Here is a 41,944-nt window from a genome sequence, read left to right on the forward strand (position 1 = left end):
TGTGTGACGTGACACTAGGACTTCTTCTGGGTTCCTGCAGCGACAGCAGCATCCCTGAAAGCCCCATAAGGGGCGAGATGCGGCTTGTTGCCGACCCCGGCCTTCTCAGCCCGGCTTCGATGCAGTCCGAACTCTTCACCCGCTACTATCCCGACGCCCGCATCGTCACCATCGGTGCCGACAGCCTCTCAGCCCTCAACAGCCTTCTCTCCGGTCGCTCTAAGGCGGCTCTCTCACTGCTTTGCCCTTCCCCCGACCTCAGAAAGCGTACTCCCTTGCTGAGGGTTGAGCCGGTTGCCCGCGACGCCGTTGTGCTCGTCGTCAATGAAAACAGCCCGCTCACGCACGTCTCAAAAGAAGCAGTCTTTCAAGCCTTCAGCGGCATGCGTGCTGACGGGGATAATGGCCTGCTGCCGCTGATTGCTGCGGACGACACCGTCCTTCGGGAACTCCTTGATGGCGGTGATGCCCTCAAAGGCAGGAAGCTGCAGGCGTATGGGTGCAGGAGCCAACAGGAGATGCTGCAGCGTGTGGCCGGTGACAGGCATGCCGTCGGCATCATCTTGCGCTCTGTGTACCTCGGGGAGAAGGCCTCTCATTCTGCACCTGACAACCTCAGACTGCTCGCAGTTTCAGCCGATACCGGGCGTACGGGCCCCGTCGCCCCCGATCCGGAAAATATCCTCAACGGAAGCTATCCCTTTGTCGCAGAGGTTTGCTATATATATTACTCGGGAGAAGCTCTTCCGGCAGGGTTCGGCGCATGGCTGTCGGCCGAAGGCCAGAAGGCCTTTGAAAACGGCCCTCTTGTTCCTTACCGCCAAAGGGTGCGTACCATCATACTCTCAGCAAAACCAGCTTCCGACCCCTTATGAACGATCTGCTGAACCGCAAGAAACGCTCTCCGCTCCTGGTCATCATCCTTGCCGGTGCCATCGGCATTCTGGTGGTCATTGCAGGAACGGCCGGGTTCATATTCTTTCAGGGACGCATTATCGATGAGGTCGAAAAAAAGCAGGAGTGCTACTTCAATCTCGTCGAGTTCAAGGCAAAGGTGACGGGAGCCGGCATCGAGCAGGCAGGGGACGAAGCATCGGGGATCGATCCGGGCGGACTTGTCCTCAAGGCGGAGCAGCAGGACCGGATTCTGCGCTTCATGTACGAACGGCTGGCTGGCCAGATGGAAGATGCCTGCCTGAAACATGTCCCCGTCGTTCCTGTCCCCTCTGTTGCTAACAGCGAACTGGTCCTGCTCCAGCTTGATTCGGCCATCGAACGGGTGAAATCCGAAGCACGGGAGGCAATGGAGAGGCTGGTGCTCTTCACCCACCTGTTCATCTTTTTCATCCTTGCGCTTCTCCTCAGCCTGAACTTCGTGGCAGGCTGGATGCTCCATTACAACTACCGCCTTACCCTCATTCCCCTACGGCAGCTGGCCGACCAGCTGAAGCTCATCAACCGCGATATCCCCGAAAGCATCCATGACACTGCCGAAGAGATGAAAAAGGAGCTGACGGCCACGGCGCATTCGCACGACATCACCCAGATTACCGAGTCGATCATGAACTTCTGCGGAGATATCGAGGCGAAGAACAAGAAACTCGACGAAATCTTCATCCGGGACGAAAAGACCGGGCTCTACAACTACCGCCATTTCAAGGAGCATCTGATCATCGACGTCGAGCGGGCAAAACGCTTCCACTCCAACGTTTCGCTCGCCATGATCGACATCGACCACTTCAAGCTGTACAACGATGCCCACGGCCATATCGCCGGCGATCATGTTCTGGAAATCCTTGCAGGCATCATCAAAGAGGAGAGCCGGCTCTCCGACATCCCTTCGCGCTTCGGCGGGGAGGAGTTCGCCATCCTGTTCCCCAAAACCGATGCAGCAACAGCACTCGACATTTCCGAGCGCCTCCGCAAAATCATCAGTGCGACACCGGTCCCGCATGAACACCACCAGCCCTCCGGGCAGCTCACCGTCAGCATCGGCATCGCAACCTTTCCCGATGATGCCTCCGACTGGTACACCCTCATCAACAATGCCGACCGTGCGCTGTATGAGGCCAAGGCACAGGGTCGGAACAGTGTGGTGACATTCAGCGCTCTCAACCTGCAAGAGGGTCCGCCCGATGAAGCCTGAGTTCTATATCGCAGGACGATTCGCATTCAAGCGCCGTTCTGCAACACGGCCGACCTTCATCATCCTCATTGCCGTCATCGGCATAGCCGTCGGCACAGCAGCACTCATCCTCACCCTCTCCGTTGTGAAGGGGTTTGCTTCAAGCATCGAAGTGAAGCTGATCAGTTTCAGTTCTCACATGCAGTTCCGCCAGCCCGACAGCCAGCTGTTCAGGGAACGCCGTTCCGAAATGCAGCAAGTCCTCAATGACCCGGAAACGGTTTCCGGCGGCCCGTTCCTTGAAAAGAATTTCATCCTCAAGAGTTCCGCCGGAGCCAGGGGGGAGCACGGCCCGGCAGGCCCGGTCATGGTAAAGGGGACGGATGAGGGGGAGCGAGGGCTGTTTCTCGGGAAGTTCCTGCGGGAGGGGAGTCTGGACGCTACCCCGGAAGATGGCACCATAGGGCTGTACGCCGGCAGAACTCTGGCTGAAAACCTCAGGCTGAAACCCGGTTCGAGGGTTATGCTGGCAGGTGTATCAGGCGTTTCCTCCGGAACGGAAGGGGGCGGCATGCTGGAACTTCTTTCATCTCTCGACCTCGAGGTCGGAACCATCCGCGGCATTTACGACACGGGGCTGCAGGAAGGGTTCGACGATTTCATGATGATCGCAGATCTCCGGACCATGCAGGACCGCTTCAGCCCCGGCATGATCAGCGGCTATGAAGCCAGGGTCCGCCACCCCGAACTGCTCTCCGGCACGGTGGAAAGGATAGCCGGTGAGCTCCGATACCCGCTATACGGCTACACTGTGTTCGAGCGCTACCAGAACCTCTTTGAATGGCTTCGTCTCCAGAAGAACCTCATGCCGCTGCTCATCGTGACCATCACGATCGTGGCCGTCTTCAACATCATCTCCACGCTTCTTGTCCTCATCATTGAAAAGACCCGGGAGATCGGCATGCTCTCGGCGCTCGGCCTTGAACCCGGCCGCATCAGCAGGGTGTTCATGGTACAGGCCTTCCTCACCGCCATGGCAGGCATACTGCTCGGCAACCTGCTTGCGCTTCTGCTTACGATTTTCGAACTGCGGTTCCATCTCATCACGCTGCCCGAGAAAAGCTATTTCATCAAGCATGTGCCGCTCATCATCGACCCTGCCGACTATCTTGCGGTATCACTTGCGGTTCTTTTGCTGACACTTCTCTTTGCTTTCATACCCGCAAGGATTGCCGCAGCCCTCAAACCGGGCATGGCCCTCAGCTCATGAAAAAAGCTGGCACAACACTCCCTCCGGCCCTCTGGATCGCCCGTCGTTTCAGCTTTGCCCGGAAACGGTTCAGGGTGATCAACATCATCTCCTCGATCAGCCTCCTTGGCATCATCATCGGCGTCAGCACGCTCCTGGTCGTCATGAGTGTCCTGAACGGGTTTCAGAAGCTTGCCCGCGACATGTTCCTCTCAATTGACAGCCCCGTGCAGCTCGTATCGAAAGAAGGCCGCCCGATGCCTTACGACCAGTCGCTCCTCAGTGCACTCCGGCAGGTGGATGCCGTCGGCTCGGCAGAGCCGTTTCATGAAGGGGATGCCATCCTTGTCGCCGGCGGGGTGAGCGAACTGGTAAGACTCAAAGGGCTCTCCGAGCCGGCAGGGCGGCGCCTTGAAACCCTCACCGCCGCATCCCGTCCTTATTTCACCAGCGGGAGCATCTCGGTAGGGGAGCTGCTTGCCTACCGGACAAGGATCATGGCAGGGGACCAGGTCCGGCTCTTCAGTCCCGAGCTGATCTCGCTCGGGCTTGAATCGCTCTCCGAACCCTATCTGATGCCGGCTCTCCGGATTCCCGAACCGGGCATCTCTTCACTCTTTTCACTGCAGAAGCTGTTCGACGACCGGTATGTCCTTGCCCCCATGGATCTGGCTTCAAGCGTCCTGCTTATACCGAAAGGAGAGTGCAGCGGCATTGACATCAGGGCACGCGAAGGGGTGGGGCATTTGCGCCTCAACAGGGAACTCTCCAGGTGGCTCCGGCACCGGGAGGGGGGAGGCACGCTTGAGCTGCAGACGCTGGAGAGCCGCTACCGCGACATCTTTGCCGTCATGGAGCTTGAAAAATGGGTGAGTTTCGGGGTGCTTATGCTGATTGTGCTCGTCGCATCCCTCAGCCTGACGGGGGCACTTGCCATGACGGCCATCGACAAACAGGAGGACCTTTTTTCACTGCGCTGTCTCGGCTTTGAGGGCAGTGGGCTTCAGTCGATATTCATGCTGCAGGGCGCACTGACCGGCATTGCCGGTACGCTTGCCGGGTCCGGTCTTGCATGGATCATCTGTTTTCTGCAGGAGCGGTTCGGTATGGTGCAGCTTCCATCAAAAAGCGCATTCATCATCGACGCCTATCCTGTCGAGATGGTTGCGGGTGACTTTCTCATCGTCGGACTGGCATCGATCGGTCTCTGCCTTCTGGTGAGCATCCTGCCTGCACGCAAGGCCGCCCTCATGGCCGAACGGCGCTCACGAGACCTGTTGAGCAGCTAAGCTGTCTTTAGGCAGCACCTGAGCTGTTGATCAAGATCCAGAGCCGCAAGCGGCAAGTCGTTTATCACCTCAAGGCGGGAAAACCCGGCCGCCGGGGCACCCCTCAGCGACAGCTCCCCCTCGACGCCGTTGAAAGCCATCCACCCCTCACGGCACCGCAGAACGCCCTTTACCCTCATAGAAAAAAGGTTACCGAAAAAACGTGCAAGCATTTCCGCATCGAAGCAGAAATCCGTGCCGATGCGCCACCCGGCCGTAAAGAAGCCCTCACCTCTGCCCTCCAGAAGAAGCCACTCCTGTTGACCGCCATCTCCGGGTTCATCCGGAAGAGCGCACGGAGCGCGATGGCTGTGCCGATGGGCGTCAGGAGTTCCTGCCGTCCGGCCGGAGGTACGGGGGAGATCAAGAAGATCAAGCTCTATCTGTCCGTATGCAGTTTCCCTGAGGGCGGTTTTAGGGGGTTGCACCTTCTCGACATATGCACGGAGGGCCTCACGGTGACAGGCGTCAAGAAGGTCCGGCTTGGTGGAGACGATGACATCGGCAAGACTGAGCTGGTCCATGAACGCTGGGTGGGCGGTATGGCGCTCACTGCAGAGGTTTCTCGAATCGAGAAGGCAGATGACGGCCTTCAGATCAAGCACCTCCCGGTAAAACCCTTCAGAGAGGGTCCGGATGACCCGCAGCGGATGGGCGATGCCCGTCGGCTCTATGAGGATGCGCTCAGGCTTTGTCTCGCGGATGAGCCGGTTGAGAGCGGTTTCGAAAGAGGGGCCTGCTGTGCAGCAGAGGCATCCGCCCGGCACCTCCCGTATGGTGGCTGTTCCGGACTGCGAAGCCAGCAGGCTGTCGACGCCGATGCGGCCGAACTCATTGATGATGACGGCCCAACGCTCCTCTGCAGGCTTTATCGAAAGGAGGTGGTTAATGGCCGTTGTTTTGCCTGAGCCGAGAAAGCCGGTGATGATGGTGGCGGGGATGTTCTTCAGCACGATTCATCGATCGTCTTTCTGAATACCTGCATCGTTGAAGGCTGGAAGCCCCTTGAACGATAGAATGCCTGCGCTTCAGTGTTGCACTTGTCCGTGAGGAGGGTTATGCGCCCGAGGCCCTCAAGAGCTGCGGCCTCGATGGCATGGTCGAGAAGGAGAGCGCCGATACCTTTTCTCCTCCATCGGGGCTCAACCACCATATCTTCGAGGAGTGCAACCTTTTTACCCTGAAACGTGCTTACAGTAGTGAGCAGGAGCACCATGCCGACGATCTCTCTTTCAATCTCGGCAACGAACACCCTGCCGGAATCAGGACGGGCGATGATCATCCGGAGCCCGTTCTGCTGACGCAGGGGATCGGGAGAAAACTCTGTTTCCTCTGAAAAAAGTATTTCGAGCAGCCTCGTGCATGCCTCGATGTCTCCTTCTGCTGCGCTTCGGATCCGGGGTGTCATAATGGGGTCCTGTCTTGCATGGTTTACTCTGCCAATCGGGTGCCGGATAGAATATACTTCATGAATTTGTGTTATTTTCACCCGTCAATTCCAGACTATGCTATTCAATAAATCCTTGACCCCCATTCGATGGATGCGTTCTGGCTATCGCTCATCATGATTTTCCTTGCCGAACTCGGCGACAAAACCCAGCTGGTAGCGCTGACACTTGCAACCTGCTACAACACATGGACGGTGCTCTGGGGGATTTTCTGGGCCACGCTCCTCATTCACGTGTTTTCGGCCGGAATCGGCTGGTTCATGGGCGATCTTCTGCCGGTCGACTGGATCCGGTTCGGTGCTGGCGTGGCGTTTCTTGCATTCGGGTTCTGGACCCTTCGGGGCGACCATCTTGACGATGAGGACAGCGGTACCTGCCGCCGCACCCTGAACCCCTTCTGGCTGGTGTTCGCAACCTTCTTCATGGCTGAACTCGGCGACAAGACCATGCTCTCCACCGTCACGCTGGCAGCGACGGCCCCGTTCATCCCGGTATGGCTCGGCTCAACGGTCGGCATGGTACTCTCGGACGGCCTTGCCATCATAATCGGGCGTATGCTCGGCAAAAAGCTCCCGGAAAAAGCCGTCGGCATCGGAGCTGCCGTGATCTTCTTCCTCTTCGGCCTTTACAGCATGTATGAAGGAGGCTCTGCCTTCCCGCTCTCAACATGGGCTGCGGCTCTCGGCCTCATCGCCCTCATCGGCTGGCTGTTCCTCCGCCCCAAACCGGCCTCCAGATCCAGCAATCAAACCACCGGGGAGGGCTGCGATGGCACCAATCCTTGAAATCCGTGATCTCTCCTTCACCTATGAAGGCGCTCAATCGCCGATTTTCGAGCATCTCTCCCTCGCGGTGGAGGAGGGGAGCCACATCCTCCTGAAAGGGGCGTCGGGTACCGGAAAATCAAGCCTGCTCCGCCTCATCTGCCGGCTTGCCTCCCCCACATCCGGAACCATCCTGTACCGCGGCGAACCCATCACCGCCATCTCCCCTCCCAAACTCAGAAGCGCCATCGGCTACGTAGCCCAGATACCACGGATGACGGACGGATCGGTAAAAGAGAACCTGCTCCTGCCCTTCACGTTCGCCCTCAACCGGGAGCGCAGGAAGCCCGATGAAGATGCACTCCGCCGGATGCTCAGTGATTTTTATCTTGACGACCTCAAACTCACCCATCCCGCACTGAAGCTCTCGACCGGCCAGCAGCAGCGACTTGCCCTCATGCGCACCCTCCTGCTCAAGCCCGATCTTCTCCTGCTCGACGAGCCTACATCGGCACTGGATGCCCTGAGCGCCAGAATGGTGTTTACCATAATGGAGCGGCTCAACACCCGCGAACAGAAAACCCTCGTTACCGTCACCCACAGCGACTATCGTCCTTCCGGTGCCCACGTTGAGCTGTATCTTCTCCAGAACCGCACCCTTACACGGCAGCCATGACGTCCATCATAGACATCTCCATCGGCCAGCTCCTGCTTGCGCTTGTCTTCATCCTCCTTGCGCAGCTCTCCTCGTTCATCTTCCAGCTCAGTCTGCACCGGGACATCGCCATCGGCACGGTGCGTACGTTCGCCCAGCTGTTCCTCATGGGATACGTACTGACTTATATCCTGCACTCCGACAGTGTCTTTTTGGTCATCGGGGTGTTCGTCGTCATGGTCTCCTCGGCCATCTTCATCATCAAGGGCCGGGTGAATGAAAAACAGGTTGCCTACCTTCTGCCGACATTCATCACCATGCTGCTCAGTTATTTTGTGACAGCGGTGTTCGTCTCCGGCCTCATCATCGGAAGCTCGCCATGGTGGGAACCACGCTATTTCATTCCGGCCGGCGGCATGGTCATCGGCAACTCCATGTCGGCACTTGCCATCTCCATAGAGCGATTTTTCAAGGATCTCCGCCAGGAGCGGGAACTGGTCGAAATGAAGCTATGCCTCGGTGCCGGTTACAGGGAAGCGAGCGCCGAACAGTTCCGTGCAGCGGTGAAAGCGGGCATGATCCCCTCCATAAATGCCATGATGGGCGTCGGGCTGGTGTTCATCCCCGGCATGATGTCCGGCCAGATCCTGGCGGGTGCCGATCCAATGATCGCCATTCGCTACCAGATTGTGGTCATGCTCATGCTGGTGGGGGCAACGGCGGTCAGCTCCGTTTCGGTGATGCTCCTCATCCGCAGGCGCTGTTTCGGCAGCGGGGAGGAGCTGCTCCTCACAAAAGAGTAATGAGCTGCAGAAAGGCTGCGACCCGAAGAAGTCTTTGCGGCAAGAAATAGAAAAGCCCCGTCGTGCTGCACGGGGCTTTTTCTATTCCTTGCCATCCGGGTTCTGGAACCGGGGCCTCAGCGTGCTGATTCAAGAGCTGCGATCCGGGATTCAAGAGGGGGGTGGCTGCTGAAGAGCGCCATCATGCCGCCACCGGCAATGCCGCTTGCCGCCATCTCTTTAGGCAGTTTGCCGGCCTCAAGGCTCCCGAGTGCACGCAGAGCCTCAATCATCGGGCGGCGGTCGCCGATCAGGGCTGCGGCACCGGCATCGGCCCGGAATTCACGTTTGCGCGAGAAGTACATGACAACGATGCTTGCCAGGATGCCGAAGACTATTTCAAAGGCAATACTGCTGATCCAGTAGCCGATGCCCGGACTGCCCGACTCGTCCTCGTCCCTCCTGAGGAAGCTGTCGAGGGCGTAGGCAAAAACGCGCGCCAGAAAAATCACGAAGGTGTTGACGACACCCTGGATGAGGGTGAGGGTGACCATGTCGCCGTTCTGGATATGGGCCACCTCATGAGCCAGTACCGCTTCCACCTGTTTGCGGTCCATGCTGCGGAGAAGACCGCTCGAAACGGCAACAAGCGACTTCGAACGGCTCGGTCCGGTCGCGAACGCATTGGGAGCACCCTCGTAGATTGCTACTTCAGGCATTGCAAGGTCAGCTTTTTTGGAAAGCTGACGGACGGTATTCAGCAGCCATGACTCTTCCTCGTTGGACGGGCGCAGGATAACCTGGGCACCAGTGCTCCATTTTGCCATGGTTTTCGACATCAACAGCGATATGAACGAGCCGCCGAAGCCGATGAGGGCGGCAAACGCCAGCAGCATGCCGAGGTCAAGGCCGTTCGACGTCAGAAACCGGTCTACGCCGAGAAGCCGGGCGCTGAAGGACAGCACCAGTATAACGGCAAGGTTGGTTATGAGGAAAAGAAATACGCGTTTCATCGTGGGGATCCTTTATAAGTGATAGAGTTATTTGTGAGGTTGTTGAGAGAGCAAAGGGTTTTATGCGTACCGATGATGCTATAACGAACGAAGGAGGTTCACCCGTTCCCGTCCTCGCATACTGTCCCCCAGGTGGGAGTTCATGCACTCCGCCCGGACCCTGCCTGCCGTGATGCCACGATGTATACGGCAACGGCCGCGAGCATCATCGATATGCAGAGCAGCTGGCCCATTGAAAAATCGAGGAACACGAATCCGAGCTGCGCATCCGGCTCCCTGAAATACTCGATGAAAAAGCGTACGAACCCGTACCCGAACAGGTAGACGGCCGAGAGGTAGCCGCTGAAAGGCGCCTGTTTCCTCAGCGTCCAGAGAATGCCGAAGAGCACGATGCCTTCGAAAAACGCTTCATACAGCTGAGATGGGTGGCGGAGCTCATAGGTCGGGGCAAGCGGGAAGTACATGCCGACTGCCGCATCGGTCACCCGGCCGTAAAGCTCTCCGTTGATGAAGTTGCCGATGCGCCCGAACGTATAGCCGAGCGGGACTGCGGGAATGAACAGGTCAACGGTTTCAAGGAATCCTTTCTTCTGTGACCGCGTGAATGCAAAGAGCGCTATGGTGACCCCGATGAGACCGCCGTGGTAGGACATGCCTGATATCCCGCTGAACGCGCATCCCTCTGCGGTTCCCATCCAGGGAAGCAGGGTACCCAGAGGATCGGCAATGAGGTCCGCCATGCCGTAGAAAAGGAGGTAGCCGATTCTTCCTCCGAGAATCACGCCCACCATCACCCAGGTCAGGGCATCGCCGATGAAGGGTTTCGTGAACGGCAGCTTTTCAGTCCTTATACGATAGTTGGCCAGCAGCCATACGATGGCAAAGGCGACAATGTACATCGTACCATACCAGCGGACGGCAAAGCCGCCGACGCTGAAGATGACGGGGTCCATCTGTGAGGGAAGGTGCTGCCACCAGCTGAGCAGAGTGTTCATTTTTTTACGGTTTTCCTGCTATTTACAACTGCGGAACTATTGTATCAAAAAAAATATCGTTAACTTTCAATCTTGCGCATTTTGTTGCATATCCATACCCATTAACACACAAAATACCGATAGAATGGCTAAGATACTTGAAGGGCCTGCCATGAAACTGTTCAACAAGTGGGGCATTCCCGTGCCGAACTATGTTGTCATCATGGATCCCGAACGCCTTATGCAGCTCGGAGAAGCTAATAAATGGCTCCGGGATTCGAAACTTGTCGTTAAAGCACACGAAGCCATAGGCGGACGGTACAAGCTGGGCCTTGTCAAGATCGGCCTGAACCTCGAAGAGGCGTATGAGGCAGCAAAAGAAATGATTGGCAGGGAGATCGGCACCGCCGTCGTCCGTCAGGTCATCGTCGCAGAAATGCTTGAGCATGACGCGGAATTTTACGTTTCAATCGCCGGCAACCGCGACGGCGCTGAACTCCTGCTCTCCAACAAGGGCGGCGTAGATATCGAAGACAACTGGGACACCGTCAAAAGGCTTTTCATTCCCCTTGACGAGACCCCTTCCCTTGAAAAGCTCACCGAAACGGCAAAGGATGCCGGGTTTAGCGGCGAAGTCGCAGAGCGCGTCGCCAAGATCGCCTCACGCCTTATCCTCTGCTTCGACAACGAGGATGCGCAGTCCATCGAAATCAACCCGCTTGTCATCCGCAAGAGCGACATGCGCTTTGCAGCGCTTGACGCAGTCATGAACGTCGACTGGGATGCCCGTTTCCGCCATGCGGACTGGGATTTCAAGCCGGTTTCCGAAATCGGCCGTCCGTTCACCGAAGCCGAGCAGCAGATCATGGAGATCGATGCACGCATCAAGGGTTCGGTCAAGTTCGTTGAAGTTCCCGGCGGCGAAATTGCCCTCCTGACAGCAGGCGGCGGCGCTTCCGTATTCTATTCCGATGCAGTCGTCGCACGCGGCGGCACCATCGCCAACTATGCAGAATACTCCGGCGACCCGGCCGACTGGGCTGTGGAAGCACTCACGGAGACCATCTGCCAGCTTCCGAACATCAAGCACATCATCGTCGGTGGCGCAATCGCCAACTTTACCGATGTGAAAGCGACGTTCAGCGGCATCATCAACGGGTTCCGTGCCAGCAAGGCAAAAGGCTACCTGGATGGAGTGAAGATCTGGGTGAGGCGTGGCGGACCGAACGAGAACCAGGGTCTTGCCGCCATCAAAAAGCTCGAAGACGAAGGGTTCGACATCCATGTCTACGATCGCACCATGCCGATGACCGATATCGTCGACCTTGCACTGAAAGCGTAAGGCCCCCGGTATCACTGAGGCAAAAGACACAGAAAACTTCTAACTTCATAAAACGGAACGTAACGTGAGCATAATTGCAAATAAAGACACAAGGGTTGTCATCATCGGCGGTGTCGCCGGTGTCAATGCCGCAAAGAGGATGGCGCAGTTCGACTTTCTCATCAACAGGCCTCTCTCAGTCCAGGCATTTGTCTATCCCCCCGAGAAAGGACAGCAGAAAGAGATCTACCGTGGCGGCGAACTGAACAACATTTCAGTATACGCCACCCTTCAGGAGGCTCTTGAGGAGAACCCGCAGATCAATACCGCCCTTATCTACCTCGGCGCATCACGTGCCGCCCAGTCGGCCAGGGAGTGCCTTGAGTCGAAGAACATCCAGCTGGTCTCCATGATCACTGAAGGTGTGCCGGAAAAAGACGCGAAAAAGCTTCGTGCCATGGCCATCAAGAGCGGCAAGATGTTCAATGGACCGTCCTCGATCGGCATCATGTCGGCAGGCGAGTGCCGTCTCGGCGTCATCGGCGGAGAGTACAAGAACCTCAAGCTCTGCAACCTCTACCGTGCAGGCTCGTTCGGTGTGCTGACCAAGTCGGGAGGCCTTTCGAACGAAACCATGTGGCTCTGCGCCCAGAACGGCAACGGCATCACTTCAGCCGTGGCAATCGGCGGTGACTCCTACCCGGGCACCGACTTTGTCACCTACCTTGAGATGTTCGAGAACGATCCCGAAACCAAGGCTGTTGTCATGGTCGGCGAAGTCGGCGGAACCCTTGAGGAAGAAGCCGCAGAGTGGTTCGGAGCAAAGAAGCGCCGCATCCGCCTCATCGCAGCCATCGGCGGCACCTGCCAGGAAGTACTGCCCCAGGGCATGAAGTTCGGTCACGCCGGCGCCAAGGAAGGCAAGAAAGGCCTCGGTTCCGCCCGCTCGAAAATCAACTCCCTGCGTGAAGCCGGCGCCCTTGTCCCCGACACTTTCGGCGGACTCTCGAAGGCCATCAAGCAGGTCTACCAGGAACTCCTCGCTGAAGGCTCCATCAAGCCGGAGGCCGAGATCGACGACGCGCTGCTCCCCGAGCTGCCGCTGAAGGTCCAGGAGATCATGAAGCAGGGTGACGTCATCGTCGAGCCGCTTATCCGCACCACCATCTCCGACGACCGCGGCGAAGAGCCCCGTTATGTCGGTTATGCCGCTTCCGAGCTCTGCGAGAAGGGTTACGGCATCGAAGACGTTCTTGCCCTCCTCTGGAACAAGAAGCTCCCCTCAAGGGAAGAGTCTGAAATCATCAAGCGTATCGTCATGATTTCCGCCGACCACGGCCCGGCAGTGTCGGGTGCTTTCGGTGCAATCCTCGGCGCCTGCGCAGGCATCGACATGCCGCAGGCGGTTTCTGCAGGCATGACCATGATCGGACCCCGTTTCGGCGGCGCCGTCACCAACGCCGGCAAGTACTTTGCCTACGGCGTCAAGGAGTTCCCGAACGACATCCCCGGCTTCCTCGCATGGATGAAGCAGAACGTCGGACCGGTTCCCGGCATCGGCCACAGGGTCAAAAGCCTCAAGAACCCGGACAAGAGGGTCAAGTACCTTGTCGACTACGTGAAGAACCACACCTCGCTCCATATGCCGATCCTCGACTATGCGCTTGAGGTTGAAAAAGTCACCACCTCGAAAAAGGACAACCTTATCCTCAACGTCGACGGCACCATCGGCTGTATCCTCGTCGATCTGGACTTCCCGGAGCAGTCTCTGAATGGATTCTTCGTCCTGGCCCGTACCATCGGCATGATCGGCCACTGGATCGACCAGAACACGCAGAACGCCCGACTCATCAGGCTCTACGATTACCTGATCAACTACGCGGTGAAAGACGAACGCGAAGTGCCCGAGAAGAAGTAAGCTTCAGGCAGTCGCACCGGCAGTATCATAAGAGCAGGACTTTCGGGTCCTGCTCTTTTTTTTTCTCTTTTCGAACAAGGAACTAATTGAGGGCGTTGAATGATTCAGGCATGAGTGGAAAAAGAATGAATGGATAGATCTTGCCGATCCCCCCGGCAAAGCCATGTATAGAGAGATGATACCTATCTCTTACAACCATGTGTCCCGGGGGAAATCGAGTCATGCTGCAGGATGAACTCTCAGTCGTATTTGAAGGTGCCGCCGGAGAGGGCCTTAGAGCCATTGCCGATATACTCGCCACTGTCATCAAGGACTGCGGTTACCATATTTCTGTATCCCATGAATACATGTCCCGGGTCAGAGGCGGAAGCAATACCGCACAGCTCCGGATTACGAAGCACCCCCGGACTGCCTATACCCGCCGCATAGACATTTTCCTCGGTCTTTCACCCCATGCAGCTTCGTGCCTCAGGGAACGGGGCGAATCGAGAACCGTTGGGGTTATTGAGGTATCAACAGCCGAAGTCCAATCAACAGCCGAAGTCCAATCAACAGCCGGAGGTTCTGCCACGGGGACCCTGGTGGCGACTCCTTTTAAGGCAATGGCTAAAGAGGCTGGAAACAGCCGGTACCTTAACACTATTGCCGGGGGCATTCTCCTCGGAATGATCGACCTGCCGCTGAAGCCGTATATCGAGCGCCTGCAGACGGCATTTGCACAAAAAGGGGAGCGGGTAATGACCGGAAACGCCCGGGCCGCGTCTCTTGGCTATGACTGGGGCAAGGCGCATCCGGCCCCGGAGCCGCTGTTCCCTCCACCGATTGATCCCGAGCTGGCAGGGGAGCTTCTGCTCCTTAGCGGAACGGCGGCCTGCGGAATCGGAGCTGTTGCTGCCGGATGCAATTTCATAAGCTCTTACCCGATGTCCCCGGGTACAGGCCTCCTGACTTTTCTGGCTGCAAAAGCTGAATCATTCGGCATCGTAGTGGATCAGGCGGAGGATGAGATTGCCGCCATCAATGCCGGTATCGGGGCCGCTTATGCCGGAGCCAGAGCGATCGTGAGCACTTCGGGAGGAGGATTCGACCTCATGCAGGAGGGCCTCAGCCTTGCCGCCATGACGGAAACGCCCATCGTCATCCATCTTGGCCAGCGTCCGGGACCCGCGACGGGATTGCCGACCCGCACCGAACAAGGAGACCTCTCGCTTGCCCTTTATGCCGGCCACGGGGAGTTTCCGAGGATCATCCTTACCCCCGGCTCGCTTGCCGAACTTGTCATGGCCATGCAGCATGCATTCAGCGCCGCAGGATGTTACCAGGTGCCGGTCATCATTCTCACCGACCAGCATCTGCTCGACCTCTCCACAACGATTCATCGATCTGAAATCCATCGCATAGGCCATTATGCATCCATTGTCGAAACCGGGTGCGGTTACCGCCGCTATGCATTTACGCCCAATGGCATCAGTCCGCGTGGGGTTCCCGGGTATGGGGAGGGGATTGTACGGGTCGATTCCGATGAGCATGATGAATGGGGACTCATAACCGAAAGCTTTTCCATGCGCCGCCTGATGGTTGAAAAACGCCTCAAACGAAGAACCGCGCTGGCTCTGGCAGCACTGCCACCATCACGTTTCGGAAATCCTGAAGACGCCTCCTTGATAGTACTTGCATGGGGCTCTACCCGCAGTCTGCTTGATGAGGTCCTGCAGCGACGAAGCAACCCCGACATTGCCGGACTGCATTTCAGCCAGGCATTTCCTCTCTCCGCCGCTACATTCCGCCTGCTAAGCGGTAAACGGCTCGTGGTCATTGAAAACAACGCAACAGGTCAGTTTGCCGACCTTGTCGAAAGGGAGGCAGGCGTGAGGGTATCGCACCGCATCCTCAAAGCCACCGGCGAGCCGTTCGCCGTGGAGGAGGTTGACGGGGCACTGGAGGAGATAGCCAATGCATGACTCCCTTGATTCGTTCGATATGCCGGGAACCACCGATATGGCGTGGTGCCCCGGCTGCGGCAACTACAAGCTTCTGGACTCCCTCAAGCGCGCCCTCACCCTGCTTGAAATCGACAGGACCCGGCTCGTGATGGTGTCGGGCATAGGCCAGGCAGCAAAAGCTCCCCAGTACATCAATGCAAACATGTTCAACGGCCTGCATGGCCGTGCACTTCCTGCAGCTCTCGGAATACGGCTTGCCAATCCCGAGCTCACCCTCATCGTGGAATCTGGCGACGGAGACATGTACGGGGAGGGAGGCAACCACTTTCTGCATGCCATCCGGAGAAATCCCGACATTACAGTCATCGTGCACAACAACATGGTCTACGGGCTTACCAAAGGTCAGGCCTCACCGACATCATGCCGCGCCATGACCACACCGGTTCAGGTGAAGGGTGTCGTCAGCGAGCCCTTCAACCCTGCAGCTGTTGCCATAGCCCTCAATGCCCCGTTCGTCGCCAGGGCTTATGCCGGCAATGAGGAAGAGACGACGTCCATCATCATGGAAGCCATCCGGTTCAAGGGAACAGCCATCGTCGACGTACTGCAGCCCTGCGTGGTATTCAACGCACTCAACACCTATACATGGTTCAGTGAGCATACCATCAGTGTGCCCGAGGACCATGACCCCGATGACAGGACAGCTGCCTTTGCGCTGGCGGTACAGGATGGGCCGATGCCGCTTGGTGTGCTGTACAGAAAAGAGGGGAGGGAGACGTATGAAGAGATGGTCTGCTGCGGACAGACGCCGCTGCATCTCTGCAAGGCGCCCGATGAGGTAGAATTCCAGAACATGCTCGACCGATACCGGTGAAAGAGAAAAAACATCCATTTCCTGTAGATGAACCGGCCGACATCCAGGTTCATCACCACACCCGCTTCCACAGCCTCCTGAAGGCCTGCAGCGGAAAGCCTCCGCTTGTGACTGCCGTGGTGCATCCTGTTGACGAGACCGCTCTCGGTGCAGCCAGCGACGCCAAAGAGGAGGGCCTCATCACGCCGGTGCTGGTAGGGCCCGAACGGCGCATCAGCGAAGCCGCCATGAAGGGCGGCATCGACATATCCGGCTGGAAGATTGTCAATACCCGCCACAGCCACGAAGCAGCAGAAAAGGCTGCTGCACTTGCTGCAGCCGGTGAAGCCTCAGCCATCATGAAAGGATCGCTGCATACCGATGAACTGCTTGCTCCGATTGTCGCGCATGCTTCGCCGCTGCTCACCGGGCGACGGCTTTCACACTCCTATGTCATTGATACGGCGGGCTACCATAAATGGCTCATTGTCACGGACGCAGTGGTCAACATTGATCCCGGTCTGCGGGAGAAAGCCGATATCTGCCGCAATGCCGTCGATCTCTGGAGATCGTTCAATACTTCGGGAGAAGATCCGAAAATCGCAGTACTGGCGGCAATTGAGTTCGTCAACCCAAGGATGGCTGCTACCCTCGACGCTGCAGCACTCTGCAAGATGGCCGACAGGGGGCAGATACAGGGATGCATCATCGACGGGCCTCTTGCATTCGACAATGCCGTCAGCAGTGAGGCTGCGGAACAAAAAGGCATCCGTTCCGCCGTTTCGGGCGATCCGGACATCCTCCTCGTTCCGAATATCGAGGCCGGAAATATCCTTGCCAAGCAGCTGACATTCATCAACCATGCCGATGCAGGCGGGGTAGTCTTGGGGGCAAAAGTGCCGGTCCTTCTCGCAAGCAGGGCAGACAGCCTACGCACCCGCCTCATCTCCTGCGCACTCGGCGTTCTCTTCAGGGATGCCGGGAAGTCCCGCTGAATGGCACCAGCTGGTCGCCTTGCCTTGCATACGCCCCCGCAAATTCAACAGCAAAGTCCTTCAGGCTGATTTTGCCCCTCGCTGCAGGCGGATGCAGCCGGTACTCCTCCGTCATTCTGCCTTCGCGAAGCGCACGCCCCATCTCCACGTAATTGGAGGCTGTTTCAGGTGAAAGGCCGCCCTCCAGCATCGATGCGAGCATTTCATCATCCGCCATATCGACCCAGCAGAGTCCAGCCATACCGATGGCGGAGCCGAGGATGCCGGCAATCACGTCCGGCTCGAGTTCTTCGCCGACTGCATACCTGACGCTTTTGGCGGTGAACTCAAGTTCCTTGAGCTCCATGGACACCATATTGGCGACATCGTCCGGATGGATGAGCGGCAGCGCAATACTCTTTCCGTAGTTTGCGGCAATGATCCCGGAGTGCCGGATCAACGGGATATCAGACAGGAAGTTTGTATGGAAAAATCCCGACCTGATATGCCGGACATGTACATCCTTGAGGCTGTTCAGCGATTCTTCGACAAAATGCAGGGCGCTGACCGGGCCGCAGCCCTCACGCAGGTGTGCTCCGATGCTGCTGAGGTTCACCACATGGCGGACGCCGGCCCTCTTGATGGCGTCGGCATAGTTGTCGCCGATATGGGCAATGTAATGCTTCCAGTTGTCTGTCTGGAAGTTGGGCGGAATCATGGTGAAGACGGCATCGGCTCCTTTGAAGGCAGAAGCCAGTGAGTCGAGGCTTTCAACGTTTCCGATAACGGCAGTTGCCCCCAGAGCCTCTATGGCTGCTGTTTTTTCAGCCCTTCTGCTCAAAACCCTGACCGTGTGTCCGGTCCGCACCATCTTTGCAGCAAGAGGCCTTGAGACATGTCCCAGAGAACCGGTAATAAGGTAGTTCATAGTTGTTTCATGATGTCGTTCCTGAAAACTGCCGTAGCGTAGTCTGAATAGACCGGCTTCGGATTACTTGAACTGATTATGAGGGCATACCAGAAAGAGGGGATCCTTTTCAGGAAGAGCTGAACAGGATATGACAAATGAAACGATACGGACAGGCAATCAATTCCTCAAGAAATGACCAATTTGCATGATTGAGTTTCGAAACGGATTCGCCAGTTCGTCTCTACTGAATTTCGCTCATTGGCTCTGCAGAGCTTTCAGCATATATCCGCAATGACACCCTTGCTTTGACACTTGATGGAAGCAAGCGATTCCCGTCGGTAAAAAAACTGCTTGCCTCAGTTCGCACCGACAGGCGAAAGTATGATGAGAGAGTGGTCCGGTGGGCTTTCAGAAATGGGAGGGTTAAGATAAGGGTGAAACGGATACAGACGGATCGTTCGTCTGTCCTCGTATTTGTTGTATAATATAAATTATGTAAAGCTGAATAATGGACCAAGTGATTCTGGTGGTATTTCAACCATGAATCATATGAATTGTATTGCAATTGCAACGCAAAACACGTAACACCATGAAATACCTGACAGGTATTCATGCAGCACAAACGGCCGTCCACTCCCTGCAGGAAAGGCCGGCCGATTGTTTTTACTTGCTTGAGTGAATCCGGACTTATTCCGTAATGGCTTTCATCATGTCCTTGATGTTGCCCGGTGTGCTCACGATCTTCATGAATGTGCCCATGGAGAGTTCCGGCCAGCTGAGTGCCAGGCGGTATTTGCCGGGCAGCATGGTGACGGTATTGCCTTCAAGAATGATTTCGTAGGGCATGGCTGCGATGTTCTCCTCACCGATTTTCGGCAGGAACTTTGCCTCTCCATCCTTCGGGTCATGCAGACCGACGCCTATGACGGCGATTTTCTTTGCAGGAAACACCAGCCGATAGACCTCTTTTGCATGGACATTGTTCTTCTTCAGGTGTCTGTCGATTGTTTCCAGACCCTTTTCAAATGAGCTGTAGGTGTTGAGCTTTTCTGGATCTCCGAAGTCCGGCATGATGATTTTGTACCGGTACTTCCAAAGTTTTTCGGCACGCATGCCGCCTCCAAAGCCGGTAAATTCGTTCCCAAGCGCTCCCATGGCCGCTTTCACGTCCGCAGTAACCGTGCCGAGTACTTTCTGATGCTTCGGGGTCTCCTTCCGGAGATATGCGTTGAAGAGATACGGAGGGTTCAGATAGGACACCGTGACTGCATGGTTCTTTTTCACCAGTCCGACCTTCAGGACTGCCGCCATGGCACCCCGGTCCGCCACCTTCACAGCTGCATTTTTAAGGTCCGTACGGGTATAGGCTATGACCCGAAGATTGGAATTGTTTTCGGGACTGTAGGATCCCAGGATTTCAAAACCCCGTGATTCAAGCGCTGCTTTAAGCTCGGCGGCAACCGTTTCCATGTTTTTCGACACATCACCGACCTTGATGTACGCCGGTATGTCAAGGGCGTGCTTTTCGGCCCTGAGCGGCGCTGATGCACCTATCAAAAGCAGGAGAATGATCCATAACTGTTTCATGTTACGAGTGTTGAAGGTTTTTCGGATTGTTACTTTTTCGATACCCTGTATCGATATATATCGATACATTAACAATCGTTAACATAATATCCAAACAGAAAGCATCCGGACCACTCAATTTCAGTTGGATACCTTGCGGTAGCGGTTGAGGGCGAGGGCCAGCATGAGGGCAGCATCCGCAGTCAGAATGGAAAGCGGAAGGGCGATGTCACGGATGCCGGCCCCCTTCAGCATGACTCTGCGCATGATGTCGACGAAATGCCGGACCGGATTGGCCATTGTCATATTCTGTGCCCAGTGCGGCATGCTTTCAATCGAGGTAAAGAGACCGCTCATGAGGGTGAAGATGACCATGAAGAACCATGCAATGAACATTGCCTGCTGCTGGGAATCGGTGAGGGTTGAGATAAGCAGACCCATGCCGAGCACCACCAGCATGTAGAGGGCGGCAACGAGATAGATGAGAGGGTAGCTGCCGAGCATCGGCACATCGAACCCTATGCGGGCAATGAGAAGCCCCAGGGTGAGTTCGCCGAGACCAATGATCCAGAATGGCAGGAGCTTGCCCGTAATGAACTGGTAACGCTTGAGGGGCGTCACATTGATCTGGTCGATGGTGCCGATCTCCTTCTCCCGGACGATGTTCATTCCCGACAGAAAGAGCCCGACCATGGTCACCAGAATAACAAGAATCCCTGGAACCATGTAATCGGAATAGCGGAGCTCGGGGTTGTACCAGGCGGAAGACTTGACGACGATCTCCCTGACAGCCGGCCCGCTCTGCATGCCGGGAAGGACGGCAGGCAGGGTGCGGTTGAATGCCTGGACGATCTCATTGGAATAGGCCTGGATGACTCCCGCCGAGAACCCGTCTTCGGCATTGATGACGAGCTGTACCCGGCTCTCCGCACCGCTCATGAGCTCTTTTTCGAAGTCTCTCGGGATAACGAGCACCAGGTCGGCTTTTCCGGCAACGAGCTGGTTGATCGCCTCACCTTCTGCAAATGACTCCCCGGTGAGCAGGAACCAGCCGGACCCGGTAAACTGTTCGCGGAACGCTCTGGACAGAGACGTCCGGTCAAGGTCCTGGAGATGGAATGCCACGTTCTTGACGTCGAAGGTCGCCGCATTCGAGAGAATAACCAGCTGGATGAAGGGCATGAGGAAAATGATCGGCAGCATGCCCCTGTTGCGGAATATCTGCAGAAACTCTTTCTGCAGCAGATACCCTATAGCCTTCATATCGACATGGTTTGGTTCGGGAGCTACTGGAGCCGCTCCTTGAATTTCCTGACACTTGCAGCCACAAGGACGCCGGTCATCACCACCAGCACGAGCGTTTCCTGCCATAGGATGCTGATGCCGGCTCCTTTCAGCATGATGGCCCTTACAATCTCCAGATACCACCTGGCGGGGATGATGTTGCTGATCACCTGCAGCGGAAGCGGCATGCTCTCAACCGGAAAAATGAACCCCGAGAGCAGGATGGTCGGAAGCAGGAGCCCGCCGAGGGAGATCATCATGGCGACCTGCTGCGAGTTCGTCATGGTGGAGATGAAGATCCCGAGCGAGAGCGCCGTCATGATGAAAAGAAGGGATTCCATAAGCAGAAGGAGATAACTCCCCCGGCATGGAACACCGAACACTACGGAGGCAATGGCGACAATGCTGACGACGTTGACAAAAGAGAGAATGAAATACGGGACCACCTTGCCGAGAATGATCTGCACCGGTTTCAGCGAGGATACCAGCAGCACCTCCATGGTGCCGCTCTCTTTTTCCCGGGTTATGCTGATGGAGGTCATGAGGGCGGATACCAGCATAAGGATCATGGCCATGAGGCCGGGAACAAAGAGATAGACGCTTTTCAGGGAAGGGTTGAACATCATGAGGGGTTCAGCCACAACTCCCCTCTTCCCTTCAGGGGGAAACGAGGACTGGCGAAGGTAGTCAAGAACGGCGGCCGTCGTGTAACCGGTGATGATGCGTGAGACGTTCGGATCAGAGCCGTCGGTGATGACCTGAATCTCCGCCCTCCTGTCCCGCTCGAGCCGGACCCCGAACCCCGGTTCGAAAATGATGGCCTCATCAATCTCACCCTCGGCAAAGAGTGGAGCGATGGCTGCCGGAGACTCCGGCTCCCCGGCCAGAACGAATGTGCCCGACGAAAGGAGTTTGCTCTTGATGGCACGGGTGAGGCTGTCATGGGAGAGGTCGGAGACGGCGATCTTCACTTCGTTGATCTCGTTGCGTATGGCGTAGCCGAACAGAAGAAGCTGGATGATGGGCATGCCGAACAGGATTGCAGCAGAGCGCCTGTCGCGGAAGATATGGAGGAACTCTTTCTTTACGAACCCCCTAAAACTTGAAGCGGTACCTTTTCTATTCTTCATGCCGCCCCCCCTTCCCCGCTCGTGCCAGGCGGATGAAAAGCTCTTCCATGCTCCCGACTCCGAACTGGCGCTGCAGTTCCAACGGTGTGTCGAGTGCGGCGATGCGGCCGTCAACCATTATGGAGACCCGGTCGCAGTATTCAGCTTCATCCATATAGTGGGTCGTCACAAAGACCGTCAGGCCGCGCTCTGCCGATTCGTATATCATCTCCCAGAAGCGGCGGCGGGTCAACGGGTCGACGCCTCCGGTCGGTTCATCGAGGAACACGATCCTGGGTTCATGCATCACGGCGACGGAAAACGCCAGTTTCTGTTTCCAGCCGAGCGGCAGCGCCTTCAGGCGGACGTCGGCTACTGAGGCGAGACCGAGCGTATCAATCAGGGCTCTGCCCTTCTCTTTGATTTCCTTGCGGCGGAGTCCGTAGATTCCCCCGAAAAAACGGATGTTTTCCAGCGGCGTCAGGTCGTCGTACAAAGAGAACCGCTGGCTCATATAGCCGATGTTGCGCTTGATGTCCTCTGCCCCTGTGTACACGTCAAATCCGGCAACGGATGCGTTGCCTGAGGATGGCGCCAGCAGGCCTGTCAGCATCTTGATCGCCGTCGTCTTGCCCGCCCCGTTCGCACCGAGAAACCCGAACACCTCTCCCGCGCCGACGGAAAACGATATCGCGTCGACCGCCCTGAACTCCCCGAACACCTTTGTCAGCCCTTCAGCATTGATGACGTTGTTGGTGAGGTTTTCAACTGCGCCCTTAATGGGACCTCTTGTGACGGACTCAGTCATCCCCCTCCCCCCTTCCCTGCTTCATGAGGGCCATGAACGTGTCTTCTATGCCTGGCCTGACCGGTTCGACCACAATGTCCTGCAGCCCCCTCTTCTCGAGATGATCCCTGATCTCTCCGGCTGATGCGCTCCGACGACGGTCGGCGTAGTGTACTGAACTGCCGAAGGCATAGGCCGAAAGCGCATGTTCAAACCCTCTCAGCTCCCTCAGCAGGCGGTATTTTTCACGGGCACGTACTGCAAACAAGGGTGCAGTGAAGAGCCCTGTGACCCCCTCCGGAGTGTCTACGGCAAGCAGGGTACCTTCCTGCAGGAACGCCACCCGGTCGCAGAGGGAGGCTTCGTCCATATAGGGTGTCGAGACTACGATGGTTATGCCCTGCTTCTTGAGCCGCTGGAGCATCTCCCAGAACTCCCGGCGTGAAACCGCATCGACCCCTGTCGTTGGCTCATCGAGCAGGAGGAGGTCGGGCCGGTGCACAAGAGCACAGCAAAGAGCGAGCTTCTGCTTCATTCCCCCTGAGAGCTTGCCCGCCCGACGCGTACGGAACGGCTCAAGCTGGCTGTAGATGTCACGGATGAGTTCATAGTTCTCTTCGACCGTCGTATTGAAAACGGTGGCAAAAAAGCGGAGGTTCTCTTCAACGCTGAGATCCTCGTAGAGGGAGAAGGTGCCTGGCATGTACCCGATCCGGCTCCGTATGCTGCGATACTCCTTCACCGGGTCGAGACCGAGCACTTCGGCTTTTCCGTCGTCAGCGACGAGCAGGGTGCAGAGGATCCTGATAAGGGTCGTTTTGCCCGCACCGTCGGCTCCAATCAACCCGAACAGCTCCCCCTCATCAACCCTGAGCGCAATGTTGCGGAGTGCAGGAACGGCACCGAATGACTTTTCAACACCGTCCAGGCTGATGGCAGTACCCATTCCCTCAGTCCTCCTTCAGGCGCATTTCGCCCGGCATACCGATTTTGAGGATGCCGTTCGGGTTTTTGACGAGGATCTTCAAGGCGTAGACCATGTTGATGCGGTCCTCCCGGGTCTGTATGATCTTGGGCGTGAACTCGGCCTTTGAAGAGATCCATGTAATGGTGCCCCGAAGCCTGCTATCGGCCGGTTTGCGCCCATCGATAAGGACGTCTACCTCCTGGCCTATCCTGATGGAGGGAAGCTGGCGGGCACCGACGTAGGCCCTCAGGTACATGTTGTCGAGATCGGCTATCCGGTAGAGTGGCTTTCCCGGCGACACCAGTTCTCCCGGCTCAGCATACTTGGCGATAACCGTCCCCTCAATGGGAGAGATGATGGTGCTTCGCCCGATCTGGTCCCGGAGCTGACAGATCCGCGCATCCATGGACTGGAGTTCGGCGTTGATTTCCGGATTTCTCGAGTTGACCGATCGGATCTGGCGCTCCATAACCTTCACCTCATTACGGATATCCTCAAGCTGCTTGGCCGGTGCGGCACCATCGGCCACAAGCCTGGTGTAGCGTTCCACGTCATACTGGAGGTTCCGGCGTTTCTGCTGGTAGACACCCGATTCAGCGCTGAGCGAGGGTTTTTTTGCCTCCAGCGCTTTCTTCTGCGCCTCAAGCTGCAGAAGGCTGAACTGCAGCTGGGTCGTGTCGATGATGGCTGTCAATGCACCCTTTTTCAGGCGGTCTCCTTCCTCGAGCGGAAACTCCAGAAGCCGTCCTGCGGTTTCGGATGAAACCACAACCTCCGTGGACTCGAAATTCCCATAAGCATCCGACGCACTCTGGCCGGAGCATCCGGCAAGCCCAATTATGAGAGTAACGCCGAGGATGGCTCTTCTTGCTATCGGTGAAGGGTGTTTCATTTGGCTGTCGATGGTTTCAGTAGTTCTGCAATCCAGACGGGAACAAGCGCCCGGCGTTCATCGAGCGCCCGGCGGTACTCGGCGTCCGTTCTGCCTGTAATGGCCTGCATGGCCCGGGCTGCAACAAAGGGAAAGGCGGAGAGTGAGAGCATGTTTAGGAGAAACTGCACCGCGTCCATCCGACGGAACTCCCCCCGGGCAGCCCCTTCGTCGAGTTCACGCTGCAGACGCTCAAGGGCAAGCAGGTTCTTTGTGCCGATGATATCGATGAAGCGCCCGGGGTTGCGATGCATTTCATGGACGACGAAGCCGGGCAGAAAGGGATACTTCTGCACGGTGTCGAAATAGCTGTCAACGAACGCACGGACCTTTTCCTGCAGGGGCTCGTCAGAAGCAAGGGTAGCAAAGACAGGAGGCACAAGACGGGCGACTGCTGCCGAAAACACCGCATTGAAGAGTCGGTCCTTGCTTCGGAAATAGTAATGAAGCAGCGCCTTGTTGATGCCAGCCCCATCGGCAATCTCCTGCATTCTCGCCCCCTCGTAGCCTCTCTGGTAGAATACCGATTCAGCGCTTTGCAGAATTCTGTTTTGCGTATCGCTCTCTGTGTTCATTTTCCTGGGCTCCCTCTGTTTCCCGTTTACCTGTCAAGTTTAACCATAAAGCTAAACCGTTCGATCAAATCTCCAAGAGAAACGTCCCCTTCAGCCACATTTTCTTATATTGTTCAAAGTCACCGCCCCTTGAATAGAGAACGGAAGCACGCAATGAAGGATCATGCTCCAAGAAAACCCGAATGGCTGAAACAGCGGCTGAGCGCCGGTGAGGGGTTCGGGGCACTCCAGAGGCTGCTCTCTTCCAAAGGCATCCATACCGTATGCCGCTCGGCAAAATGCCCTAACCTGCAGGAGTGCTGGTCAGAGGGCACGGCAACCTTCCTTCTTCTCGGCAACGTCTGTACCAGAACCTGCAGGTTCTGCGCAATCGATACAGCAAGGTCGCCTGCCGCCCCTGAAAGCGATGAACCCGAACGGATTGCAGCGGCTGCCAGAACCATGGCATTGCAGTTCGTGGTACTGACGAGCGTGACAAGGGACGACCTCCCTGACGGAGGAGCTGCCCACTGGGTGGAAACCATTCGTGCAATCCGGAATGCCTGCCCCCGGGCCGGCATTGAATGCCTCATCCCTGATTTTGCCGGAAACGAAGCAGCTCTCGATCAGATATGCAGGGAACGTCCGGATGTGCTCAACCATAACATTGAAACCGTCCCGAGGCTTTACGAAAAAGTACGGCCGGAGGCACGCTACCACCGATCCCTTGATCTGCTTCGGCGAGCAGCATCAGTATTCGGGCTCACCACCAAGTCCGGCATGATGGTCGGCATGGGGGAATCATTTGAAGAAGTAGGCGAGGCCATTCAGGACCTTGCCAACCATGGATGCCGGATGCTCACCATCGGCCAGTATCTCCAGCCGAGTACCCGCCACATCCCTGTTGAACGCTATATACCACCTGAAGAGTTCGCACGCTACCGTGATCTTGCCCTCTCGCTGGGGTTCAGCAGCGTCCAGTCGGGACCTTTTGTCAGAAGTTCCTACCATGCCGCCTCATCAAGCGCGGAATGCATACCCGTGTCCCTTAACCCTCAATCATCATTACCATGGAGTTGACACCGCCAATGATGGTCTTTCTGTACTGGGCCATCGCCATCCTCATCGGTCTAGTGTTCTTCCGTTCTGACATACTTACATTCAATAAGGATTTCGGAGCACGCAGAATCATCCTGCTGGTCCTGTCGGCAGCAATCGTTGCCCTGAATGCCTGGGTCTACAGCAACTCCACGTATGACGGTGGCCGTGCGCTCGATCCCCTTACCCTCATTGTCTTCAGCATCGGCAACGGAATCGCCGAAACCTTCATGTTCTACGCCGTCTTCCGCATGGGAGCCGCACTGGCTGAAAAAACCACCATGAACCCCTGGGTGGTGTTCAGCGCCGGATTTCTCTTCTTCATACTCTACAGCGGGCTGATCCACGGCCTCTTCTGGCTGGCCATTCTTCCCGAGCACGTCGACCAGACGAGCCCGTTCAAGCCCTTCTTCATGCCGGTGCAGATGATGATTGCCGGAAGCTGGGCACTCAGCTTCTTCTGGTACCGTGACATCCGCTCCGTCATCATCCTCCACGCCCTCGTGGATTTAACCATGGCCTGGAATGTGAAATTTTCCCTCTTCAACTGAACCCTGATGGCCAATGCAGCCCTACTCTGGAACCGTTTTTGTGGCTGGAGCCACTGGAAGGACCGGACGAGAAATCCTCAAAAGGCTGCAGCACTACGGCGTCTCCTTCCGCCTCTATGTCCGTTCTGCCGATAAGCTGAAGGAGCTCTTTGGAAACGCCATTGAAGACTTCGTCCGTATCGGCTCTCTGGAAGATGAGGAAGCCCTGAAGAGCGCTCTTGAAGAATGCGATGCCATCATCTCTGCCATCGGGAGCAATCCTGCCGATCCCACCGCACCGCCACCATCGGCAATAGACCGTGACGGTGTAATGCGCCTGGCCGCCATTGCGGAGAGCCGGGGCCTGAAGAAGTTCGTCCTTTTAAGCTCGCTCGGTGCAACAAAGCCTGACCACCCCCTCAACAAATACGGTCAGGTGCTGAAGATGAAACTTGAAGGTGAGAACGAAGTCCGTCGTCTGTTCGGCAGCGAAAACCGCTCATACACCATCATAAGGCCGGGGGGACTGCTCAACACTCCCCCCTTCATGCACCGCCTTCTTGCAGCCACCGGGGACTCAATATCCGGATCGGTAAGCCGGGGAGATGTTGCAGAAGTCGCCGTTCTTTCACTCTGGAATGATGGTGCCCGGAACAGAACTTTCGAGCTTATTGAGGAATCTGAAGAACAGCAGGAATCCCTCGTCAGCGTGTTTGATATGCTCGAAGAATAAACGCGGGCAAACACAGACCCCACAAGCAGAACCACGACACTCAGGACAGTTCCCGCAAATGAACGTCCACCCAAGCACTACAATACCGCACGAACCAGCCCCCTACAAGTCGACAGGTATAGACACCCCTTAAGCTTACTAAGAAAATATTAAAGAGATCCAGATACCGAAATAGACCAGTAGTTATACACTAAACAAATAACTGCATAGTAATGATAAAGTTTTCCTGCACAAGAAACATTATGTTGTTTTATTACAACTGGATAGACAGCCTAGGAAGACAAAACACATTAAGTGAGGTATTGGCGATTTCAATCAACACTAATTGATGCATGCATACCAATGATACGCTTTCTTATAGAACATGAAGAGAAGCTCAATATCAATCAGACTCTCTTCAGCGGACAATCATTCTCATGGCATGGATATGGTGATAAAGAGAGGTATGTATCAGCTATAATCAATGGAAGTGCAATTATTCTTGAAAAGAATAATGATAAGGGTACTGTGATTTATACTGACGGAGAAACAATCGACACTGAAGCCCCTGAGGCGTGGTTTCGCCGGTATTTTTCGATGGATGTCGATACGGAAACACTCTTTTCAGAGTCATTCAGAAATGCTTTTCCCGGCTTGTCCCGACAGCTCGAACGCTACCGCGGACTGCGGGTGCTGCGACAGGATCCGTATGAAACAATGGTGACATTCATGTGCGCCCAGGGTATCGGAATGGCGTTGATTCGCCGACAGGTCTCTCTGCTGGCGCGGCGCTACGGCGAGCATGTTCCGCTGACACTGAACGGCTGCGCCATCAATCTGTACCGCTTCCCTACCCCGTCACGCCTCGGCGCTGCCGATCCGCTGGAACTGCGGGCATGTACGAACAACAACCTGACAAGAGCCCGCAACATCGTCAGCGCCTCGCAAAAAGTCGCAGAAGGGCACCTTGACTTCAAGACTCTGGCCGCAAAAAAGACCACGCTCGAGGAAATCCGGGCAGCCCTCAACACCTGCAGCGGCATCGGACCGAAAATCGCAGACTGCATAGCCCTGTTCGGACTGGGCCGGTTCGACGCCTTTCCCATCGATACCCATGTTCGACAGTTCCTTGGAGAGTGGTTCGACCTCCCCGAGGCATCAGCCCCCCTGACAGACAAAACCTACCCTGTCCTGGCAAAGAAAGCCGGGGCGATCCTTGGAGAGCAGATGGCCGGCTACAGAGGCCACCATCTTTTTCATTGCTGGAGGACCGAAGTCAGGAAAATGCAGGCATTTTAAAACGCCCCTGGAACCCTTATTCCGCGGGCTCATTTAGGGGCTCTTTGGGGGGCTCTTTTTTCCTGTGTATCGGCTTTTTTCTCAAGCCGTAATTCAATACCTTATGAGACGAAAATACGGCCTGATGGCCGTCCTTGAAACCTTAGAGGTAAGCACTGCTTCAGCATGTTGAAATTTTTTGAAAAGATATTCGGCTCCAAGCACGAAAAAGACGTAAAGAAAATCCAGCCGGTCATCGACCGGATCAATGAGCTGCAGGCCCTGCTTATCCCGCTCAGCGACGATGAACTCCGCCAGCGCTGCAGAGAGCTCAGGGACCGGGTACGCAAAACGCTCGAGCCGATTGAAACGAAGCGCAGTGACCTCTACCTGAAGCTCGACAATGCTTCGATCAGCCTTGAAGATGCCGACAGGATCAACGAAGAGATCGACGCACTCGCCAAAGAGTACGAAACTGCAACGGCCGCAGTGCTTGAAGAGATCCTCCCTGACACATACGCCGTTGTCAAAGACACCTGCCGGCGCCTCAAGGGCCATGTCTATACTGTCATGGGGCGCGAGGCAACATGGGACATGGTGCCCTATGACGTACAGCTCATCGGCGGCATCGTCCTGCACTCCGGAAAGATCTCTGAAATGGCCACCGGCGAGGGCAAAACCCTCGTATCCACCCTTCCGACCTTCCTCAACGCCCTCACCGGCCGCGGAGTTCATCTGGTGACGGTCAACGATTATCTGGCACAGCGTGACAAAGAGTGGATGAACCCCGTGTTCGAATTCCACGGCATCAGTGTCGGCGTCATCCTGAACACCATGCGCCCTGAAGAACGCCGCCGGCAGTATCAGTGCGACGTTACCTACGGCACCAACAACGAATTCGGCTTCGACTACCTCCGCGACAACATGGCAGGAACCGAGGACGAGATGGTACAGCGGGATTTTTATTTCGCCATCGTCGATGAGGTCGACAGCGTCCTCATCGACGAAGCCAGGACCCCGCTCATCATTTCCGGCCCTGTCCCCAACGCCGACAACAGCAAGTTCGAGGAAATACGGCCCTGGATTGAACAGCTGGTGCGGGCGCAGCAGCACCTGACGGCATCATTCCTCAACGAAGCAGAAAAGGGTCTGAAGAACGAAAAACCTGACCCCGAAGCCGGTCTTGCCCTGCTCCGGGTAAAACGGGGCCAGCCGAAAAACAGCCGCTACACCAAGATCCTTGCCCAGCAGGGAGTCGCAAAGCTCATCCAGACCACGGAAAACGAGTACCTGCGCGATAAATCAAGCAGGATGCACGAAGTCGATGATGAACTCTATTTCGCCGTTGATGAAAAGGCCTCGACCATCGACCTTACCGACAAGGGCCGCGAATTTCTCAGCAAACTGAGCCATCAGGACCAGGACCTGTTCCTCCTTCCTGACGTTGGCACGGAGATAGCCGCCATTGACGCTGATTCTTCGATTGCAGCCCCCGAGAAAATCACGAGGAAAGACGAGGTCTACAGGCTGTTTGCCGAACGCTCCGAACGCCTTCACAACATTGCGCAGCTCCTGAAAGCATACTCGCTCTTCACGAAAGACGATGAATATGTGGTACAGAACGGTCAGGTGATGATCGTTGACGAGTTCACCGGCCGCATCCTTCCCGGGCGCCGCTACAGCGATGGCCTTCACCAGGCGATCGAAGCCAAGGAGAACGTGAAGATCGAGGGCGAAACCCAGACCATGGCCACCGTCACGATCCAGAACTTCTTCCGCCTCTACAAGAAGCTTGCCGGCATGACCGGCACGGCCGAAACCGAAGCCTCTGAGTTCTACGAAATCTACAAGCTTGATGTGGTGGCCATCCCCACCAACCGTCCGATCGTGCGCAGGGACATGGACGACCTCGTCTACAAGACCCGGCGCGAGAAATACAACGCGATTACAGCAAAAGTCGAGGAACTTCAGAAAAAGGGCCAGCCGGTGCTGGTCGGTACGACGAGCGTCGAGGTGTCGGAAACCCTGTCAAGGATGCTCAGGGCAAAACGCATCACGCACAATGTGCTCAACGCCAAGCAGAACGAGCGTGAAGCTGAAATCGTAGCCGAAGCCGGCAGGCAGGGAGCGGTCACCATTGCCACGAACATGGCGGGCCGCGGCACCGACATCAAGCTCGGCGAAGGGGTCCGTGACCTCGGAGGCCTATTCATCCTCGGCTCCGAACGCCATGAGTCCCGCCGAATCGACCGCCAGCTTCGGGGCAGGGCCGGACGTCAGGGAGATCCCGGTGAATCGGTGTTTTTCGTTTCGCTTGAGGATGAACTGATGCGCCTCTTCGGTTCCGACCGGGTCATTTCGGTGATGGACCGCCTCGGCCATGAAGAGGGCGACGTCATTGAGCACTCCATGATCACCAAGTCGATCGAGAGGGCGCAGAAAAAGGTCGAAGAACAGAACTTCGCCATCCGCAAGCGCCTCCTTGAATATGATGATGTCCTGAACCAGCAGCGCGAGGTCATCTACACACGCCGGCGTGACGGCCTGAAAAAGGAGCGCCTTACCTCTGACATCCTCGACCTGCTGCGCGACTATTGCGACACCACGGTCGAAAAGCACCATAAAACGCACGATGTCGACGCCCTTGAAGAGCAGGTCCTCAGGGAGCTCTCAATCGAGTTCAAGCCTGACCGGGAAACCTTCGAGCGGGAAGGTATCGCTCCCATGGCCGACAGTCTATACGAGCTCGCACTCGCGTTCTACCGCCGCAAGGAAGAGGCAGTGCCGGAAGACATCATGCGTCAGATCGAAAAGTATGCCGTGCTCAGCGTCATCGACAAGCACTGGCGGGAGCACCTCCGCGAAATCGATACCCTTCGCGAAGGCATCAACCTGCGTGCATATGGACAGAAAGACCCGCTGCTTGAGTACAAGCAGGAGGCCTACAATCTCTTCATTCTGCTGCTTCATGAAATCGAGCTGGAAACCCTGTCGCTCGCATTCAAGCTCTTTCCCGTCCACCCCGATGAAGCCCATGAAATCGAAGAGCGCCGGCGCCGGGCAGCCATCCAGCAGGAAAAGCTGATGGCTCAGCACGAAGAGGCAGGCAGCGTTTATAATGCGCAGCCGGATGGCGAACCTGCAGCGCAGGCATCCAAACAGCAGCCGGTTGTGGCCGACCACGACAAACCGGGCAGGAATGATCTCTGCCCCTGCGGAAGCGGAAAGAAGTACAAAAACTGTCACGGCCGAGAGGCGTGATCACCCCCAAGGAATATCGAACACCAAGCATGAAAACGATCGAACCGGAAGTCAATCTTGCCCTTGCCGCCGAACATGGCCTTAATGCAGAAGAGTACCAGAAGATACAGGAGGTACTCGGCCGCACCCCCACGTTTACTGAACTTGGGATCTTCTCCGTCATGTGGAGCGAGCACTGCAGCTACAAAAACTCAATTGCCGTCCTGAAAACCCTTCCGCGTGAAGGCGAAGCCCTGCTTACCGGGGCCGGAGAGGAAAATGCCGGGCTTGTCGATATCGGCGACAACCTCGCCGTGGCCTTCAAGATCGAGTCCCACAACCATCCCTCGGCCGTAGAGCCATATCAGGGCGCTGCCACCGGCGTCGGCGGCATCCACCGCGACATTTTCACCATGGGCGCACGGCCCGTGGCTTCGCTCAACTCGCTCCGCTTCGGCTCGCCGAAAGACCCCCGGGTCCGCTACCTCGTCGACGGTGTCGTCCGCGGCATAGGCGACTACGGCAACTCGTTCGGCGTACCGACCGTTGGCGGTGAAATCTATTTCGAGGACTGCTACACCGGCAACCCGCTCGTCAACGCCATGTCGGTCGGCATTGTCGAGCACCACAAGACCGTCAGCGCCACGGCGGAGGGTGAGGGCAACCCGGTGCTGATCGTCGGATCCTCTACAGGCCGGGACGGCATCCACGGAGCCACCTTCGCTTCTGAAGATCTCAGCGAAGCCTCAGAAGACAAACGGCCGAGCGTGCAGGTCGGCGATCCGTTCGCCGAAAAGCTCCTGCTCGAGGCCACCCTCGAAGCCATTGCCACGGGATACGTCGCAGGCCTTCAGGACATGGGTGCAGCAGGCATCACCAGTTCCACGTCGGAAATGAGCGCCCGCGGCATCGAAAAGAACGGCACCGGTGGCATCACTATCGACCTCGACCTCGTTCCTGCCCGTGAAGCAGGCATGAGCGCCTATGAGATCATGCTGTCCGAGTCCCAGGAAAGGATGCTCATCGTCGCCGAAAAGGGCCATGAGGACGACATCATTGCCGTCTACAGAAAATGGGATGTCCAGGCTGTTGTCGTCGGATGCGTCACATCGGACAACCATGTCAAGGTGCTGCACCACGGAGAACTGGTCGCCGACATTCCGGCTGAATCGCTCGTCCTCGGCGGCGGCGCCCCGGTCTACATCCGCGAAGCCGTGGAAAAAAAGCCCGACACCGCTCCCGCCGCACTCAAACCCGATGCGGGACTCGACCTCCGTGCCCTTGCCCTCGAGCTTCTCAAGAGGCCCAACATCGCAAGCAAACGCTGGGTATACCGCCAGTATGACTCAATGGTGCAGACCAACACGGTAACCCCTGTCGGCCATACCGATGCCGCCGTCATCAGGATCCGCGGCACAAAGAAGGGCCTTGCCATGAAAACCGACTGCAACTCGCGTTATGTCTACCTGAACCCGCTGGCCGGGGGACGTATCGCCGTTGCTGAATGCGCGCGCAACATCGCATGCTCCGGCGCCCGCCCGCTTGCCATCACCAACTGCCTGAACTTCGGCAATCCCTACAAGCCCGAGGTGTACTTCCAGTTCAAGACCTCCGTACAGGGTATGGGAGACGCCTGCAGGGCGTTCAACACCCCGGTAACCGGAGGCAATGTCAGTTTCTACAACGAGTCCACCCATGGCGGCGGGCGGGCAGCCATCTACCCGACACCGACCATCGGCATGATCGGCCTGCTTGATGACATCGACAACCTCGTCGGTTCTGCCTTCACGACCGCCGGCGACGCCATCATCCTCTTCGGCGATCCCCTCCTGAAGCTCGAGGGCTCGGAATTCCAGGTCATGCAGTACGGCACGCCCGGCACCGATGCTCCGGATATAGACCTCCAGCACGAAAAGAACCTGCAGGACCTTCTCGTGACTCTGGCCGAACAGAAGCTCCTCCACTCCGCTCACGACGTATCGGACGGCGGACTTTTCGTCACCCTTGCCGAAAAAGCCATCATGGACGAATCCCGCCAGCTCGGGTTCCAGGTCGATCTTGAAGATTGCGGATCGGGACCCTACCGTGTACAGGAGCAGCTCTTTTCAGAGGCCCAGGGTCGCGTTGTCGGAACTATCGCCCCCGATGCCGCCCGTGCAGTCATCGAGGAAGCAATCCGGCACAGCGTCCCGGTGCGCGTCATCGGCCAGGTGGTTCCTGCTGATGCATCCCTTGCCGTCGATGGCCATGAGACCCTCCGCTTTACTACTGAAGAACTGTCGGCAGCCTATTACGATGCACTTGAAAACGCCCTGCACCTGAACGAACTCCTTTAAGCGATGCAGCCAGTCCTGACCGCCATTGAAATGCAGCAGGCCGACAGGGCTGCTATCGAGAAGCTCCATATCAGCCCCATGTGCCTGATGGAGCTTGCCGGAAAGGAGTGTATAGGGTATATGCTCGAAAAACTCAGCCTCGACTCGCCCGAAGGACTGCAGTTTCTCATTGTTGCCGGAAAAGGCAACAACGGCGGCGACGGGTTCGTCATTGCGCGCCACATCCTGAACCGTGGAGGTGCCGTTGATCTTGTCCTTCTTTATCCTGAGGGTGCAGCCGGGGGCGCCGCCGAAGCAAACATGTCGATCCTGCGTGCTTATGAAGAGGAGGGACTCCCGCTCCGCATTTTCAACAGCATAGAGGAAGCCATCCCCTTTGTCTCCGAACAGGAGTACAGCGTCACCATAGACGCCATGACAGGCACCGGACTGCGTCTTGAAGCTCCGGGTGCACCGCTCCCCTCTCCCCTTGCTGAAGGCGTTGAACTGCTCAACGCCCTGCATGAGCGCTCAGAAGCCCTCTGTCTGGCTGTCGACATCCCGACCGGTCTCAGCGCCACCAGCGGCCATGCCACCATGCCGGCCGTTATGGCCGACTTCACCATCACCATGGCATTCATGAAAACAGGACTGCTTCTGCAGGACGGACCGGAGCTGTGTGGAGAAGTGCATGTGGCGGAGATTTCCATTCCGGAATTCCTCGCGGAGGATGCCGGAGCATTTCTTATAGACGAATCCTTTGCCGCTGGGCATTTTGCACTCAGGTCGGAAGGCAGTGCGAAGCACATGAACGGAAAAGTGCTCATCATCGCAGGCTCCAGCATCGCAGAAAGCTCGATGGGCGGTGCCGCGCTGCTTGCCGCCGGTGCTGCCGTAAAGACCGGGGCGGGGTATGTGGCGGTCTCCGTTCCGCCGTCTCTGGCAACCACACTGCATATCGCCGTGCCTGAAGCAATCGTCATCGGCCGGGACATGGACACGCTGAAGGAAAAAGCACGATGGTCAGAGGCGATATTGATCGGTCCGGGACTCGGCCGGAGCCCCGACGCCATCGACCTCGTAAAAGCGCTCCTCAGCCACCCCGACATTTTCGAAAAGAAGCTCATCCTCGATGCAGATGCGCTGTACGCGATTGCCGAAGCAGGCCTTCAGAACGTGCTCTCTGCAATGCCGGAAGTGCTCATCACGCCCCATTATGGAGAGCTGGCACGCCTGACCGGCACCGATTCCGGATCGGTGGCCGAAGACCCGCTGGCTGCCGCCACCCGATTTGCCGATACGTATTCGACAACAGTCCTGCTCAAAGGCAGGCCGACCATCATCGCAAAAAAATCAGGTCCTGTTCTTCTGAACACCAGCGGCACGGAGGCCCTGGCCACAGCCGGTACCGGCGACGTCCTTTCAGGTATGGTTGCAGCCCTTGCCGCCAAAGGCGAATGCCTCCCCGAAGCCGCTGCTGCGGCAGCATGGTTCCACGGTCGTGCCGGTGATCTTGCATCCGACGTATCCAGCCTTGTTTCCGCCTCGATGGTCCGTGATGCGATTCCTTCAGCGATTGAAGAGATGTTCGACTTCGAGGACTGACGTACAGCACCACTTCATCCCTCCGCATATACCCTCCCCGGCTTATCCGGCCGATCCTCCGCAGCCCATATGAGTCATTGTGGCACCCCTGAAGCAGGCTGGCACAGTTGTATCAGTACGCCACAACTGCTTCCGCCCTATGAACCCATCTAAAACGTAGCCGCTCATCGGGGCCCCCTATGGGTTGCCGTTTTCGTACAGGCCCACCCGGTGCAGGTTTTCGGCAATGACGCGGGATATTCTTTACCAGAACAACCCGGTTTTAAATGTTTGGCACAGGATTTGTATTAGGGAAGCCATAACTGAGCCCTTACACACAACACAGAAAACCCCTACTGCCATGTCAACCAGGAAAACTATCTCCCGCATCATCCTCGCCGCATCCATTTTTGCCGCAGGCCTCGCTCCTGCATCCGCAAATGCTGCCGTCACGACCACAGGCACCACGACAATGACGGTCACCATGCCCGAATACATCGTTCTGCGGTACTACAAGAACATCAACCTTAATTTCACGGCATCATCGTCAGCGACGGGCATCGATGAGGCCAAAACCTTCGACGCCAAGCTGGGTCCTGATGGTGCAGTCTCATACGATGCCGAAATAGCCGGAGCTACAGCCCTTGGCAGTGCAAAGAAAACCGTTACACTGAACAACGTATGGTCCATCGCAGGCCTCTCCCCTTCCGGTACGGCAAAAGTTGCAATCGAGGGCACCGATATGACGAATGCTGATAATAAATCCACCATTGGCGCCTCCAACTGGAAAGTTTCATCCAGTGGGGTGAGCGCTGATAAAGTTATCACGACAGCCCTCAGAGGCGCAGGCGGCGCAGCAACCAGCGGCAATGTCATCATGGACCTTGATTTCGGCAGCACGACCAAGTCCGGCGCACACACCGGCACCTTCACCTTATCGGTTGAAACCATCTGAAGCCACGGCCATGCAATGCTGTATGTAACAATGCTGAAACCGTGTGGATGGGTTCAGCATTGTTACGTACATTGAGTCATAAGGCGTTGCTGCCATAACTGTCAAAAAAGGCTCCAATGCATCGACCAAAACAGCACGAAATCCTCACTGCGGCACTGCTGGCTGTACTGATCCTCTGCACGCCACTGAATGCCAGGGCCAATGAGGAGAAAGACATAGACGAGAGTACATCAATCACGTTTCTCCAGAACGCTCAATTCTCCATCACGGTAGGCGAACTGTATTCAGGGCCGACCGGAGCCGTCAGTATCGGGAACGCAACCGTCGACATGCCTTTGCTGGACCCGTTTGACGGGGAGCTCTCATTTCAGGAAGACGTGACACCCTATTCCACAGAGCTCAGAACCCGCACCATTGATGATCTCTGGCATACGGATTCGTTTAAGACCACCAACGGCAAGTCGCCAAAGTACACCGCCTCTTACAGCATCAACGGAAAGGAGTTCTCCAGCGAAGTACAACGTGTGGATGTTTTCAATGACGAAAGGACGTCAAAGATCACCGTAACCTTTACCCCCCCGGTCATTCATCAAAGTCAATGGAGCTATGATAAACGTGACGCATTCAGGCTCCAGGCAGAAGCTGCAGCCATCTCATTCTCCCTTACAGAAACAATGGCATCAGGGACCTATCCCGTCACCATCACGACCAAAGTAACGCCAATCAACTTCCGGCTCAACTAGGGTGGATGGACACTTTTTCTGGCTTGAATCGATCAGCAAAACATGATACATCATCACTTTTGACAATTATTTTACAACGGGATCGTATATTATGATGGAATACTTGATTGGAAACATACACCTCCAATGCTGACTACCCGTTCCATCATGGCCCTTATCGGCACCATTCTGTGCATTCTGGCCCTTACAATGCTGAATGGAACCCATGCAGCTGAGCGTAGATCCGCTACAGCCACGATATCGGTCAATGTGTCGGAATCATTCCTGCAGTACCTGACTCAGCAGCGTGCAAATACTTCGACTGCCGGGCTCTCTTCCCCCTCAACGCCTTCCGTTCCCGACAGTACCAAAGTGCTGCAGAGCAAAAACTGACGTCCTGATGTACAGTGTGCCTCATCAGGCACAGAACCTCTGCCTCTGTGCTACAGCAGGTATACATTGAGCACGCTCAGTCGGCCCTGTCACACACATAACACGCATTCTCTAAAAGAAAAACAACGCCAGAACACGTCCGTATGGCTATATTGCATTTTATATGCATCATTGCCGAGAAAGGCATCGGTAATGCAGTAAAACAGCCCAGCCCCAAGCCCGATGAAATTCATCAAAGTCCTTGCCCTCAGCCTGGTGCTTTCAACAAACTTCTTTTCCGACATCCCGGCGGCTGAACCTCCGGGCCAGATTGCGGTTTCCCCGTCAATGTTCGAAATTCCTATCGGAGCACAACCTGCAACCCGCTCAATCCGGCTGAAAAACCTGAAAGAAACACCCGTCACCCTCAAGGTCGAAATCTATAACTGGACACTTGACGGGAACAATACACTGCAGGAAAGCCCGCCATCACCGCAATCAATAGACCAGTGGATGGTCATTAACCCTCTCGCATTCACCATCGCACCGGGAAAAGAACAGGTTGTCCGCTTCTCAATCCGGCCTCGCGTGCAACCGGAGCCGGGCGAACACCGGGCTATTATCTATTTCAATGAACAGCCCTCGTCGACCACGAAGGGCGGAGTCGAAATGCTCTTCCGGCTCGGCGTTGGAATATACGCCTATGCAGAGCCGATTGTGCACAAAGGGACTCTCACTGCACTTACCCTTGACAGGAACAGAAAAACAATCCATGCCGAACTGATGAACAGGGGAAACGTGCACACCCGTATGAAAGGCAGTTACGCGATATGGCGAAAAGGAACTTTTCCAGGGTTCAGCAGCATGGCCGCATGCGTCAACCTGAAACCTGGAGAGGAAAAACCCGAAGGTTTCATAAGGGCAGGCAATTTGAACAACAGCCCCGTCCTTGCCGGAACGCAGCGAAGTATCGCTACAGCCATCCCCATCCCCGACGCTGACCCTCAGAACTATGTGATAGCCGTTCAGGGGACAGTCGATGGCGCAACGATCGAAAAGCTGTTCCAGTAACGCGTATCCCCCACCCATCTGTGTCCGTCCTCCGCCTTAAAAACCTCACGGCATACTGGAGAATAGCACTTGCCTGCGCCCTTCTCCAGTATCCAGCTGCACAGCCGGTACTCCTTGCGGCGGAGCCAGTTGAAGCGGAGCCGTTGCAGAAACAGCAGGAAAAGACTGAAACACTACTCGTCGGAATCTATTTCAACGGAACGCTCCTCGACGAAGCCATCATCTATCGAACCGGGAGCGGGTACTGGATTGCGTTCGAACCGTTCCTGAAAAAATCGGGCCTCCAGGAAGAGGGCAGGACAGGCACTATTGTAAGCTATCCCACTGATCTCGGAACACTGACATTCGACACCTCGGCTCTTGAGTCGTTCGAATCCGAACCATGCATATCGTTCCATGACCTGAAAAGCGCGTTCCTCGCTCAACCCTCATTCGACCCGTCCCTTTTTGCCGTCATGCTCGACATCCCGTGGCGCCCGGGAGCCAGGCAGGTTCGGAAACGTGAAGAGCCGGATGTCAAGGCCCCCTCCGGCACTATTTCCTATATCGGCATTGAAGCTCAGGCAGATCACGACTTCAAGGGCACGACAAACAAAAACATTCTCCTTGAATCTTCAGGAAGAGTTCTCGGCGGGGTCTGGAGCATGACGGCCAGGGGTGATCCGGAAGAAAAAATGACCGCTTCACGCTATAACTGGACCACGTTCAACAGGAACCTTGCCATCCGGCTCGGCACAGGCTATTCGGGAAGTTACTCCCTGCTTGGCTCCACTTACATGACCGGCCTTCAGTTCGGGTGGAACAACCGCTCGATCATCCGCAAACTCGATGCCGAACAGGCTTACGGCAGCGACATGTTCCTGAATTTCGACTCAAACCAGTTACGCACTCTTGAAGGCTCAGCGCCACCCGGAGGCATTGCAGAATTACGGTTCGATGGTGAGGTGGTTGCACGCCAGAGGATCAATCTGGACGGGACATTCACATTTCCGAACGTAAGGATGGATAGTGACCTGCGCAGAACTGAGGTCTATGTCTATCTGCGATCCATCAATGAAAACCCGATAAAAACGATCGACTTCAGCCAGTCAGTTTCCAGCCGATCGCTTCCCGCCGGAGAAGTCATGGTTCGTGGCGGTGCCGGCCGCACCGGCAACATCCTTGATGGTGAGCATGGGTCGAGCCGAAACACCGAAGCTTTTACTGACATGCTGTACGGCGTGAGCCGGAGGGTAACTCTGGAAACCGCAGTCCAGCAGAACGCCGATGCAGGAACAGCGGACCTGCTGACAGGGGCCGTACTCTCAATTGGAAGCAGGTGGACCTCTGCACTCTACCTTGCCCGCTCCAACGAAAGATCCGGGGCCGATATACAGCTTGAGGGGCGCTACAGAAGCTGGGACCTCTCATACTGGGGAACCCGACATGACAAGGGGTATGGCTCGGACACCGCACCCCGGGAAGAAAGCCACTCGATGCGCTGGACTGTCCGACCGGCTGAAGGAATAACCCTTCAGACCATCGGTCGCCACCAGAGAAGTGCGGACAGCCTTGTACACAGCTATCTTCTCCCGGCCGCAACGCTTTCTCCCTTCAGCTGGTGGCGTATGACGGCTACTCCCCATGACGACCGGACCTACCGCTATGAAACCGGCCTGAGGCTCGGCAGGCATGACAGGGTGCAGGGAATATACGATAATAAGGTCATATCACTGGACTACCAGCACGACATATCCAGGGAGTTGAATGTGAGGTTGGTAAACGATTATTCCTTCAGTACCAGCGATGCGGTCACAAACCTCGGCCTCGACTGGTATCCAGAAGGAAGCTCACGGGATATCGTGGCTACCCTGCTTTCTTATTCCGGAGGCTCGTTCGGGATCTCGGGTTCATGGAGCCGCCACATCAACACAGGCATGCGACTTGCCATGCAGTACAGTTTCAATATGAACAATGCCGCTAATCTGTCCACCAGCACGCTGATTCCCCTCAACGCAACCGATGAATCCAGAAAAAGCGCATCCATTACCCTCTCATGGGATCTCGGCTGGTCGAACCGTGGATTCATACCCATCAACCGGAATGAAGTGACTCTAACGAGAGGGGCCCTTGCAGGGTCGCTGGATATCCAGAGCTCGTCAACCCTCTCCTCATCCGACATCAATGACATCAAAATCCTCATGAACGGAAGGAGCATACAGCAGCGTCAGCTCAACGGAGACTTTTTTCTCGGAAGGCTTCCACCGGGAATCTACCGGGTATCCATCGACCGGGAAAACCTGCCGATTGAGCTGGTGAGCGAACAGAAGGAGATGAAGGTGGAGATAAGGAACGGTGCCGTCACAGGAATAAAGATCCCTCTTTACGCCAGGTACGGAGCCGCAGGAAAGGTTGCCGACAGGAACGGCATAGGCATTGCAGGGATGCTTGTAAAGATTACCGACGTACAGGGCGAGATTGTCGCAACAGCCGTTACGAACCGGTTCGGCTATTACCGTGTGGATGGATTACGAAGCGGAACCTATCTGGCAACAGCAGACTCCGATAAGGGAGCCGGTCATGACCGGGCACCCTCACGCGAGTTCAGCATTTCAAACGATTATGTGTTTGAT

The 41,944-nt window shown here is 56.3% G+C and carries 36 protein-coding genes; 24 read left to right on the forward strand and 12 right to left on the reverse strand.

Annotated features, from left to right (window positions below; genetic code table 11):
- The 4 genes from A3K90_RS04235 to A3K90_RS04250 all read left to right on the forward strand — a co-directional run.
- On the forward strand, positions 1-875 hold an 875-nt coding region (locus A3K90_RS04235), incomplete at its 5' end, for a PstS family phosphate ABC transporter substrate-binding protein (RefSeq protein WP_303681325.1).
- Positions 872-2,146: a diguanylate cyclase gene (locus A3K90_RS04240; protein ID WP_303681326.1), complete on the forward strand. Its 1,275-nt coding sequence runs from the start codon at positions 872-874 to the stop codon at positions 2,144-2,146. The genes A3K90_RS04235 and A3K90_RS04240, both read left to right, overlap by 4 nt.
- Complete coding sequence (locus tag A3K90_RS04245; protein WP_303681327.1) at positions 2,136-3,395, forward strand: ABC transporter permease; 1,260 nt, start codon at positions 2,136-2,138, stop codon at positions 3,393-3,395. The genes A3K90_RS04240 and A3K90_RS04245 overlap by 11 nt, the downstream gene beginning before the upstream one ends.
- Positions 3,392-4,663, forward strand: a complete 1,272-nt coding sequence (locus tag A3K90_RS04250; RefSeq protein WP_303681328.1) for an FtsX-like permease family protein — start codon at positions 3,392-3,394, stop codon at positions 4,661-4,663. Before A3K90_RS04245 ends, A3K90_RS04250 begins: the two co-directional genes overlap by 4 nt.
- On the opposite strand, the gene A3K90_RS04255 is transcribed toward A3K90_RS04250, so the two are convergent.
- Together A3K90_RS04255 and A3K90_RS04260 are read right to left on the reverse strand one after the other, a co-directional pair.
- Positions 4,660-5,655 (reverse strand): GTP-binding protein, encoded by a 996-nt coding sequence (locus tag A3K90_RS04255; protein ID WP_303681329.1) that lies wholly within the window; start codon positions 5,653-5,655, stop codon positions 4,660-4,662. The two genes, A3K90_RS04250 and A3K90_RS04255, sit on opposite strands and share 4 nt — an antisense overlap.
- The gene (locus A3K90_RS04260) at positions 5,649-6,110 is read right to left on the reverse strand and encodes a GNAT family N-acetyltransferase (RefSeq protein WP_303681330.1); all 462 of its coding nucleotides are present in this window, start codon (positions 6,108-6,110) and stop codon (positions 5,649-5,651) included. Before A3K90_RS04260 ends, A3K90_RS04255 begins: the two co-directional genes overlap by 7 nt.
- 129 nt (positions 6,111-6,239) lie before the next feature.
- On the opposite strand from A3K90_RS04260, the gene A3K90_RS04265 reads away from it, so the two are divergent.
- Genes A3K90_RS04265 through fetB form a run of 3 tightly spaced genes read left to right on the forward strand, consistent with a single transcriptional unit; the run spans position 6,240 to position 8,372 of the window.
- A complete protein-coding gene (locus A3K90_RS04265; protein WP_303681331.1) occupies positions 6,240-6,935 on the forward strand; it encodes a TMEM165/GDT1 family protein in 696 nt (231 codons plus the stop codon).
- A complete protein-coding gene (locus A3K90_RS04270; RefSeq protein ID WP_303681332.1) occupies positions 6,919-7,590 on the forward strand; it encodes an ATP-binding cassette domain-containing protein in 672 nt (223 codons plus the stop codon). Before A3K90_RS04265 ends, A3K90_RS04270 begins: the two co-directional genes overlap by 17 nt.
- Complete coding sequence (gene fetB, locus A3K90_RS04275; RefSeq protein ID WP_303681333.1) at positions 7,587-8,372, forward strand: iron export ABC transporter permease subunit FetB; 786 nt, start codon at positions 7,587-7,589, stop codon at positions 8,370-8,372. The genes A3K90_RS04270 and fetB overlap by 4 nt, the downstream gene beginning before the upstream one ends.
- 116 nt (positions 8,373-8,488) lie before the next feature.
- On the opposite strand, the gene htpX is transcribed toward fetB, so the two are convergent.
- On the reverse strand, positions 8,489-9,364 hold the full coding sequence (htpX, locus tag A3K90_RS04280; protein WP_303681334.1) for a protease HtpX: 876 nt from the start codon (positions 9,362-9,364) through the stop codon (positions 8,489-8,491).
- A 140-nt stretch (positions 9,365-9,504) separates the two neighbouring features.
- Positions 9,505-10,359 (reverse strand): prolipoprotein diacylglyceryl transferase, encoded by an 855-nt coding sequence (lgt, locus tag A3K90_RS04285; RefSeq protein ID WP_303681335.1) that lies wholly within the window; start codon positions 10,357-10,359, stop codon positions 9,505-9,507.
- A gap of 124 nt (positions 10,360-10,483) precedes the next feature.
- Here lgt and A3K90_RS04290 point away from each other — a divergent pair, with 124 nt between their 5' ends.
- The 5 genes from A3K90_RS04290 to A3K90_RS04310 all read left to right on the forward strand — a co-directional run bounded on the left by A3K90_RS04290 (position 10,484) and on the right by A3K90_RS04310 (position 17,368).
- Positions 10,484-11,680 carry an ATP citrate lyase citrate-binding domain-containing protein gene (locus A3K90_RS04290; RefSeq protein WP_303681337.1) on the forward strand — a complete coding sequence of 399 codons (1,197 nt, stop codon included), beginning with the start codon at positions 10,484-10,486 and terminating at the stop codon, positions 11,678-11,680.
- Between the two features lie 64 nt (positions 11,681-11,744).
- A complete protein-coding gene (locus A3K90_RS04295; RefSeq protein WP_303681338.1) occupies positions 11,745-13,577 on the forward strand; it encodes a citrate/2-methylcitrate synthase in 1,833 nt (610 codons plus the stop codon).
- A 221-nt stretch (positions 13,578-13,798) separates the two neighbouring features.
- Positions 13,799-15,538 carry a 2-oxoacid:acceptor oxidoreductase subunit alpha gene (locus A3K90_RS04300; RefSeq protein ID WP_303681339.1) on the forward strand — a complete coding sequence of 580 codons (1,740 nt, stop codon included), beginning with the start codon at positions 13,799-13,801 and terminating at the stop codon, positions 15,536-15,538.
- The gene (locus tag A3K90_RS04305; protein WP_303681340.1) at positions 15,531-16,394 is read left to right on the forward strand and encodes a thiamine pyrophosphate-dependent enzyme; all 864 of its coding nucleotides are present in this window, start codon (positions 15,531-15,533) and stop codon (positions 16,392-16,394) included. The genes A3K90_RS04300 and A3K90_RS04305 overlap by 8 nt, the downstream gene beginning before the upstream one ends.
- Complete coding sequence (locus A3K90_RS04310; RefSeq protein ID WP_303681341.1) at positions 16,391-17,368, forward strand: phosphate acetyltransferase; 978 nt, start codon at positions 16,391-16,393, stop codon at positions 17,366-17,368. The genes A3K90_RS04305 and A3K90_RS04310 overlap by 4 nt, the downstream gene beginning before the upstream one ends.
- On the opposite strand, the gene A3K90_RS04315 is transcribed toward A3K90_RS04310, so the two are convergent.
- The 8 genes from A3K90_RS04315 to A3K90_RS04350 form a co-directional block, all read right to left on the reverse strand.
- On the reverse strand, positions 17,343-18,275 hold the full coding sequence (locus A3K90_RS04315) for an NAD(P)H-binding protein (protein WP_303681342.1): 933 nt from the start codon (positions 18,273-18,275) through the stop codon (positions 17,343-17,345). The genes A3K90_RS04310 and A3K90_RS04315 overlap by 26 nt on opposite strands.
- Before the next feature lie 669 nt (positions 18,276-18,944).
- The gene (locus A3K90_RS04320) at positions 18,945-19,844 is read right to left on the reverse strand and encodes a hypothetical protein (RefSeq protein WP_303681344.1); all 900 of its coding nucleotides are present in this window, start codon (positions 19,842-19,844) and stop codon (positions 18,945-18,947) included.
- A gap of 120 nt (positions 19,845-19,964) precedes the next feature.
- A complete protein-coding gene (locus A3K90_RS04325) occupies positions 19,965-21,086 on the reverse strand; it encodes an ABC transporter permease (protein WP_303681345.1) in 1,122 nt (373 codons plus the stop codon).
- A 23-nt stretch (positions 21,087-21,109) separates the two neighbouring features.
- Positions 21,110-22,237, reverse strand: a complete 1,128-nt coding sequence (locus A3K90_RS04330) for an ABC transporter permease (protein WP_303681346.1) — start codon at positions 22,235-22,237, stop codon at positions 21,110-21,112.
- Positions 22,227-23,024 (reverse strand): ABC transporter ATP-binding protein, encoded by a 798-nt coding sequence (locus A3K90_RS04335; RefSeq protein WP_303681347.1) that lies wholly within the window; start codon positions 23,022-23,024, stop codon positions 22,227-22,229. The genes A3K90_RS04330 and A3K90_RS04335 overlap by 11 nt, the downstream gene beginning before the upstream one ends.
- Positions 23,017-23,949: an ABC transporter ATP-binding protein gene (locus A3K90_RS04340; protein WP_303681348.1), complete on the reverse strand. Its 933-nt coding sequence runs from the start codon at positions 23,947-23,949 to the stop codon at positions 23,017-23,019. The genes A3K90_RS04335 and A3K90_RS04340 overlap by 8 nt, the downstream gene beginning before the upstream one ends.
- 4 nt (positions 23,950-23,953) lie before the next feature.
- Complete coding sequence (locus A3K90_RS04345; protein ID WP_303681349.1) at positions 23,954-24,862, reverse strand: HlyD family secretion protein; 909 nt, start codon at positions 24,860-24,862, stop codon at positions 23,954-23,956.
- A complete protein-coding gene (locus A3K90_RS04350) occupies positions 24,859-25,476 on the reverse strand; it encodes a TetR/AcrR family transcriptional regulator (protein WP_303681350.1) in 618 nt (205 codons plus the stop codon). The genes A3K90_RS04345 and A3K90_RS04350 overlap by 4 nt, the downstream gene beginning before the upstream one ends.
- Before the next feature lie 129 nt (positions 25,477-25,605).
- On the opposite strand from A3K90_RS04350, the gene lipA reads away from it, so the two are divergent.
- The 12 genes from lipA to A3K90_RS04410 form a co-directional block, all read left to right on the forward strand.
- Positions 25,606-26,535, forward strand: a complete 930-nt coding sequence (gene lipA, locus A3K90_RS04355) for a lipoyl synthase (protein ID WP_303681351.1) — start codon at positions 25,606-25,608, stop codon at positions 26,533-26,535.
- An 8-nt stretch (positions 26,536-26,543) separates the two neighbouring features.
- A complete protein-coding gene (locus A3K90_RS04360; protein ID WP_303681352.1) occupies positions 26,544-27,104 on the forward strand; it encodes a hypothetical protein in 561 nt (186 codons plus the stop codon).
- A gap of 13 nt (positions 27,105-27,117) precedes the next feature.
- Positions 27,118-27,816 carry an SDR family oxidoreductase gene (locus A3K90_RS04365; RefSeq protein WP_303681353.1) on the forward strand — a complete coding sequence of 233 codons (699 nt, stop codon included), beginning with the start codon at positions 27,118-27,120 and terminating at the stop codon, positions 27,814-27,816.
- Positions 27,817-28,158: 342 nt separating this feature from the next.
- Positions 28,159-29,094, forward strand: a complete 936-nt coding sequence (locus A3K90_RS04370; protein WP_303681354.1) for a DNA-3-methyladenine glycosylase — start codon at positions 28,159-28,161, stop codon at positions 29,092-29,094.
- 165 nt (positions 29,095-29,259) lie between these two features.
- Positions 29,260-32,334 (forward strand): preprotein translocase subunit SecA, encoded by a 3,075-nt coding sequence (gene secA / locus A3K90_RS04375; RefSeq protein ID WP_303681355.1) that lies wholly within the window; start codon positions 29,260-29,262, stop codon positions 32,332-32,334.
- 29 nt (positions 32,335-32,363) lie between these two features.
- Entirely contained in the window at positions 32,364-34,649 is a 2,286-nt protein-coding gene (gene purL / locus A3K90_RS04380; protein WP_303681356.1) for a phosphoribosylformylglycinamidine synthase subunit PurL, read from the forward strand.
- A gap of 3 nt (positions 34,650-34,652) precedes the next feature.
- Positions 34,653-36,233 (forward strand): NAD(P)H-hydrate dehydratase, encoded by a 1,581-nt coding sequence (locus A3K90_RS04385; protein WP_303681357.1) that lies wholly within the window; start codon positions 34,653-34,655, stop codon positions 36,231-36,233.
- 340 nt (positions 36,234-36,573) lie between these two features.
- A complete protein-coding gene (locus A3K90_RS04390; protein WP_303681358.1) occupies positions 36,574-37,167 on the forward strand; it encodes a hypothetical protein in 594 nt (197 codons plus the stop codon).
- Between the two features lie 116 nt (positions 37,168-37,283).
- On the forward strand, positions 37,284-37,910 hold the full coding sequence (locus A3K90_RS04395) for a hypothetical protein (RefSeq protein WP_303681359.1): 627 nt from the start codon (positions 37,284-37,286) through the stop codon (positions 37,908-37,910).
- 126 nt (positions 37,911-38,036) lie between these two features.
- Entirely contained in the window at positions 38,037-38,282 is a 246-nt protein-coding gene (locus A3K90_RS04400; RefSeq protein WP_303681360.1) for a hypothetical protein, read from the forward strand.
- Positions 38,283-38,504: 222 nt separating this feature from the next.
- The gene (locus A3K90_RS04405) at positions 38,505-39,332 is read left to right on the forward strand and encodes a molecular chaperone (RefSeq protein ID WP_303681361.1); all 828 of its coding nucleotides are present in this window, start codon (positions 38,505-38,507) and stop codon (positions 39,330-39,332) included.
- 20 nt (positions 39,333-39,352) lie between these two features.
- A partial coding sequence (locus tag A3K90_RS04410) for a carboxypeptidase-like regulatory domain-containing protein (protein ID WP_303681362.1) occupies positions 39,353-41,944 on the forward strand: 2,592 nt, incomplete at its 3' end.

Origin of the sequence: Pelodictyon luteolum, from assembly GCF_001622165.1 — a bacterium.
Lineage (GTDB): Bacteria > Bacteroidota > Chlorobiia > Chlorobiales > Chlorobiaceae > Chlorobium > Chlorobium luteolum_B.

Bases quoted from the DNA above. Each gene is read 5' to 3' on its own strand.
- A3K90_RS04405 (WP_303681361.1), top strand. From the start codon at position 38,505: ATGAAATTCATCAAAGTCCTTGCCCTCAGCCTGGTGCTTTCAACAAAC.
- A3K90_RS04245 (WP_303681327.1), top strand. From the start codon at position 2,136: ATGAAGCCTGAGTTCTATATCGCAGGACGATTCGCATTCAAGCGCCGT.
- A3K90_RS04240 (WP_303681326.1), top strand. From the start codon at position 872: ATGAACGATCTGCTGAACCGCAAGAAACGCTCTCCGCTCCTGGTCATC.
- A3K90_RS04365 (WP_303681353.1), top strand. From the start codon at position 27,118: ATGCAGCCCTACTCTGGAACCGTTTTTGTGGCTGGAGCCACTGGAAGG.
- htpX (WP_303681334.1), bottom strand. From the start codon at position 9,364: ATGAAACGCGTATTTCTTTTCCTCATAACCAACCTTGCCGTTATACTG.
- lgt (WP_303681335.1), bottom strand. From the start codon at position 10,359: ATGAACACTCTGCTCAGCTGGTGGCAGCACCTTCCCTCACAGATGGAC.
- A3K90_RS04345 (WP_303681349.1), bottom strand. From the start codon at position 24,862: ATGAAACACCCTTCACCGATAGCAAGAAGAGCCATCCTCGGCGTTACT.
- A3K90_RS04390 (WP_303681358.1), top strand. From the start codon at position 36,574: ATGTCAACCAGGAAAACTATCTCCCGCATCATCCTCGCCGCATCCATT.
- secA (WP_303681355.1), top strand. From the start codon at position 29,260: ATGTTGAAATTTTTTGAAAAGATATTCGGCTCCAAGCACGAAAAAGAC.
- A3K90_RS04260 (WP_303681330.1), bottom strand. From the start codon at position 6,110: ATGACACCCCGGATCCGAAGCGCAGCAGAAGGAGACATCGAGGCATGC.
- A3K90_RS04320 (WP_303681344.1), bottom strand. From the start codon at position 19,844: ATGAAACAGTTATGGATCATTCTCCTGCTTTTGATAGGTGCATCAGCG.
- A3K90_RS04300 (WP_303681339.1), top strand. From the start codon at position 13,799: ATGCTGCAGGATGAACTCTCAGTCGTATTTGAAGGTGCCGCCGGAGAG.
- A3K90_RS04350 (WP_303681350.1), bottom strand. From the start codon at position 25,476: ATGAACACAGAGAGCGATACGCAAAACAGAATTCTGCAAAGCGCTGAA.
- A3K90_RS04400 (WP_303681360.1), top strand. From the start codon at position 38,037: ATGCTGACTACCCGTTCCATCATGGCCCTTATCGGCACCATTCTGTGC.
- A3K90_RS04265 (WP_303681331.1), top strand. From the start codon at position 6,240: ATGGATGCGTTCTGGCTATCGCTCATCATGATTTTCCTTGCCGAACTC.
- A3K90_RS04305 (WP_303681340.1), top strand. From the start codon at position 15,531: ATGCATGACTCCCTTGATTCGTTCGATATGCCGGGAACCACCGATATG.
- A3K90_RS04335 (WP_303681347.1), bottom strand. From the start codon at position 23,024: ATGACTGAGTCCGTCACAAGAGGTCCCATTAAGGGCGCAGTTGAAAAC.
- purL (WP_303681356.1), top strand. From the start codon at position 32,364: ATGAAAACGATCGAACCGGAAGTCAATCTTGCCCTTGCCGCCGAACAT.
- A3K90_RS04360 (WP_303681352.1), top strand. From the start codon at position 26,544: ATGATGGTCTTTCTGTACTGGGCCATCGCCATCCTCATCGGTCTAGTG.
- A3K90_RS04325 (WP_303681345.1), bottom strand. From the start codon at position 21,086: ATGAAGGCTATAGGGTATCTGCTGCAGAAAGAGTTTCTGCAGATATTC.
- fetB (WP_303681333.1), top strand. From the start codon at position 7,587: ATGACGTCCATCATAGACATCTCCATCGGCCAGCTCCTGCTTGCGCTT.
- A3K90_RS04395 (WP_303681359.1), top strand. From the start codon at position 37,284: ATGCATCGACCAAAACAGCACGAAATCCTCACTGCGGCACTGCTGGCT.
- A3K90_RS04385 (WP_303681357.1), top strand. From the start codon at position 34,653: ATGCAGCCAGTCCTGACCGCCATTGAAATGCAGCAGGCCGACAGGGCT.
- A3K90_RS04315 (WP_303681342.1), bottom strand. From the start codon at position 18,275: ATGAACTACCTTATTACCGGTTCTCTGGGACATGTCTCAAGGCCTCTT.
- A3K90_RS04250 (WP_303681328.1), top strand. From the start codon at position 3,392: ATGAAAAAAGCTGGCACAACACTCCCTCCGGCCCTCTGGATCGCCCGT.
- A3K90_RS04270 (WP_303681332.1), top strand. From the start codon at position 6,919: ATGGCACCAATCCTTGAAATCCGTGATCTCTCCTTCACCTATGAAGGC.
- A3K90_RS04370 (WP_303681354.1), top strand. From the start codon at position 28,159: ATGATACGCTTTCTTATAGAACATGAAGAGAAGCTCAATATCAATCAG.
- A3K90_RS04340 (WP_303681348.1), bottom strand. From the start codon at position 23,949: ATGGGTACTGCCATCAGCCTGGACGGTGTTGAAAAGTCATTCGGTGCC.
- A3K90_RS04290 (WP_303681337.1), top strand. From the start codon at position 10,484: ATGGCTAAGATACTTGAAGGGCCTGCCATGAAACTGTTCAACAAGTGG.
- A3K90_RS04330 (WP_303681346.1), bottom strand. From the start codon at position 22,237: ATGAAGAATAGAAAAGGTACCGCTTCAAGTTTTAGGGGGTTCGTAAAG.